Annotated in this window: 35 protein-coding genes (1 of these 35 running past the window's edge); 16 read left to right on the top strand and 19 right to left on the bottom strand. The window is 64.1% G+C overall.

Translation table 11 applies throughout. From position 1 onward, the window contains the following. Nucleotides 1-1,410: 1,410 nt before the first annotated feature. Together FAZ79_RS06610 and FAZ79_RS06615 are read right to left on the bottom strand one after the other, a co-directional pair. The gene (locus tag FAZ79_RS06610) at nt 1,411-1,560 is read right to left on the bottom strand and encodes a hypothetical protein (protein WP_136867195.1); all 150 of its coding nucleotides are present in this window, start codon (nt 1,558-1,560) and stop codon (nt 1,411-1,413) included. Between the two features lie 67 nt (nt 1,561-1,627). Next, entirely contained in the window at nt 1,628-2,515 is an 888-nt protein-coding gene (locus tag FAZ79_RS06615) for a hypothetical protein (RefSeq protein WP_136867196.1), read from the bottom strand. Between the two features lie 376 nt (nt 2,516-2,891). Between FAZ79_RS06615 and FAZ79_RS06620 the strand changes: the two genes are divergently transcribed. The 7 genes from FAZ79_RS06620 to FAZ79_RS06650 all read left to right on the top strand — a co-directional run bounded on the left by FAZ79_RS06620 (nt 2,892) and on the right by FAZ79_RS06650 (nt 11,710). Further along, nucleotides 2,892-3,212, top strand: coding sequence for a hypothetical protein (locus tag FAZ79_RS06620; RefSeq protein WP_136867197.1), 321 nt, complete (start codon nt 2,892-2,894; stop codon nt 3,210-3,212). Between the two features lie 87 nt (nt 3,213-3,299). Next, on the top strand, nt 3,300-4,655 hold the full coding sequence (locus tag FAZ79_RS06625) for a TolC family protein (RefSeq protein WP_136867198.1): 1,356 nt from the start codon (nt 3,300-3,302) through the stop codon (nt 4,653-4,655). Nucleotides 4,656-4,666: 11 nt separating this feature from the next. Continuing rightward, complete coding sequence (locus FAZ79_RS06630; protein ID WP_136867199.1) at nt 4,667-6,028, top strand: efflux RND transporter periplasmic adaptor subunit; 1,362 nt, start codon at nt 4,667-4,669, stop codon at nt 6,026-6,028. 10 nt (nt 6,029-6,038) lie between these two features. Next, on the top strand, nt 6,039-9,146 hold the full coding sequence (locus tag FAZ79_RS06635) for a CusA/CzcA family heavy metal efflux RND transporter (protein ID WP_136867200.1): 3,108 nt from the start codon (nt 6,039-6,041) through the stop codon (nt 9,144-9,146). A gap of 16 nt (nt 9,147-9,162) precedes the next feature. Then, on the top strand, nt 9,163-9,486 hold the full coding sequence (locus FAZ79_RS06640) for a P-II family nitrogen regulator (RefSeq protein WP_169303625.1): 324 nt from the start codon (nt 9,163-9,165) through the stop codon (nt 9,484-9,486). A 182-nt stretch (nt 9,487-9,668) separates the two neighbouring features. Next, nucleotides 9,669-10,565 (top strand): cation transporter, encoded by an 897-nt coding sequence (locus FAZ79_RS06645; protein WP_136867202.1) that lies wholly within the window; start codon nt 9,669-9,671, stop codon nt 10,563-10,565. Nucleotides 10,566-10,795: 230 nt separating this feature from the next. Further along, nucleotides 10,796-11,710 (top strand): cation diffusion facilitator family transporter, encoded by a 915-nt coding sequence (locus tag FAZ79_RS06650; RefSeq protein WP_136867203.1) that lies wholly within the window; start codon nt 10,796-10,798, stop codon nt 11,708-11,710. A 172-nt stretch (nt 11,711-11,882) separates the two neighbouring features. On the opposite strand, the gene FAZ79_RS06655 is transcribed toward FAZ79_RS06650, so the two are convergent. From FAZ79_RS06655 to FAZ79_RS06685, 7 genes are all read right to left on the bottom strand, one after another. Then, nucleotides 11,883-12,845, bottom strand: a complete 963-nt coding sequence (locus FAZ79_RS06655) for an arsenic resistance protein (RefSeq protein ID WP_136867204.1) — start codon at nt 12,843-12,845, stop codon at nt 11,883-11,885. A 483-nt stretch (nt 12,846-13,328) separates the two neighbouring features. Beyond that, nucleotides 13,329-15,815 (bottom strand): TniQ family protein, encoded by a 2,487-nt coding sequence (locus tag FAZ79_RS06660; RefSeq protein WP_136867205.1) that lies wholly within the window; start codon nt 15,813-15,815, stop codon nt 13,329-13,331. Nucleotides 15,816-15,834: 19 nt separating this feature from the next. Further along, nucleotides 15,835-16,851 carry a TniB family NTP-binding protein gene (locus tag FAZ79_RS06665; protein ID WP_211238812.1) on the bottom strand — a complete coding sequence of 339 codons (1,017 nt, stop codon included), beginning with the start codon at nt 16,849-16,851 and terminating at the stop codon, nt 15,835-15,837. Beyond that, nucleotides 16,844-18,913: a Mu transposase C-terminal domain-containing protein gene (locus tag FAZ79_RS06670; RefSeq protein ID WP_136867206.1), complete on the bottom strand. Its 2,070-nt coding sequence runs from the start codon at nt 18,911-18,913 to the stop codon at nt 16,844-16,846. Before FAZ79_RS06670 ends, FAZ79_RS06665 begins: the two co-directional genes overlap by 8 nt. Further along, the gene (locus tag FAZ79_RS06675; RefSeq protein ID WP_204742155.1) at nt 18,910-19,491 is read right to left on the bottom strand and encodes a TnsA endonuclease N-terminal domain-containing protein; all 582 of its coding nucleotides are present in this window, start codon (nt 19,489-19,491) and stop codon (nt 18,910-18,912) included. The genes FAZ79_RS06670 and FAZ79_RS06675 overlap by 4 nt, the downstream gene beginning before the upstream one ends. Before the next feature lie 219 nt (nt 19,492-19,710). Further along, the gene (locus tag FAZ79_RS06680) at nt 19,711-20,895 is read right to left on the bottom strand and encodes a ribonucleotide-diphosphate reductase subunit beta (RefSeq protein WP_136867207.1); all 1,185 of its coding nucleotides are present in this window, start codon (nt 20,893-20,895) and stop codon (nt 19,711-19,713) included. 90 nt (nt 20,896-20,985) lie between these two features. Beyond that, complete coding sequence (locus tag FAZ79_RS06685; protein ID WP_331281108.1) at nt 20,986-23,955, bottom strand: ribonucleoside-diphosphate reductase subunit alpha; 2,970 nt, start codon at nt 23,953-23,955, stop codon at nt 20,986-20,988. A 582-nt stretch (nt 23,956-24,537) separates the two neighbouring features. On the opposite strand from FAZ79_RS06685, the gene FAZ79_RS06690 reads away from it, so the two are divergent. The 3 genes from FAZ79_RS06690 to FAZ79_RS06700 all read left to right on the top strand — a co-directional run bounded on the left by FAZ79_RS06690 (nt 24,538) and on the right by FAZ79_RS06700 (nt 28,220). Beyond that, nucleotides 24,538-25,545 carry an NAD-dependent epimerase gene (locus FAZ79_RS06690; RefSeq protein ID WP_136867209.1) on the top strand — a complete coding sequence of 336 codons (1,008 nt, stop codon included), beginning with the start codon at nt 24,538-24,540 and terminating at the stop codon, nt 25,543-25,545. A 67-nt stretch (nt 25,546-25,612) separates the two neighbouring features. Beyond that, a complete protein-coding gene (locus FAZ79_RS06695; RefSeq protein ID WP_136867210.1) occupies nt 25,613-27,499 on the top strand; it encodes a DUF294 nucleotidyltransferase-like domain-containing protein in 1,887 nt (628 codons plus the stop codon). Between the two features lies 1 nt (nt 27,500). Further along, nucleotides 27,501-28,220 carry a 3'-5' exonuclease gene (locus tag FAZ79_RS06700; RefSeq protein WP_169303627.1) on the top strand — a complete coding sequence of 240 codons (720 nt, stop codon included), beginning with the start codon at nt 27,501-27,503 and terminating at the stop codon, nt 28,218-28,220. 86 nt (nt 28,221-28,306) lie between these two features. On the opposite strand, the gene FAZ79_RS06705 is transcribed toward FAZ79_RS06700, so the two are convergent. From FAZ79_RS06705 to glgB, 9 genes are all read right to left on the bottom strand, one after another. Next, nucleotides 28,307-31,444 carry an efflux RND transporter permease subunit gene (locus tag FAZ79_RS06705; RefSeq protein WP_247709514.1) on the bottom strand — a complete coding sequence of 1,046 codons (3,138 nt, stop codon included), beginning with the start codon at nt 31,442-31,444 and terminating at the stop codon, nt 28,307-28,309. Then, entirely contained in the window at nt 31,441-32,784 is a 1,344-nt protein-coding gene (locus tag FAZ79_RS06710) for a biotin/lipoyl-binding protein (RefSeq protein WP_136867213.1), read from the bottom strand. Before FAZ79_RS06710 ends, FAZ79_RS06705 begins: the two co-directional genes overlap by 4 nt. A 136-nt stretch (nt 32,785-32,920) precedes the next feature. Further along, nucleotides 32,921-34,942: a UvrD-helicase domain-containing protein gene (locus FAZ79_RS06715; protein WP_136867214.1), complete on the bottom strand. Its 2,022-nt coding sequence runs from the start codon at nt 34,940-34,942 to the stop codon at nt 32,921-32,923. Next, nucleotides 34,930-35,838 (bottom strand): DMT family transporter, encoded by a 909-nt coding sequence (locus tag FAZ79_RS06720; protein WP_136867215.1) that lies wholly within the window; start codon nt 35,836-35,838, stop codon nt 34,930-34,932. The genes FAZ79_RS06715 and FAZ79_RS06720 overlap by 13 nt, the downstream gene beginning before the upstream one ends. Nucleotides 35,839-35,889: 51 nt before the next feature. After that, nucleotides 35,890-39,819: a phosphoribosylformylglycinamidine synthase gene (purL, locus tag FAZ79_RS06725; RefSeq protein ID WP_136867216.1), complete on the bottom strand. Its 3,930-nt coding sequence runs from the start codon at nt 39,817-39,819 to the stop codon at nt 35,890-35,892. Between the two features lie 231 nt (nt 39,820-40,050). Further along, nucleotides 40,051-40,446 (bottom strand): PilZ domain-containing protein, encoded by a 396-nt coding sequence (locus FAZ79_RS06730; protein WP_136867217.1) that lies wholly within the window; start codon nt 40,444-40,446, stop codon nt 40,051-40,053. Further along, nucleotides 40,436-42,646, bottom strand: coding sequence for a DUF1631 family protein (locus FAZ79_RS06735; RefSeq protein ID WP_169303628.1), 2,211 nt, complete (start codon nt 42,644-42,646; stop codon nt 40,436-40,438). Before FAZ79_RS06735 ends, FAZ79_RS06730 begins: the two co-directional genes overlap by 11 nt. Next, nucleotides 42,646-44,094 (bottom strand): glycogen synthase GlgA, encoded by a 1,449-nt coding sequence (glgA, locus tag FAZ79_RS06740; protein WP_136867231.1) that lies wholly within the window; start codon nt 44,092-44,094, stop codon nt 42,646-42,648. Before glgA ends, FAZ79_RS06735 begins: the two co-directional genes overlap by 1 nt. Before the next feature lie 179 nt (nt 44,095-44,273). Next, nucleotides 44,274-46,445 (bottom strand): 1,4-alpha-glucan branching protein GlgB, encoded by a 2,172-nt coding sequence (gene glgB / locus FAZ79_RS06745; protein ID WP_136867219.1) that lies wholly within the window; start codon nt 46,443-46,445, stop codon nt 44,274-44,276. Nucleotides 46,446-46,731: 286 nt separating this feature from the next. Between glgB and glgC the strand changes: the two genes are divergently transcribed. From glgC to malQ, 3 genes are all read left to right on the top strand, one after another. Beyond that, nucleotides 46,732-48,000, top strand: coding sequence for a glucose-1-phosphate adenylyltransferase (gene glgC, locus FAZ79_RS06750; RefSeq protein WP_136867232.1), 1,269 nt, complete (start codon nt 46,732-46,734; stop codon nt 47,998-48,000). Between the two features lie 246 nt (nt 48,001-48,246). Further along, nucleotides 48,247-49,965: a glycoside hydrolase family 57 protein gene (locus tag FAZ79_RS06755; protein WP_136867220.1), complete on the top strand. Its 1,719-nt coding sequence runs from the start codon at nt 48,247-48,249 to the stop codon at nt 49,963-49,965. An 11-nt stretch (nt 49,966-49,976) separates the two neighbouring features. After that, nucleotides 49,977-51,425 carry a 4-alpha-glucanotransferase gene (gene malQ / locus FAZ79_RS06760; RefSeq protein ID WP_136867221.1) on the top strand — a complete coding sequence of 483 codons (1,449 nt, stop codon included), beginning with the start codon at nt 49,977-49,979 and terminating at the stop codon, nt 51,423-51,425. Between the two features lie 91 nt (nt 51,426-51,516). Here malQ and ppc read toward each other — a convergent pair whose 3' ends face one another. Continuing rightward, nucleotides 51,517-54,336, bottom strand: coding sequence for a phosphoenolpyruvate carboxylase (gene ppc, locus FAZ79_RS06765; RefSeq protein ID WP_136867222.1), 2,820 nt, complete (start codon nt 54,334-54,336; stop codon nt 51,517-51,519). Nucleotides 54,337-54,906: 570 nt separating this feature from the next. Between ppc and gnd the strand changes: the two genes are divergently transcribed. The 3 genes in view from gnd to pgi are tightly spaced (at most 42 nt apart) and all read left to right on the top strand, a layout consistent with a single transcriptional unit that may run on beyond the window. Next, nucleotides 54,907-55,857, top strand: a complete 951-nt coding sequence (gnd, locus tag FAZ79_RS06770) for a phosphogluconate dehydrogenase (NAD(+)-dependent, decarboxylating) (RefSeq protein ID WP_269321135.1) — start codon at nt 54,907-54,909, stop codon at nt 55,855-55,857. Nucleotides 55,858-55,899: 42 nt separating this feature from the next. Then, nucleotides 55,900-57,417: a glucose-6-phosphate dehydrogenase gene (gene zwf, locus FAZ79_RS06775; protein WP_136867224.1), complete on the top strand. Its 1,518-nt coding sequence runs from the start codon at nt 55,900-55,902 to the stop codon at nt 57,415-57,417. Further along, nucleotides 57,417-57,671, top strand: the beginning of a protein-coding gene (pgi, locus tag FAZ79_RS06780) for a glucose-6-phosphate isomerase (RefSeq protein ID WP_247709515.1). Its footprint extends 1,428 nt past the window's final position; only the first 255 of its 1,683 coding nucleotides appear in the window; it begins with the start codon at nt 57,417-57,419; the stop codon falls past the right edge of the window. The genes zwf and pgi overlap by 1 nt, the downstream gene beginning before the upstream one ends.

The following is a 57,671-nucleotide window of genomic DNA, read 5'->3' on the forward strand; positions in this document are numbered from 1 at the left end:
GACAGGCGCGGATTTCTCCATCGAGGCCCGGAGCACTGACGTGCCCCACGACGAGGCCGAATAGATTGACGCAACCTGATTATCCACCACCCCAACGGGGCTTGCGATCGGGGAGCAGGCCATAGATGTGTCTGGCTCTCCAGTAGCTGAACGAAGCCACGGTGGGCGCTCGCCCCGCAAGCGAAACGCGCCGACGGCATGTGTCTCGGCTGTAGGTCGGGCTTCTGCCCAACGTCGGCCGAATGGCCGACTTGCTGGGACGGGACTACCCGATTGAGGTGTTGGAGTAGCGCGTTTTCTGGTGGAGGTGGAATGGTTTCGGGCGTTTGTTTGGCTTGGTGGGCTTGGCCAAACCACGTTGCCAACGCCCGAGGCACTTTCTATTGCTTGTCCAATAGAAAGTACCCAAAGACAAGGACACCCCGGCGCCTTGGCCCTTCGGGCTTCCCTCGCCGCCGCCGGGTTGCGGACGGGGCGGTTCGACGCGACATCGTGTCGCGCAGAACCTCGGAGCGACGTCCCTGTCGCTCCGACCCTGCAACCCAGCGGCGACGAGGCAAGGCGCAGGGGCCCCGGGGGTGTCAGCCGATGCACGCTTGGTCAGCAACGCCCCTAAATCGAATTAATTCCGGAAAAGATTGTTGATTTCCAGGTGAGCGAGTAGATCTCTGTTGTATGCGTCTTCGTTGTTTTCAAGGTTGGCCAACAGATCAGAGAAGTAGGTCCTCCTTCTGTCAAATCCAAGCGAGTCGAGGACGCCGTAGCATAATTTTCTACCTGTTTTTTTGTGGCCAATCTTATGTAGAAAACACCCGGTCGAGAAACTGTCTTTGTAAAGCATTTCTTGCTCTACATTTTGGCACTCGGATTCAATAATCTGTCTAAGCTTGTCTGTGGTAATGCTTTTCAACTCTTTCTCCTTTCCGTTGAGGTGTGTCGTTAATCACATAGCCATTTGTATGCTTCTGAGTCCCGACTCTTTTTAGCGCTCACTCCTACACCACCAGACCCCCTGTGCGAGCGAGCCCCGCTCGCGAAACGCGTCAACAGCGCGTGTCCAGCAATAAGCCGCACCAAGCGAATTGTTGGTGGCAGTGAGTCATCAGGCTCGGAAGTCCCCTTCGCCTTGCCGAGCGGCCGGGGTGCCGCAGGGTCGGCGCAACAAGGACGTTGCGCCGAGGTTCGCCGCGACACGACGTCGCGTCGAACCGACCCGTCCGCGGCACCCCGGACGTGAGGGAAGCCCGCAGGGCCAAGGCGAGGGGTGCCGTTCTCTTTGGGCACTTTCTCTTGGGCAAGCAAGAGAAAGTGCCTCGCGCGCCTGCCAAGTAGAGGAAAGAGAGGCCGTTGCACTTGAAGGCGTGCGAAACCAAACCTCGCCTGTTACTAAGTCGGCAAGGCTTTTGCGCCTCAGTTTTTACAGCCGTTTTTTTGGCAGGTGATTCGCTCGTGTGAGTTGACCCAGTGCTCTGGGTTCTTTTTTGTATCAAATCCGCATCCCGTCTGGCCGCCTTTGGTTCCTTTGTGAACTTCGCCAGTTGGTGTGTGTTTTACAGCCATGTTCAGTCCTCCTCATGAGGTGGTGGTTGAATCGAACTTATGGTTTTCTTCAATTTGATATGCGCCCTTAAAACAGGGATTGTTGATTTCTAGGGGGAGCATGGATGACTTCATGGACTTTTTCCACTTCGTACCACGTGTGCACAATCTCGCCTTCGTAGCCAATTGCCGTGTCTTGTTTGAGATCGGCTCGTATTGAGTCGCCAGGTTGGAGCGAAACACCCCCTTTCTTCTGGAAGTCAAATAGCCACCGCATGTCAGATATCTTTGCGTCTACTGAGTGTCCGTTGTGCCGGACAGACCACTTGGAATTTCCTAAGTAGTCTGGCTTTTTGATTTTTAGTACGTAAGTTCCTCGTTGGGTAATTATTTTGTCTGTGAGAACGGTTGTTATTATCTCGGTGGAAATAGAGAATCTCTTGTTGAATTGAACTTTTCCGAGCGGGCTCCAATACGCTAGGCTGTCATGCTCTTCGAGCACACTTAGAGCATTTGACATATGGTTTAAATTTTCAAGTAAGCGTTTTCGATTTATCGGGCTGTAAGCGGGTATTTTTTTAACGTTAGATTCTTTGGCTAGGCTCTCTATTTCGTCTTCAAGTGACTTTATTTCATCAATGCTTTCTACAGAGTCTCGTTTGTCACACCAGCGAATTATTGCGTACTTCGATTTTAGAAGGAAGTGGCCTATGAGCTGCCGGATATCAGCGTTGTTGAGTGCTTCGTCAGGAAGGTCAATCAAAACGTCACGAAGCTTGGATCGGATAGATCCACTTTCTATGTCAGTGAGTACTACGGATGGCGTGCATGAACTTGATATTACCGCGCCTAGATCTTCGTCTAGATTGGAAAACATATCGATCATGTTCCCCATTGCGTGGAAGACTCTCGAGGGATCGCCTTCGCCACGCTTGTAATCTAGGTAAAGCTCATACTCCGTTTGGCGGTTCCCCATTACTTCGGAACGTCCTAGTTAATTTTTGTAAATATTTAGGAATAAACAAAAAACCCGCCTTCCGGCGGGTTTGTTTGTGAATTGACACATAAAGTGAAAGCATGGGAGCCGCAAGATCAACGGTTTGTGCTGTTGTGTTGCCTCAGTGACAGTTTTCGGCGGTCGGATAAAGTGAAAAAATGGCATCTGCAGAACCTATAAGATGAAAAAAGTGACTAGCCTGGAGGTAATCATGATCATGATCAAACGCAGAGCAGAAACATTGCCCCCCGTCTTGTGTGATCTACGATCGGCTCGAGTTCATGATTGAAGTTGGATGGCTGAGGCTATTCCTCAGCGGTTGACGTCAACCTTCTAGAACGATTAGTGTTTGGCCGTGCGCGAATTCATCGTCAAATCGCTGGTACTGCTGGTCTTCTCAGCGAACCTCACCTGGGCCGCGGAGCAGGGCGTCGAGGTATTCGGTGCCTGCGCGTCGGTCGATGTGGTCTCCGCGGCCGGCAGCGATGGCGAGAGCGACCAGCATGCTCCCGGTACGACCTCCCACCATTGCTCTCACGCCAGTGTCCACTTCACCGGGCTTCCCGACACGTCGGTGTCGATCCCGCATGGTTCGTCGTCCGCCGCCCCCCTGGCTGAGCTGACGGACTGGCAGTCCCGAGACGTCGAGCCGCGCCTGCGCCCTCCCAGGGTTTGAGCATCTTCTGATCGAAGCACCCCATCGGCCGCCGATCCTGCGGTCGAGTGGGATTTCTGTGTCTTATCTCCCGATCCGAGGTTGCTCATGTCCTCCACGACGATTCCCGTCCGCCGCCGGCGGATGGCTGCCGCGCGTGCCCCGTATGGCACCGCGCTGGCATCGCGGATTTTTTCCACGCCGATCGCCGGCGGTTGCCTGTTGATCGCCAGCGCCCTGATTGCGCCCCCGGCGTTGAGCGAGTCCCCCGATGCCCCGCTGACCCTTCAGGGGGCGGTCGAGGCGGCTCTGTCCAACAATTTTGCCGTGCAGCAGGCCGCCTCGGCGGTCCGCATGCGTGAGGGCGAGGCCGTCCACGCCGGTCGACTCGTCCCATCGAACCCGGTGCTCTCGGCGCGTACCGCCCGTCGGGATGGCCCGGATGGCCAGTCCACCGACTTCGGTATCGCCATCACCCAGTCGCTGTTCACCGCGGGAAAGGGTGAGCTGGCGGAACAGGCCGCCCGCAACCGCCAGGGCGAGGCCGAGCAGCGGCTGGATTACCTGCGAACGACCGTTGCGGCCCAAACGCGATCCGCCTTCCTCCAGGTGTTGAGCGCCCAGGAGCGCCTCGACACCGCACAGCGCCTGATCACGCTCAACCGTGAGGTCCGTGATTTTGCTCAACGGCGCCTGCAGGCCGGCGAGGGGACGCGGCTTGAGGTCAACGCTGCCGCCATCGGTGTGGGCCGAGCCGAAGCCGAACTGGCCAAGGCTCGTCAAAAGTTGAGCGCGGCTCGACTTGCCCTCACCGAGCAATTGGCGCTGGACCCGGCGGCGTCCGTGGAAATCCGTGGCCAGCTTGAACCGGCGCCTCTGGAGATCGACGACACGGACGCCTTGTTGCGCCAGGCGATGCAACGGCGGTCTGACCTCGTAGCGGCAGCCCGCTCGGTTGCCGCGGCTCGCGACGAGCTGCGCCTGTCGAAACGCCAGTTGATGCCGAACCTGACCGTTGGCGCCTTCTACGACAAGGAGGAGTCCAACGATGTCGCCGGCGTTTCCCTCTCCGCTCCAATCCCAGTGTTCCACCAGTTCGAGGGCGAGCAGCGCTCGGCTCAGGCGCGCCTCGACCGGGCGCAGATCGAAGAGGATGCCCTGCGCCAGCAGGTCCGCCGCGAGGTGCTCATGGCGGTGGCCGATTACCGCTCGGCCCGCGAGCGGGTGGACGTGTTCGGCAGCCAGATGCTCGCGAACGCGGAAGAGAACCTCGCGTTGACCCGTCGCGCGGTCAAGGCCGGTCAACTGGGTGCGCCGGCCATTACCACCGCGCAGAACAACCTGATGGAAGTGCGCGGCCAGTATCTCGCCGCGCTCGATGACTTGATCGCGGCCGGCGCCGCACTGGAACGCAGCACCGGCGGACTGCTCCGCCTCGCGCCGACTTCCTCCACCGAATCCTGAGAGACCACGTCATGAACCGAACAAATCACACCTACCGTCGCCTGTCCTATTCGATTGCCCTCGCGCTGATGGTCGGCCTCGCCGGTCCCGCGGCAGCCGAGACCGGCGGGAAGCATGCCGACCACGAGGAGCCCAAGGCCGGTCACGAAGAGAAGGAGGCCGGCCATGAAGACCATCAGGGCCATGAAGAGGAGGAGGCCGGCCACGAGGACCATGAGGGCCATGAAGAGGAGGAGACTGGCCACGAAGACCATGAGGGCCAAGGCAAAAAAGACAGTCATCAAGGCCACGAAGAGGCGGGTGCCGATGCCGTCCATCTCACCGACGAGCAACTCGACCCGCTGACGATCCGCACCGCACCTGCCGAACCGGGCAGTGCCGAGTCGCTGCTTAGCCTGCCGGCGACCGTGTCATTCAACGCCGACCGGGTCGCGATGATCGGTCCCCGGGTGCGAGCCAAGCTGGTTCGGATGAACAAGGGGTTGGGCGATCCGGTCAGCGCCGGCGAGGTGATTGCCGAGATGGACAGTGTCGCCCTCGGGCAAGCCAAGGCGGCCTATCTCAAGGCCCGGGCGCGCTTCGAGACCGCGCGGTCGAACTACGAGCGGCAGAAGGGGCTCAACGCCCAGCAGATCGCGAGTGACGCGACACTGGTCGAGGCGCGTGGGCGCTATCGCGAAGCCCGGGCCGACCGGGACGCCGCGGTCGAGACGCTGCGTCTCTACGGCCTGTCGCGCGAGGCGATCGAGGCAATCGATGCCAACAGCGAACAGCCGCTGTCCCGCTATTCGTTGACCAGCCCGATCGACGGCGTGCTCCAGCGTCGCGCGGTCAGCCCCGGGCAGACGGTTGGTCCCGAAAGCACCCCGATTCATGTGGTCGATACCGAAACCGTCTGGCTCGAGATGGATGCCTTCGAGAAGCAGATCGCGGACCTCGCCGTTGGTCAGACCGTACGACTTAGCCTTCCGGCGCTCCCGGAGCAAGGGTTCCAGGGTCGAGTCGATTGGATCTCCCGCGAACTGGCTGCCGATTCCCGCACGTTGACGGTCCGTGCGGTGATCGACAACCCGGATGATCTTCTCCGGGCAGGCATGTTCGGCACCGCGACGGTCCAGACCGACGGCCACCCGGGTGCCCTCCTGGTCCCCGTTGGTGCGGTACAGCGGTTCGAGGACAAGCCGCACGTCTTTGTTTCGGGCGACGAGCCGGGGGCGTTCCGCGCCAAGCCGGTGACCGTCGGGCATGAATCGAACGGCATGATCGAGGTGCGCTCCGGTATCGAGGCGGGACAGCCGGTGGTGGTCGAAGGCGCGTTCGACCTGATGTCCATTCTCACAGCCGGTGGCCGCAGCGCTGCCCACAGCCACTAAGGGAGGCGGCATGATCAATCGACTGATTTCAATGGCGCTCGCCAACCGGCTGCTGACACTGGTGCTGGTGCTCGCTCTGGCAGCCGGTGGCGTTTATTCCGTCCTGAAGGTGCCGATCGATTCCTTCCCGGATGTCACGCCCTCGATGGTGCAGATCTATACCAGCAGCCCCGGCCTGTCGCCGGTGGACGTGGAAACTCAGGTCAGCTACCCGATCGAGATCTCGATGTACGGGCTGCCCGGACTGGATCGGGTGCAGAGCACGTCGATCTTCGGGCTGTCCCGGGTGAGCGTGTACTTCGAGGACGGTACCGACATCTACTTCGCCCGCCGCCTGGTGATGGAACGTCTCGCGGCCGCTCGCGAAGAGATTCCCGACGGGCTGGGCGATCCGCAGCTCGGTCCTATCACGTCGGGGCTTGGCCAGGTTTTCCTGTACGAAATCCGCAACAAGGAGGGGGCTGACCATTCCTTGATGGAGCGGCGGACCGCGCAGGACTGGATCGCCAAGCCGATGTTGCGCACGGTGCCCGGCGTGACCGGCGTGCTGTCGATCGGTGGGCAGCAGAAGCAGTACCAGGTGCGGCTGGACCAGAATGCGATGGTCGCGCGCGACATCACCGTTGCGGACGTCCGTAGCGCCATTGTGGCCAACAACCGCAACGTCGGCGCGTCGTTCATCAATCGCGGCGGCGAGGAGTACGTGGTCCGCGGTTACGGTTGGATCGATCCGGGCAAGCAGGGCCTGCAGGACATCCGCCGGATCCAGGTCAAGCGTGGCGCCAACGGTGAGCCGGTCTACCTCGATGACATCGCCGAGGTCGGATATGGTCCATCGATTCGCCGCGGCACGCTGGTGGCCAACGGCGAAGAGAGCGTCGGCGGGTATGTGCTCAAGCTGATCGGCAGCAACACCCAGGAGGTGCTCGCGGCGATCGAGGAACGGGTCAAGTCCATCCAGACCGCCTTGCCCGACGGCATGACCCTGGAACCCTTTTATTCACAGGGACAACTGATCGAAAAGGCCGTCGGGACGGTGGAGAAGGCACTGCTCGAGGGCATGGTTCTCGTGTTGGTGCTGTTGTACTTCTTCCTCGGCAACTTGCGTTCGACGCTCATCGTGATCGCGACCCTGCCGCTGGCCGTGCTGGTTGCCTTCATCGCCATGAAGGTGACCGGCATGTCGGCCAACCTGATGAGTCTGGGTGGCCTTGCCATCGGCATCGGCATGATGGTCGACGGCGCCGTGGTGATGATGGAGAACATCTTTCGCCACATGGAGGAGAGGCGCGAAGAGCGCGTGCCACTGACGAGGCTGGTCGGCGAGGCCGCCCGCGAGGTGGCCCGCCCGATCGTGTTCGCCATCAGCATCATCATCATCGTCTTCCTGCCGCTGTTCACGTTGCAGGGGGTCGAGGGCAAAATGTTCGCGCCAATGGCCTACACGATCTCGTTTGCCCTGGTCGGCGCGCTGGTCATGGCGCTGACCCTGGTGCCCGTGCTTTCCACACTGGTGTTCTCGAGTGACTCGGCACCCGCCGAGCCGCGGCTGGTCCGTTGGCTGCGGGCCGGGTACGTGCCGCTGCTCAAGCGTGCCATTGGGAAACCCAAGATCGTCTTCCTGATCGCGGTGGCCCTGTTCGGTTCGAGCCTGGCGCTGTTTCCGAAACTCGGCACGGAGTTCTCGCCGACGCTGCGTGAAGGCACGCTCATGGTCCGCTCGACCCTGCCGCCGGGGGCGAATCTCCCGACGTCGATCGATTACGCCGAGCGGATCGGAAAGGTGTTTTCCGAGTTCCCGGAGGTGACCGGCAGTTACGCCCGCGTCGGGCGAGCCGAGGTCGGCGGGGACCCTGAGCCGGTCAACGTGGTGGCCACGATCATCAACCTCAAGCCACTGGATGAATGGAGCGCCGGGCGTGACTACGAGGGGCTGCAGGCCGCCATGTCAGAGCGGGTCGACGAGGTGTTGCCGGGCCTGGCGAACAACTTCTCGCAGCCCTTGCAGTTGCGTACCGACGAGCTGCTGTCCGGCGTGTTGGCCGAAGTCGTGATCAGCCTGTACGGCGAGGATCTCGACCAGCTCGCCCGTTACGGCAAGGAGATCGAGGCGATCGCCAAGAATGTCGACGGGGCGGTTGACGTCCGCATGCAGCAGCAGGGCGGCAAGCCGCAGGTCGTGGTCCGGCCGGACCGTGAGCAACTGGCCCGCTACGGCATCCCGCTGGACACCGTGCTGAAGACGCTGGAAACCGGCGTGGGCGGTGCCACCGCCGGGCAGGTGTTCGAAGGCGTCCGCCGTTTCGACATCTTCATGCGCTTGAAGGAGCAGAGTCGTGACCAGGTGGATCAAATTGCCAATATGCAGTTGCGCACCGACGACGGCGCGCTGATCCCGCTCTCGCGGGTGGCGGACGTTGAAACCATTGTCGGGCCAAAGAAAGTGTCACGCTCGAATGCCAGTCGTCGCGTCTACGTGCAGCTCAACGTGCGCGGCCGTGATATGGGCGGCGTGGTTCAGGACATCCAGCAGCGCGTCGCCAACGAGGTGGACCTGCCGGCCGGCTATTACGTCGAGTACGGCGGTCAGTTCGAGAACCAGCGGCGGGCGATGGCCACGCTTTACGTGGTGGTGCCGATTACTCTGGCACTGATCTTCCTGATGCTGTTCTCGGCGTTCGGTAGCTTGCGTTACGCCACGTTGATCTTCCTCAACGTGCCGTTTGCCGTTACCGGCGGGATATTCGCCCTGTGGCTATCCGGGTTGTACCTGTCGGTGCCCGGCGCCGTGGGCTTTATCGCCGTGTTTGGCGTGGCCGTGCTCAACGGCGTCGTGATGGTGTCCTACATCAACCAGCTTCGCGACCGGGGGATGGAGGTCGCCGACGCGGTGCGGACCGGCGCCGAACACAGGCTGCGTCCGGTCCTGATGACCGCCTCGGTGGCCATTCTGGGTCTGATTCCATTGCTTCTGGCTGACGGGATCGGCTCGAACGTCCAGCGTCCGCTGGCCGCAGTAGTGATTGGCGGCCTGGTGACCTCGACACTGTTGACGTTGCTTGTCCTGCCAAGCGTATATCGCTGGTTCGCCGTGCCGCGGCGTGATGTCGACGTCTAACCATAGGAGACCGACCATGAAGGAAATCAAGGCCTATATTCGCCAATCCATGACCGATGCGGTCGTGGATGCCTTGGAGGCCATGCCGGGGATTCCCGGCGTGGCCGTCACGCCCACCTACGGATTTGGCCACGTCGTCGATGATGGTCAGCCGGCACGCGTGGAGATGACAAGACTGGAGATCGAGGTGCCCGACGCGATCGCGGACTCGGTGGTGGATTGCGTGTGCGAACACGCCCGCACCGGGGCGGGGCACGTCGGTGATGGCCGGATTTACGTCACCGAGCTCGCGCGCACCGTTCGCATCGCGGACGGCGCCGAAGGAGAGGCGGCGTTCTAAGGGATAGATTCCCAGACGTGGTAACTGGTTACTGATCTCTCGTTCGCGGGGGGCGAGCCGGCATGACAGCGGATTACCGGCCGCCCATCAGTCGGCTGGGTGTAATCAGTGAACAACCTGATGGCTTTACACATCTAGGGGCCCTGAAAGGTGGGCCATCGTCCTTACGTGGGGTACTTTGAATGAACAAATCTTGTGACAGCGCTTGTGGCAGCGATGCAGAGGTTTCGGAGGATACGAGTGCGCAGGCCGCCTCCAAAGCTTCAGGGGCGTGGATCAGCAGGTATGACGTGCCGAAGATGGATTGTCCATCAGAAGAGCGAATGATTCGCTTGGCCTTGAGCGGTTTTAACGAGATTCGAACATTGTCGTTCGATTTGTCGAACCGCCGGTTGGAGGTCGTTCACGATGGCGAGCCTGCCCCGATCACGTCAAAGCTGGTGACCCTGGGGCTGGGCGCTTCGCTTCAAGGTACCACTGTTGCCGACACAGCGACAATCAAGGCCGTGGAGTCCTCTGCGCCGTCTGCAACACAAGAATCCGGCACTTTGCGTTGGTTGCTCGGGATCAACGCGGTTTTGTTCGTGGTGGAGCTGACAGCCGGCCTGATCGCTCAGTCCACTGGCCTGATTGGCGAATCACTCGACAATTTTGCTGATGCGGCGGTCTATGGGCTTGCTCTTTATGCGGTTGGACATAGCGTAAAAATGCAGGTGCGTGCCGCCCACCTCGCCGGCATCTTGCAATTTATTCTGGCTATTGGCGTACTCGCGGAGGTGTTTAGGCGCTTTGTGTTCGGCAGTGAACCTGAATCACTGGTGATGATGGTTATTGCGTTCGTCGCATTGATTGCCAACACAACGGCTCTGTTACTGATATCGAAACACCGAAATGGCGGGGCTCATATGAAGGCGAGCTGGATATTTTCGGCGAATGACGTAGTGATCAACGTGGGCGTCATTACCGCCGGAGCCCTGGTCGCTTGGACTGGGTCGAATTATCCGGACCTGATTATCGGCACCATTGCGGGGATAGTCGTGCTTAACGGTGCAAGACGTATTCTGGCGCTCAAGGCTTGACTACGGTGCTTTGCATCTATTGCGTTTGGCGGGGACTTTCTCGTTCCTCAACCTCTCCACGTTCAACGAGTCTTCAATGCCCTCCAGCCATTGGGGTGCGATTCAAAGATGGCGGCCTCCACAATGGCGGCGAGGTGAGTGCAAGGGGGCGCATGCGCCGACAGACCGGGTTTTCTGATTCAACGGGGTCAATAGTGTTGGGTCATTAGATGACAACAAAAGGAGGACACATGGGACATCAACACGATCATCCCCACCTTGACCCGAGTTCCGGCGATCGTCGAGTGAGCATCGCCATCTGGGCCAACGGCATACTCACCGTTGCCCAGATCGTCGGGGGCATTCTCGCGGGAAGTCTCGCGCTGATCGCGGATGCGCTGCACAATTTCTCCGACATGGCAGCCCTCGTAATCGCGTTTGCTGCCCGCAAGATCGCGAGGCGCCCGCCAGACTCCAAGATGACGTTTGGCTACGCCCGAATCGAGATCGTCGCCGCCCTGATCAACTACACCACCCTGATTCTGGTTGGCGCCTATCTGATTTACGAAGGCACGATGCGTCTGATCGATCCGCCCGAGATTCAGGGCTGGATCGTCGTGATCATCGGCATGGTCGCTCTTCTCGTCGATACGCTGACGGCCTTGCTCACTTGGTCGATGCAGAAAAATAGCGTCAATATCCGCGCGCTATTCCTGCACAACCTGTCCGATGCTCTTGCGTCCGTTGCCGTGATCGTGGGTGGGGCACTGATCCTGCTGTACGACATGCGCTGGGTGGACCCCGCGATCACGATCGGTATCGCGCTCTATATCCTTTATCTCGCCTTTAGCGAGATCGGGGGACCGATCCGGACGCTGATGCTGGGTTCGCCGCCCAATATCGACGGCCAGTCAGTGATTGAAACCCTGCGTGGCGTCGACGGTGTCCATGATGTTCACCACGTTCACTTGTGGCAGATGCAGGAAAACGCCGCCGCGCTCGACTGCCATGTGGTTGTCAAGGAAGCCGATTGGTCGCGACTCGAGGCAATCAAGGCGGACATCAAGGATCGGTTGAAGACTCGCTTCGACATCGGCCATTCCAGCCTGGAATTCGAGCACATCGATCACGCCCACCAGGGTGCCAACCTTTATGGGCATGAGTGACCGGCCCATGAGCGCTCGAGTCGCCGGAATCGTCCCGGGGGCTCATCCATTCCGGGGGCGGATGGGCCCGGGGTAATGCGCTGTCGTTACCCCGAATTCCGCAGGAAATCGTGTTCGAAACGGTCGACCGGGCGGCCGGGCAAGGTTCGGTGGTGAGCCGTCTTGGTTTCTATTAATCGGTTGCGTCGGGGATCAGGCGGTTGGGAATCCAGTGCAGGTAGGCGGCCATGCCGAACAGCTCGATAAGCGACTGGAAAACGATCACCACGATCGCTGCTTGCCAGGCCTCGGGCAAGGCCAGGGCGATCGGCAGCATGACGAACGAGTTTCGTGTGCCGAAGCTGAAGGCCAACGTCCGGGTGGGCCGGTCGCGAAGACCGAAGAGCCGGCCGATCCACTTGCCCAGAAAGGCGGCAGCGACAAGGTAGGCGACGAAAATCAGGGCCACCTGGATCAGTACCCCGGTGAGATCCGACACCGTCGCGACCTGTGAGGCGGAAATCACGAAGACAACCAGTGCCAGCAGCGGCACGGGTAATAGGCCCAGCCCATCGACCAACGTCTTGGCCCTCGGCCGACGCTCGGCCAATCGCTCGGTGATCCAGGCGAGGACCAGGGGGGCGAGGATCAACCCGGCGAACGCGGTCAGCAGATGGGTGCTGAGTGCCGCCTCGACCAGGTCGCTGCCGAGAAACAGCCACAGGTAGATCGGAAGCGCCAGCAACTGCATCAGCAGCAAGACCGGCGTGGAGGCGATCGCCCGGGCGGTGTCACCCCGACCGAGGTGGGTGAAGCTGATGAACCAGTCGGTGCATGGAACGAGGAGTACCAGCATCACGCCGAGCTGGACGGCCGGCGACAGCGGCAAGGTAGACACCAATCCGCCGACCAGCAACGGGATTACCACGAAATTGCCGACCAGCAGGGCTCCCAGAAAGCGCAAGTCGGCCAGCCCCTGACCGACGTGAACCAGAGGCACTTGCGTGAACGTGGCATACAAGAGGGCGCCGAGTAGCGGCCAGAGCAGCGGGTCGAGCCGGGCGGCGGTCTCGGGTTGGCCAAGGCCCAGCCCCAGGCCCGCCGAGATGGCGATGAGGTAGACCCATACCTGGTGGCGTTCCATCCAGTCGCGCATTGCAATCGATCGTCCAAATAGCGGCATGATATCCCTGTGAAAGACATCGAGGCCGGTGTTTTCGTATCGGGCGCCGGTTACCCGTCGTTCGGGTGGTGTCGGCCACGGCAAACCGTAATATCCTCCGGGCATGAGTGATGCCGATCTTCCCCTGGTGATTGCCGGCCCAATGCTGCGCCGGTTTGGCCGGCGACAGTTGATCCTGACACTGGTGATCTCCGTCCTTGCAAACTTCCGGGGATGCGGTGTTCTGTCCAGAGCGATGCTCCTGGCTGATTGTCCCAGTAGTTCGGCTGATGCTTCCTGCGAGTGCCAGTCTGTTGGTACGGTCGCTCGTGCGGAGGTATTGGTAATGCCTACCTGTCGACTCATTCAGACAGGCGTGGGCGGCCTGTTTTGCACTGACAGGTTGAGTGAGTATGGCAAGTTTGGGAGTTGGCGTCTGGATCCTTAATTCCACAGATTTTGGAAATAACGAGTAGCCTAGTCATTTTGTGGAAGGATCGCCTGAACTCCAATCTCGTGGTCGAACATGTAATTGCTGAATTCATCCACCCCCGGGCCGGAAATTGGGGAAAGCTTGCCAAGACGTATGGCGTTGCCGATATCTTGCCGCGTCTTCCCAGTCAGGTTTGCTAATTCCTGTGTGCTGACTGCAAAACCCCGTAACGCTTTGATGCGTTCCAGATCTCCTCGCTTGGCATAGCGACCACCGAGACCATCGTCAACAAGTACAAGGCGTTTGGGCTTGAGCCAGTCGATTTCAAGGCGACGCTTGGCAATCCCTAGCCACTTCGTCACATGCTCTAGTCCGACGAGTTCTTTGTTATCCTGGTACGCTTCTAGATAGGCTGTTACTGTTTCTCGAGAGAAGAAACGCTTATTGCCGAGCGCGCCGCCATGCTCCAACGGTTTTAGGAATCCGCCCTTCACAAGGCGGGCGACTTTCTGGACGCTTATATTGCCCAACAACTTAGCCACATCTTCGGAATCCATATAACGGGTCTCTGCTTCAGCACGAAGACTTCGCTCACCTTTTTTTGGCCGGCCTGCGCGAGTTCTATATATCGTATTGCGCTTGATTTCGGACATGTCTAGTTGGTCAATCTGGCGCCGGGGGAATACATAGATTAGGCCACTGTCTATTCCAGGGCCAGATACTGGCGTCGCACCCGCATTCATGAGGCGTTCAGCTAAGTTTGTGACATTAAAGCCATGTTTTGTGGCAATCTCCCGGGCCAAAACATACTGCTTTCGGAAGTGAATTAATTCCAATTTTGTGATGTAGCGCTGGGGGGTTCGATGATTGATCTTACGCCTCTGGAATTGGATCAATCCGTTCGCCATGAGTTGGTAAACAGCACTCTTGTAGAGGTTGAGTTTTCTGGTTAAGTCACCCACCGTGAGCAAATTATCCCGATCAGGATCATTTATCCCGATAAAACGTAGTAGGGAGGCCTTGTCGAGATATATCCCTAAGAGACCTAGCTCCTTGTCGAATCCGACAACATTTATAATTCCGTCTAATGTTGCTTGAATTATTTGTGAAAATTTCTTGGTGGACGAGTTCTTGTGCGTTTTAAGGTACTCAGAAACTGTTACACTGCCTCGACGATCCTCGTTGCTTAATAGGACGTTTCGTTCGTCAATCTTGGCCAACATCTGGTTGAGGGTCATAGCATCGATTAGAATGTCTCGGTAGCCGTCGATCTGAGGTCCGCGAAAAGCTTTGATGACTTCGGCACTAAGCAGGAGTTTGGCATTATGAGGCGAAATGCCAAGGATGTGCGCGGCTTCCTTTAGGGTAACGAGTTGATCTAAAGTGTTCTTTAAATCTATGACGTCTTTGAAAAAGTAACAACCATCCTCTTGGGGGTCTGGCAAATGGTGCTTAGCAAGTGATGCAAAACTCGGAGCTGTTACATCGAGTAGCCCGATTGTTGATTTCGACCCTATCAGACCGAGAGTTTCAGGTTTTCTAGGTGGGTCGAGGGGGGAGATTGCTCGGGCCTCATCCGAGGCAATAAAATCGTGGAACTTGTCCATTATTGTGTTATAGACCGCCGGTTGCTCATCTTTATAGGGGAAGCGGTCTAGGGTCATGCTCACACGGTGCATGAGTGCAGAAGTGCTAAAAAAAGGGAATTTGGCGCGCTCAACTTTAATGACGTCTCTCAAGAATATTTCGAAGCTTAGAGGCCATTGAGAGAAGGGCGCGAAGGCTGTAGCCACATCGTTACGGCGCTCCTCGACCGGACAGTCCCTAATGCCAAGCGTGGCGCCTGACCAAGGCCGTTTCTTGGTGAGCATGTAACCTATATGGAGTAGCGCTCCAAGTGAGGCCATGTCTTTGACAAGGGGGTGATCAGTTATCGTCCCCGTTTCAATGCACTCGGCCACCATGCGCGATACGAGGAGCTTCTCCTCATCTGCACTGACGGGCTTGACAGCCGTGAGATCCGCGTCGCACCGGCACTTGGACACACTTGGTCTCGCCCAGTTGATATACTCTCCGCATGCCGTGCATAAACTGGTCAGCTCAATCCCATGCGCGTGACAGGCGGTATAGGGTGCGAGGTCCCATAGTTGCCGGTGATATTCACTCTCTGTAAGGCACTTAACGCAAACAGCGGGTTTTCGGAATGAGAGCAGGTTGCTTGGGACCTGGGCTAGGCCGACTCTCAGCCGAAGTTCGGAGTCTGTTGAAACTGGTTGATAGCTCAGCCCCTCAAGGCTTTCACTCGTCTTGTCGACGATCGCGGCCAAGGGTTTGAGGTTAGCCTGGCCTTTGGCGATGGGTGGGATGCGTGAAAGCCAGCTATTGCTATTAGCCAAACCGGTCAGCCCAAGGATCACACTGGGCGAGTCATACGCATTGGCTTCAGTTAGGCGTACTAGGTAACCCGGCAGACTTTCGTCCGACATCGGGGCTGGTCGGATTAGCAGTTTTCGTCTGGCCGTCTGCGTCATTGTGTATACCCCATGGCAATCAACTGCGATTTAGCACCTCGGAGGCAGTCAGTTTTTTCTGTTTGGGGCGAATCCTGTTGCTGGTACCAAGCGGATTTTCGAACTCTTTCTGTACCATCGGCCACGTTTTGATGGCTTCCAGATCCACTTGAAACGGGTTCTGAGGGAACTCGTCGCCTTGGATGCTTCTCCGCTCGTACGCCCGGGCAAAATGACCAGCATCCAATTTGTGATCACCATCCTGAATGGCGAATCGGGCCGCCTGCTTGATCAAGGTCATGACATTGGCCGCTGTGCCATGACTGGCGATGTAGAGAGGAAACGCGAGATCTATTTCAGCCAAGCGAGATGCAGCTTGCAAAGGAAGCTTCTTTTCGACCTCGGCTAGGAATTTTCGGAATTCAACCTGTCCCTGATCTGCTTTCCATGAAAACGGGGCGAGGCGTCTTCGCACCATGAAACGGCGTTTAAGTTGAGGACTCGTTTCAAGGATAGCCTCTGACTCTGGCATCCCGATCAATATCATCGGCACCTTCGTGCTATTGATCAATGACTTAATCCAGTCAGAAACGTCCTGAACAACACGTTGGGTCTTGTTGTCGATCAAGTGCTGGAACTCGTCCAGCAGAATGAGTTCAACGCCGCAATGTTCGATCAGATGGGCTAGGCGCTGACCTTGGGTGACAGTGGTTCCGCGATCAGGAGCTGGGTCACCAAGAGAGTCCAGTAGGGCCGTGGCGACACCCTTGATAGTTGCTTTGGCAGGGATCTCTGCGTGAAATACAGGTACATGGGTTCGATCCGTCTCATCGATGGGCGGGTACTGTTCCAGGTATTGCTGTATCAAACTGGTCTTTCCGACACCAGAACTACCGGTTAGGAACATACATTGGGGTTCTGCCGTGATTTTCGAGGCCTCGTGGCACTCCCCAATGAGTTCTACCAGTTCCCTGATGCGCGGGTACATGACATAAATCTGTTCGATCCAGCGAATGCGATCGAGCTCATCGTTCGCAAGCTCTCCAAATTTACTCACCCCTCTCCTCCTCTCCTTTGCGTTTCAGCGTATATCCTGCCTCCCAGCCATCGGTGTCTTCGTACAACGACGCAAGGAGTTCATCCTCGCTGGGCTTGGCGCTTTGTGGTGTCGCATCAGCAACAGTTTCTTCCTGATTGGTTTCATTCTCTTGAATGAGGTCATCTCTTGAGATGGTTTCCTCTGAAATGGGTCCCGTGCGCGAATCTTTGGTCTTCTGGGAAACATTGTTGAATCGTGCCAGCTTCTGGGTTCCCTTGCGTTTTTTAATTAGGCCGCGGTCGTTTTCGATGACCTTCTGGATTCGCTCTTGGGCTTCGAATAAGGCCGCCATATTGACGGTGGACTGGGCGTGCTCGCGTGCGTTGTTTTTAATGACTTGGTGTTGGAACAGCGTCTTGCCTGCGGTGTACTCCTGATTCACGGCCGGAATCCGGATGTATTCCTGTTTGATCGGGTCCAGAACATAGATATGCGAGATATCCGAGGGATCGATTTTGATGTCGACCACAGGTTTGTCCACCAAGCGGCGACGTAGGTGAGCGAGGCTGGGTGAGTTATAGCGCAGTCCTTCGAACTGGACGCCGGTGGGTTGAATCTTTCGCGTCTCTTGCAAGCCGAGCACTACTTCAAGTTCGCTCTTGCTTCTGGGGAGGATCGGGGGGAATTTTTCAACCGCCTTGCGCCATTTGGCAGACGGGGTGTCTTCGATGCGTTCATTGAACGTCTGCTGATAAATATCGACAACCCACATATGCATGATCTCCACCAAAGATGAGAACATGATGACCGCGTCCTTGGCTGGATTGTACTCAGCCAACTGAACCAGCTCCTTCATGCTTTTGCCGGGATTGCTGTCGATCAACTTCCTGTTTACGGTACCGAAGTAGCGTTCGATCGATGATTTGTACCAAGGTTGCCGGGGCGGTGAATATTGGATGTTTATACCTAGTTGAAGGCAAGCCTCCTCAAATGCTGTGCTGTAAAATTCCTTGCCATTGTCGACTACAAGTGTCTCGAATACGCCGTAAACATCCCAAGTATTCCTTATCTTGGGGTAACTCGCGTGTAGCGCCACCTTCGGCAAAATGGCATGTTTCAAGCATTCCATGACGCTAATCGCACTGGGCGGCGTGAAGCTGATGTAAAAGCCTACGACCGATCGCGTGAAGTGATCCAAGGCAACGGTCAGATAAGGCCGCCCTAGGGGCAGGTGGCTCTCATCATCAATTACGAACATGTCTAGTTGGGTGTGGTCTATCTCCACACGCTCCAAGGGGCGCGTTGTGACCACGCCTTGGCCATAGGCACGAAACTCGCGTTCGGCCGCACGCTTGCCCCTACGCTTTTCCGTGATCAGCATAGGGTCAAGCTTGCGCACCTGTCTGAGCACTGTTCGATAGGAAGGAGCTACCAAGGCATCATCTGGGTTGCGCATCCGATTCTCTTTGTGAATACGCAACAGAATGTCCTCGTAGACCGACGCAACACTCGGAGCGCTCAGACGGAAGAAAACCGAGTCAATCGACTGCTTAATGATTGACGTCACTCCTTGACTAAGACGGTTGCGACGATTGCCTTTGCTCGCATTGTCGTCCAAGAGGGCTCGGATATCTGATCCAGCCTGCTTGTGGGCACGGATCCATCGATACAATGAAATCCAAGAGGGCGGTTTGGGATCGCCAATCTCTTTAGCCACATTGGCAATGACGGGCGTCAAGGTTTTTTCCGTGAAGGATTCCAAATTAAGTTCATTGACCGCTTGAACGTATTTAAGGCGTCGCAGTCCTTTTTTCTTTTGCTCTGCAGGTTTGGAGGCAAAGTCTGCCAAGACCCAATGGCTCACATTCGGAGTGGTTGTCGTTGCCTCTTCGTAGCTGACAAATTCGATTGCCTCTCGAACCAACAGTTCAACAGCTTCCTTCATGGGCATAGAGATGACTTGGCCATCACTTAGCCTGCGAAGCCTCAATACTTGAGTATTAGGGTCTGAGCTGTCGATGTGCCAGATGCCGCCGCGGTAGGCGATGTGGTGGCCAGGAGTAAACTGGTAACGGCTCATGATGATTCCTCCTGAGCAGACCAGGCCGCTTTGACCGACATGTCAGGCCGAATCGGCTTGTCCAGGTCAAACACTATTTGACCTTGGTACATCAGGGCGTAGCAGACCGACCGGTCGGCACCATAGTCGGCACACTGGGCAATCAACTCTTCCATGGAAAGCTCGGAATGTGTGGGCACGTTGTGGTGCAGTCCAGCCACCACCAAAGGGTCGAGTGGTGTTTGTGCATAACGGTAGAGCAGCTTGATGTTGTTGAGTCGGTGTCCTTCCCGAATCTGGCTACCGGTGCGGAGGAGGTATTCGCACCCCCGCGCGTGGAAGAAGGCGCTGCGAGCCTGATGCAGGCGAATGAACTCGTCCTTCATAGCCTTCTCGTCCGGCTTGATCTCGACGTACTGCGGAAGGTCCAATCCTCGGCGTATGATCTCGAAGTCCGGGGTATGTTTGAGGATCTTGTCCTCGAAGCTGTATGAAATCGTGATTGGCTGGGATCGGTAGGCGATGACATCCTGGTCATGCTCCAAAATGTAACAGTAGTCCCTTTCCAGTTGGGATTCCCACCAGACTGCTTTCTTCATCTTTACGCTCATGAACTGGCCAATGACGCGATCGCGTCGGCCTCGGTTCGTGATCTTGCGTGCTCCATGCTTTGCCACTGAAAACCTCATAAAAAAAGGGCGCCCTACGGACACCCCTTTAGGTCAAGCTCTTTCCGTTTTCAAGTTATTCGTCACTTTATTTCACTTTATGTGTCTCAGTTTTCACCTTATTCGTCACTTCACATTGTTTGTTCTGGCTTACCAGGTGAGGGCGCCCCCAGTCTGATAGTCGGTAACCCGAGTCTCGAAGAAGTTCTTCTCCTTCTTCAGATCCACCACCTCGCTCATCCACGGGAACGGGTTGGTCGCCCCCGGATAGAGCTCGGCCAGGCCGATCTGGCTGCAGCGGCGGTTGGTGATGAAGTGCATGTACTCCTCGCACATCTCCGCGTTCAGGCCGAGCAGGCCGTTGGGGATGGTGTCGCGGGCGTAGTCGATTTCGAGTTCGCAGGCCTCGCGCAACATTTCGTGCACTTCGTGCTGGAAGGCCTCGCCCCACAGTTCCGGGTTCTCGATCTTGATCTGGTTGATCAGGTCGATGCCGAAGTTCAGGTGGATCGACTCGTCGCGCATGATGTACTGGTACTGCTCGGCGATGCCGGTCATCTTGTTGCGACGGCCCAGTGACAGGATCTGCGCGAAGCCGGTGTAGAACCACATGCCTTCGAACACCACGTAGAAGGCGACCAGGTCACGCAGGAAGTTCTGGGCGCCGTCCTGCGTGGAGGTGTTGAAGGTGCCGTCGGAGAGGTTCTGGGTGTACTTCAGGGCCCAGGAGTCCTTGGCGGTGATCGACGGCACTTCGCGGTACATGTTGAACAGCTCGCCCTCGGCCAGGCCCAGGCTGTCGACGATGTACTGGAAGGTGTGGGTGTGGACCGCTTCCTCGAAGGCCTGGCGCAGCAGGTACTGGCGGCACTCGGGGTTGGTGACCTGCTCGTAGACGGCCAGCACGATGTTGTTGGCGACCAGGCTCTCGGCGGTGGCGAAGAAGCCGAGGTTGCGCATGACCATGTTGCGCTCGTCCTGGGTCAGGCCGTCCTTGGACTTCCACAGGGCCAGATCCGCCTGCATGGAGACCTCGGTGGGCATCCAGTGGTTGTTGCAGCCGGCGAGGTACTTTTCCCAGGCCCACTGGTACTTGAGCGGCAGCAGCTGGTTGACGTCGGCCTTGGCGTTGATGATGCGCTTTTCCGAGACGTCGACGCGCCCGGCGTTGGCCTCGATACCACCCAGGCCGGTCTGGTCGGCGCCTTCGGCGGCGGTCGGGTCGAAGTGATGCTCTTGGCCATCATCGTAGGAGGCCGGCATCACGCTGGCCGCGTTCGGGGCGTGGGCGGGTTCGTCGTTGCCTTTCTTCAGCGGGTCATTCCAATCGAGCATGGTTCTCTCCTTTTTCTTCCGGTTCTCACCGGGCCGGGCAGGCGGCTGCCCGGCGGTATTCACGTCAATTCGGTAGTGCCTTCGCGGGCCTTACTGGCAGGCCTCGCACTCGGGATCGTCGATGGAGCAGGCCTTCGGGCCGGCGGCGGCCGCCGGATCGGCGGAGACGCCGCGCAGCTTGCCGTCGAGCTTGTTCATCGTGGTCTTCTCGATCCGCGTCTTGGAGGCGGCGCGCAGGTAGTAGGTGGTCTTGAGACCACGCACCCACGCGAGCTTGTACATGTTGTCGATCTTCGGACCCGACGGCTCGGCCATGTAGAGGTTCAGCGACTGGGCCTGGTCGATCCACTTCTGGCGGCGCGAACCGGCCTCGATCAGCCAGCGCGGGTCGATCTCGAAGGCGGTGGCGTACAGCGCCTTGAGCTCGTCCGGCACGCGGTCGATCGCCTGCACGGAACCGTCGAAGTACTTGAGATCGTTGACCATGACCTCGTCCCACAGGCCGCGGTCCTTGAGATCGCGGACCAGGTACGGGTTGACCACGGTGAACTCGCCCGAGAGGTTGGACTTCACGAACAGGTTCTCGAAGGTCGGCTCGATCGACTGCGAGACGCCGCAGATGTTCGAGATGGTCGCCGTCGGCGCGATCGCCATGGTGTTGGAGTTGCGCATGCCCTGTTTCTTGATCTTCTTGCGCAGGGCGTTCCAGTCCAGGGTCTGGTCGCGGTTCATGTCGAGGTACTCGCCACGCGACTCGGCCAACAGCTCGATCGAGTCGATCGGCAGGATGCCGCGGCTCCACAGCGAGCCCTCGTAGCTCGCGTAGCGACCGCGCTCGGCGGCCAGATCACTGGAGGCGGAGATGGCGTGGTAGCTGACCGTCTCCATGGAGCGGTCGGCGAACTCGACCGCCGCATCCGAGCCGTACGGGATCTTCTGCTTGTAGAGCGCATCCTGGAAACCCATGATCCCCAGGCCCACCGGGCGGTGGCGCAGGTTGGAATTGCGCGCCTGCGGCACCGAGTAGTAGTTGTACTCGATCACGTTGTCGAGCATGCGCATCGCGGTCCTGATGGTGCGCTCGACCTTCTCCTCGTCGATGCCGTTCTCGGTGGTGTGCTGCGCGAGGTTGACCGAGCCGAGGTTGCACACGGCGATCTCGGAGTCGTTGGTGTGCAGGGTGATCTCGGTGCAGAGGTTCGAGCTGTGGACCACGCCGGCGTGCTGGTTGGTGTAGCGCAGGTTGCAGGGGTCCTTGAAGGTCACCCACGGGTGGCCGGTCTCGAACAGCATCGAGAGCATGCGGCGCCACAGGTTGACCGCCGGAATCTTGCGGAAGTTCTTGATCTCGCCGCGCTCGGCCTTGGCCTCGTACTCGACGTAGGCCTTCTCGAAGGCCGTGCCGGAGAGGTCGTGCAGGTCCGGGCACTCGGCCGGCGAGAACAGCGTCCACTCGGCTTCCTCGGCGACGCGCTTCATGAAGAGATCCGGCACCCAGTTGGCGGTGTTCATGTCGTGGGTGCGGCGGCGGTCGTCACCGGTGTTCTTGCGCAGGTCCAGGAATTCCTCGATGTCCAGGTGCCAGGTCTCGAGGTACGCACAGACCGCGCCCTTGCGCTTGCCGCCCTGGTTGACCGCCACGGCGGTGTCGTTGGCCACCTTGAGGAACGGCACGACGCCCTGGCTCTTGCCGTTGGTGCCCTTGATGTGGCTGCCCAGCGCCCGGACGCGGGTCCAGTCGTTGCCCAGGCCCCCGGCGAACTTGGACAGCAGCGCGTTGTCGCGGATCGAGCCGTAGATGCCGTCGAGGTGGTCCGGCACGGTGGTGAGATAGCAGCTCGACAGCTGCGGGCGCAGGGTGCCGGAGTTGAACAGCGTCGGGGTCGAGGACATGAAGTCGAACGACGACAGCAGGCGGTAGAACTCGATCGCACGCTCCTCGCGGTCGATCTCGTTGATCGCCAGACCCATCGCCACGCGCATGAAGAACGCCTGCGGCAGCTCGAAGCGCACGTCGTCCTGGTGCAGGAAGTAGCGGTCGTAGAGGGTCTGCAGACCGAGGTAGGTGAACTGCAGGTCACGCTCGTGATCCAGTGCCTGGCCCAGTCGCTCGAGGTCGTACTGCTGCAGGGTCGGGTCGAGCAGCTCGTGCTCGACGCCCACCTTGATGTATTCCTTGAAGTAGTCCGGGTAGATGGTCGCCATCTCCGCCTGGGTGCAGGCGGTCACCGGGTTGTGCACGAAGCGCAGCGCCTCGGTGCGCATGGAGTCGAGCAGCAGGCGGGCGGCGACCTGGGAGTAGGCCGGGTCGATCTCGATCAGGGTGCGCGCGCTCATCACCAACGCGGTGCTGACCTCGTGCTCGGCGACGCCGTCGTAGAGGTTGCGGATGGTCTCGTCGACGATGCGCTGGTTGTCGACGCTTTCGAGATCGGCACAAGCCTCGTCGACCAGGCGCGACAGACGCACGGTGTCCAGCGGCTCGGTGGTGCCGTCGTAGCGGGTGACGCGGATCGCCGGCTTCTCGCTGGTGGTCTCGCTCTCTTCCTCCATCTCCGCGGCGCGCTTCTGGGCCTGCTGCTCGCGGTAGAGGACGTAGGCGCGGGCGACCTTGTGGTGGCCCTCGCGCATCAGGGCCAGCTCGACCTGGTCCTGGATGTCCTCGATGTGGACGGTGCCGCCGCCGGGCAGGCGACGCTTCAAGGCCTGGTCGATCAGCGAGACCAGGGCCTCGACCGACTCGTGGACGCGGGCGGAGGCCGCCGCGCCACCGCCCTCGACGGCCAGGAAGGCCTTGGTCATGGCGACCTTGATCTTGGACGGATCGTAGGCGGTCAGCTTGCCGTTACGGCGGATGACGCGTACCTGGCCCGGGGTGGCCGCGGCGTTCTCGATGCCGCTGGCCGCGTTGCCGGTCTGCTCGTGGTACGCCTGGGTCGGGGTTTCTACTGTCTGACTGGTGCTCATGCCGCTGATCCGTCCTCTGTGGTCTGGTTCGAAGGCCCGCTCGCGCGGGACGCCGATTCCCTGTTCGTGAATTGTCCTTGCCACGCCCCGCATGCCGGGGCGTGGATGGGCCGCGTCTGGCGTCGCCAGCGCGACGGCCCGAGTCTGGTCGCACGGCCGGTCCCGGTGTCGCCGCCTGGGGGATCACCGGGCGACTCGCCGTGCGATGTCGGGGCTGACGATCGAGTCGATCGCGGCCCCCTCGAGAGCCTTGATTGTGGTCGCTGGCCAAGCAAAGTCAACTGGGGAAATCGCAAATACTGTGCTCTGATGGAGTCAATACCACTATATGCTGTGTATTAATCGGTGCGGGACTTGTTGGAAGCATCTGGGCAAGCCGTGCACAGCCTGTGGATAAACGCGGTGGAAAAACCGCTAACCCCGCGTCCTGACACGGCTGTCCGTCGACCGGCCGTTGCCGCCATCAATAAAACCCGCGGGCAGGAAAAAAATTTTTGTCTTCCAGCCTTGGGGGTGGGGTCGGACGCGGGGTGGGAACCGGGTGGTCCGCCCGGGATGGCTGGCCCATCCCGACCCGCGTCGTGGGCCCGGTTGGAGGGGGGTGTCGCGGCAGGCATAATCAAGGCCACACGGCCCCGCCACCTGGGGCGCACCACCATTGTCACGGGAGCAGGCATGCGGATTCTGGTCACCGGCGCCGCCGGTTTCATTGGCTCGACGTTATCGGCGCGGTTGCTCGACCGCGGCGACACGGTCATCGGGCTGGACAACCTCAACGACTACTACGACGTGAGCCTCAAGGAGGCCCGCCTGGCCCGGCTGACCGACCGCGAGGGCTTTTCCTTCGAGAAACTCGACGTCGCCGATCGCGCCGGCATGGCCGGCCTGTTCGAGCGCGTCAAACCCGAGCGCGTGGTGCATCTGGCCGCCCAGGCGGGGGTGCGCTATTCGCTGGAGAATCCGCACGCCTACATCGACGCCAACCTGGTGGGCTTTACCAATATCCTCGAGGGCTGCCGCCACAACGACGTGGGTCACCTGGTCTACGCCTCGTCGAGCTCGGTCTACGGCGCGAACACCGAGATGCCGTTCTCGGTGCACCACAACGTCGACCATCCGCTGTCGCTGTACGCCGCGACCAAGAAGGCCAACGAGCTGATGGCGCATACCTACGCCTCGCTCTACGACCTGCCCACCACCGGCCTGCGGTTCTTCACTGTCTACGGCCCTTGGGGGCGCCCGGACATGGCGCTGTTCAAGTTCACCAAGAACATCCTCGCGGGCAAGCCGATCGACGTGTTCAACCACGGCCATCACCGCCGCGACTTCACCTACATCGACGACATCGTCGAAGGGGTGATCCGCACGCTCGACCGCGTCGCCACCGCGAATCCCGACTGGAGCGCGGCGACCCCCGACTCCGGCACCTCGTTCGCCCCCTGGCGCGTCTACAACATCGGCAGCCACCGACCGGTGGAACTGCTGCGCTACATCGAGCTGATCGAGGAGGCCACCGGCAAGAAGGCCGAGCTGAATCTCCTGCCGATGCAGCCGGGCGACGTGCCGGACACCTACGCTGACGTCGAGGACCTCAAGAACGACGTCGGCTACGCGCCCAGCACGCCGGTCGAGGAGGGCGTGGCCCGCTTCGTCGAGTGGTATCGCGGCTACTATGGGGTCTGAGGGCCGATCCGCTGATTGAATCGCCACGCCGGGCCCGTCGGCCTGGCCCGACCGGCAAGGAGCCAAGATGGCCGCGGAACTCTGGGAAATACGCGATTTCATCGCCGAGGTGCCGGCCTTCGCCGAGCTGCCGGGCAAGGTGCTGGACGCCCTGCCACGGCGGTTGACGGTGCGCTACCTGCGCCGCGGTCGCCCGTTCCCGCCACCCGATGCCGAGCCCGGCCTGTGGATCGTGCGCAGCGGCGCGCTGGCCGTGCGCGAGCCCGACGGGCGCCTGCGCGAGAAACTCGGCGAGACCGATCTCTACCTCGACGCCCCCCAGCCGACCGAGCCGGAGGCCCGGGGGGAGGACACTGCCGAGACGCCCGCCGTGGCGGTGGTCGAGGACAGCCTGCTCTACCAGTTGCCGCTGCCGGCGTTCGAGGATCTGCTCGAGGCGCATCCGGTGTTTGCCTGGCGCTTCGAGCGCAGCCGTCGCGAGCGGCTCGAGCGCGCCCTGAGCGAGCTGGGCCAGGGCGGTCGCCCGGAGGCACTGATGGCGGCAACGGTCGAGGCGTTGCGGCGACGCGAGCCGATCACCGCCTCGCCGGACATCCCCATCCGCCAGGGCGCCGAGATCATGACCGAGGCACAGGTCTCGGCGCTGTTGCTGGTCGAGGACGAACGATTAGTGGGACTGGTCACCGATCGAGACCTGCGCCGGCGCTGCCTGGCCGCGGGCGTGTCGGTCGATTCGCCGTTGCGCGAGATCATGACCGAGTCCTTGATCACGGTCGCCCCGACGAGTTCGGCATTCGAGGCCTCGCTTCTGTTCTCGCGGCACAATATCCACCACCTGCCGGTGGTCGCCGAGGACGGCGCGCTGGTGGGTATCCTGTCGACCTCCGACCTGTTGCGCCACCAGGGCACCCATTCGATTCACCTGGTCCGCGATGCGATGGCCGCCCCGGACCTCGAGGCGATCGCCCGGGTCGGGTCGCGCCTGCCGGATCTCGAGGCGCAACTGGTCGCGATCGGCGCGGAGGCCGAGCCGCTGGGTGAGGCGATGGTTACGGTCACCGACGCCATGACCCGCCGGCTGACCGAACTGGCCGAGCAGGCGCTTGGCCCGGCGCCGGTCGACTGGGCCTGGGCGGCGCTGGGTAGCCAGGGTCGACGCGAGCAGACCGCGTTCACCGACCAGGACAACGCCCTGATCCTCGATGAGGCCTTCGACCCGGCGCAGCACGGCGAGTGGTTCGAGCGCTTCGCCCAGTTTGTCACCGAGGGCCTCGCCGCGGCGGGCTTGGAGCCGTGCCCGGGCGAGACCATGGCGACTACCCCGGACTGGCGCCAGTCGGTGGCCGGCTGGGCCCGCATCTTCCGCGACTGGATCGAGCAGCCCGAGCCGCACTCGATCATGCTGGCGACCAACTTCTTCGACATGCGCGTGGTCGCCGGAAACGACTCGCTGCTCGATGCCCTCTGGGACACGGTGCGCCCGCTGGCGGTATCGAACACCATCTTCCAGCGCCGCCTGGCCAACAACGCGCTGGCCATCCGCATGCCGCTGGGCTTTTTCCGCCGGCTGGTGGTGGTCGACGACGAGCAACACGACGATCGGCTCGATCTCAAGCGCTACGGCTTGATGCCGATTGCCGACCTTGCTCGCCTGCACGCGGTCAGCCTGGGGCTGCCGGAGCTGCACACCGTGCGTCGCCTGCAGGCCGCGTCGGCGGCCGGTGGCCTCTCGGCCTCGGCCGCGGCCGGGCTGGTCGATGCCTGGCGCCTGTTCTACGTGCTGCGCGCCCGCCACCAGGCCGCCCAGGCCCGGCGGGGCGAACCGCTGGATAACCGGCTCGACCCGGACCGGCTCTCGGGCCTGGAGCGTGATCACCTGCGCGATGCCTTCCGGGTGGTCGATGACCACCAGCGCTGGGTGCGTGCCCACTTCGACGTCAGCGGCACCCGCTGAGATGGCCCGCCTGCGCCTGTCCTGGTTTCCGCATGCCAGCTGGCTCGCGTTGCGCCGGCGCTATCACCGCCGCCGGGCCAAGCCCGACTCGGCATTGGTCCACTTTCTCGATACGCCCGTGGCCGACATCGATGCCGACTGGCGCCAGGGCGAGTACCTGGTGCTCGATTTCGAGACCACCGGGCTCGACCCGCGCCAGGATCGCCTGCTGAGCGTGGGCTGGGTGGTGATGCGCGGCCCGACCATCGATCTGGGTACCGCGCACCACGAGGTGATCAACCCGCGGATCGGCATCCCCGAGCAGAGCGCGGTGATCCACTGCATCACCGACGATGCCGCCGCCGAGGGCCTGCCCGAGCGCGTCGCCCTGGAGCAGGTGCTCGAGGCGCTGACCGGCCGCGTGCTGGTCGCGCACAACGCGCGCTTCGAGATCGCCTTTCTCAATGCCGCCTGCCGGCGGCACTTCGGCGCGGGGCTAGCCATTCCGGTGATCGACACCCTGCTACTGGCTCGACAGGGCTTCGAGCGCCGCCACCTGCACCACGGCCCGGGCGAGCTGCGCCTGGATGCCCTGCGCGGGCGCTACCACCTGCCGCGCTACCACGCCCACCACGCCCTGATCGACGCCCTGGCCACCGCCGAGCTGCACTCGGCCCTGTGCCAGGATCGCGTCTCGCCCACCGGGCGCTTGGCGGTGCGGAACCTGTTGTCGGTGTTGTGAAGCGTGGGTCGGGGCATCGCGGCTAAAGCCGCCCCTACGCTCGAATCGATCTCGTAGGAGCGCCTTCAGGCGCGATGCCCGATCGCCTACGCCGCCTCGGCATTTGCCGGCATCACCCGCTGGCTGATGCTCTCGCGCAGGGAGAGCAGGGCGGGGATGACGAACAGCACCAGCAGGGTGGAGTAGCCCAGGCCGAAGGCGATCGAGGTGGCCATCGGGATCAGGAACTGCGCCTGCAGCGAGGTCTCGAACAGCAGCGGGGTAAGACCGCCGATGGTGGTCAGCGAGGTCAGCATCACCGCGCGCAGGCGCTGGACGGCGGCCTGCTCGAGCGCCTCGTCGACCGACAGCCCGGCGGCGAGCTGGTCGCGGTAGAAGGCGACCAGGATGATGGCGTTGTTGACCACGATACCGGACAGCCCGAACAGGCCGAACAGCGACAGGATGGTCAGCTCGATACCCATCGCCCAGTGGCCGAAGATGGCACCGACCAGCCCCAGCGGGATGACCGTGAGCACGATCAGGGGCAGGGTCCAGGCGGAGAACACCCAGACCAGCACGATGTACATCAGCGCCAGCCCCAGGTAGAGGCCGAACTTCATGTCGGCCATGGTCTCGCGCTGATCGGCCTGTCGACCCTCGAAGCTGTAGCCGATGCCGTGGCGGCTGGCCAGTTCCGGCAGGGTGTCGCGCTCGAGGGCGGCACGCAGGTTCTCGGCGTTGGCCAGCTCGCGGTTGATCTCCGCGGATACCTCGACGGCGCGCACGCCCTCGGCGTGGCGGATGGCCTCGAAACCGCGCTGCGAGCCGAGGTCCACCACCTGGCGTACCGGCACGAAGCTGCCGTCGTCGGTGCGGATGCTGATGTCGTCGAGCGAGGCGATCTGCCGGCGTTCGGCGCGCGGCAACAGCACCCGGACCTCGACCTCGTCGGGACCGGACTGGTAGATCTGGCTCAACGCGCCGTCGTAGGCCGCGCGCAGCTGGTTGCCCACGTCGATGGTGGTCAGCCCGAGTGCCCGGCCCTGGGCATTGACCGAGAACGTGATCTGCTGGCGCCCGTAGGGTAGGTCGTCGCTGACGTCGACCACGCCCGGCACGCCCTTGAGGGTCTCGGCGAGCGAGACGGCCGCGTTTTTCAGATCGTCGGTGGTGCCGCCCTTGAGGCGCACGGTCAGGTCGGCGCCCGGCGGTCCGCCCTGGCGCGAGCTGATCGAGAAGTTTTCCATGCCCGGCGGCACGCGGGTGTTCTCCCGCCAGGTACGGATGAACTCGGCGTTGCGGGTGCTGCGGGCGTCCGGTTCGACCAGCTCGATCAGCATCGACCCGAGTTGGTCGCCCTGGGTGCCGCTTTCCGCCCCGATGGTCCCGCCCAACCGGACGATGGCGGTCTGCACCAGTGGCTCGCCCAGCTCGTCCTCGGTCTGCTCGAGGCTGCGCTCGAGCTCGTCCATGAACGCGCTCATGCGCTCGCGGTCGGTGCCGGCAACGAAGGTGGCGTTGGCGTAGACGATCTGCGACTCGGGGGTGGGGAAGAAGGTAAAGCCCAAACGCCCGCCCGCGAGCAGGCCGACGGCGAGGATGACCGTGGCGACCGCCGTGGCCAGCGTCACGCCGCGATGGCCGATGGCGAACCGCACCGCCGGCCGGAAATGCTGCTGACGAAAGTGATCGAAGCGGCGATCGAAACCCGCCCGGAGGCGCGCCAGTCGGCCGGGTTGGCGTTGGCCGAGCCGGTCATCGCGATGTCGGCCACTGAAGGCCCCGCGCAGGTGGCCGGGCAGCACCAGGAAGGCCTCCACCAGCGAGGCGGCGATCACGCAGATCATCACCACCGGGATGTCGCGCAGGATCTGGCCGATGGTGCCGCCGACCACCAGCAGCGGCATGAAGGCGGCGATGGTGGTCAGCGACGAGGCCATCACCGGCCAGAACATCCGCCGCGCCGCCCCCTGCGAGGCGAGCAGGGGCGCCTCGCCGTGACGGAAGTGGGCATCGGCGTCCTCGCCGACCACGATGGCGTCGTCGACGATCACCCCGAGCGCCATGATCAGGGCGAACAGCGAGATCATGTTGATCGACCCCCCGATCAGCCAGAGGATCGCCAGCGCGGCGAGGAAGGCGGCCGGGATACCGGCGGCGACCCAGAAGGCCACCCGACCGGGCAGGAACAGGTAGAGCAGCACCAGGACCAGGATCAGGCCGCCGGCGCCGTTGGTGACTAGCAGGTTGATGCGGTCGCGGATCAGCTGCCAGGACTGGTCGTAGGCCTTGACGTGCATGCCGGGCGGCAGGGTCGGGGCCGTCTCGTCGACCCATCGCTGCAGCGCCCGCGCCGACTCCAGGCTGTCGCCGTGCTCGGCGCGTTGGAGCACCAGTTCGGCCGCCGGCATGCCCTCATGGCGCAGCAGCAGCGAATCGCGCCGCGGCTCCTGGATGATGCGTGCGATCTGGTCGAGGTCGAGGCGCGCCTGCGGGCTGCTGATGACCGAAAGGTTGGCGAATTCCAGGGGGCGGCGGCGCTGTTCGACCGCGCGCAGCTCCCGGCCGCCGTCGGCGCTGCCGAACTCGCCGGCCGGCACGTCGCGCGAGAGGGCATCGACCGTCTCCGACAGTTGCGGCAACGACTGGCCGAGTGCGGCCAACGAGGCGGAAGGCACCTCGATCGCGATCTGCTGTTCGGGCACCCCGTTGACGGTGACCCGGTCGATGCCCCGGTCGATCAGCTCGCGCTCGAAGCGATCGACCCACTGGCGCAGCGCGCCGCGCTCGACGTCGCCGTAGACCAGCAGGCGGGCGACCGGGTCGAACTTGGGCGCCCGGCTGATTTGCGGGTTTTCGGCATCGGCGGGGAAGTTGCGGAAGGTGTCGACCTGCTCGCGCACGTCGTTGAGCGCGAGCACCGGATCGGTGCCCTGCAGGAACTCCAGCGTGATGGTGGAGATGCCCTGGGCCGAGGTGGAGGTCATGGTGTCCACGTCGGGCACGGCCCGCAGGCGTTCCTCGAGCGGGTTGGTGATGCCGCGTTCGACGTCCTCGGCCGAGGCGCCGGTCCAGACCACCGAGACCGTGACGATGTCCACGGCGAAATTGGGGAAGAACTGGATGTTCATCCGCGAGAGGGCGAACAGCCCGCCGAGGACCATCAGCAGCATCACCAGGTGCGGGGCGACCCGGTGACGGGCAAAACGCTCCAGCACGCCGCGCGGCTGCCCGTCGGTCATTCGTCGGCCCCGGCCGTGGAGGGACTGCCTGGGCTGGCCGCCTTGTCCTCCCAGCGCACCTTCAGGCCGTCGACGGCGTTGGGCAGCTGGGTGGTCGCCAGGCGATCGCCGGCCGCGAGGGTCGGCGCGCGCACCAGGAGGGCGCCTTGCTCGCCGGTCGCGTCATCGCCGCGGTATTCGCCCAGCCGCTCGACCCGGGCGCGTTCCAGTCGTCCGTCGCGGATACGGTAGACGTGATCGTTGCCGTACAGCGCGCTGTGCGGGATGGCGACGGCATTATCGACCGCCGGCATCTTAAGCTCGATCGTCACGACCTGGCCGGCGCGCAGCGACGGGTCGGGCTCGACATAACGGAACCGTCCGGTTGCGCCCTGACCGCTGGCCTCGGCGGCGATGCGTTCGAGTTCGAGTGCTGCGCCGGACTCCCGCGTGCGGGCCCGGGGCGGATCGCCGGCCCGTAACGCCTCGAGCATCGAGGCAACCCGTTTCGAGGGAATCAGGGCCCGTGCCTCGAAGCCGTCCCAGGGGTAGAAGGTCAGCAGGGTGGCATTGGCGGCGACCTGGTCGCCCGCCGTGACCTCGACGTTGCCGACCAGGCCGTCGGCCGGGGCTTCGGCGCGGGCACGCTCGAGATCGCGTTCGGCGGCCAGCACGTCGGCCTTGGCGGCCTCGCGGCGGGCCTCGAGCCCGGCGAGCCGGGCATCGAACGTGGCCAGGCGTTCGCGGCGGGTATTGAGGGCCAGTCGCGCCTGACTCAGGGCATCCCGGGCGTTGTCGACGTCGGCCTGCGAGGCGAGGTTGCGACCCCGCAGGTCACGACTGCGCGACAGGGCCGTCTCGGCGTTCTGCACGATTTCCTGTTCCAGGGCCAGTGCCTGGCGATCGGATTCGTGCTGCGCCCGCGCCTCGCGGATCTGTGCCTCGAGATCGGCAAGGTTGGCCCTGGCGCGCGTCAGGGCGGGCTGGAAGTCGCGGGAATCGAGTTCGATCAGGCGCTCCCCTCGGGTCACGGACTGGCCATCCTCGACCGGGACGGCGGCGACCCGCGCGGACAGCGGGGCGTTGATCGAGAGTCGGTCGGGGTTGGCGACTTCGCCGTAGAGCGTCAGTACCGGGTGGCGCGTGGCCGGTTCGACGATCATGGTCTCGACCAGCCAGGCACGCTCCTCGGGCTGAGCCTGGGGAGCGTCGGGCTTACTTGCCTTCAGAGCGAGGAAGGCGACGATCGCCACGCCGAGGATCAGCAGGGGAAGCAGGAACCGAAACAGCCAGCGTCGCGGTCGGGACGGGGGTGCCGAGTCATCGGACCGGGTATCGGACGGGGTATCGGATGGCTGCATGGTGTTCCGCGGGTCCTTCGTGCAGGCAACTGGACGGGCGATCACGGGATCGGGCGTGGAGCATAGCAAATCGGCACGGGCATTGCGCCGACAAACTAATGCATCATTAGTACAAATGATTACCAGTGAGTTCGAGTCACGATTTCCCCAGCATGGCACGGATTGCGCTCATTGCCTCGGCGGCGGTCGCGCGGTTCTCCTCTTCGCTCTTCTGCACACCGATGCCCTCCCAGCGCAGCAGGTCGGCCTCGACCTCCTCGAGGAAACGGCTGGGCCGGACGTCTCGCCACTGGCCGTAGCGCCGGCGCCGGCGGGTCAGGGTGAACGTCAGGCTGCGCTGGGCACGGGTGATGCCGACGAAGCACAGGCGTCGCTCCTCGGCCAGCCGATCGTCTTCCTGGCAGTCCTGGTGGGGCAGGAGATCCTCTTCCATGCCCGAGAGGTAGACGTGCGGGAATTCCAGGCCCTTGGCGGCGTGCAGGGTCAACAGGCGCACGGCGTTGTCGTCCTGGTCGCGGGTCTTCTGCTCGAGGATGCCGAGCAGGCTCATCTTCTGCACCAGTTCGGTCAGCGAGAGCGACTCGCCGGAGTCGTTGTCCACCGCGATCCGCTCGGTCCATTCCAGCCAGTCCTGCAGGTTGGTCCAGCGCCGCTCGGCGGCCTTGGCGCTGTTCTCCTGCTCGCGCAGGTAGCCGAAATAGTCGACTTCCTCGAGCAGGCCGCGCATCGCCTCGGCGGCGGGTTGTTCGTCCATGCGCGACCGGGTGGCATCCAGCCAGTCGAGGAACTGGGTCAACTGGTGATGCACGCGACTGTCGAGTCGTTGCGCGGCGGTCACCGACCGGGCGGCGGCCGCCAGGTGGACGTGACGCTCGCGGGCGATCTGGCCCAGTCGTTCGAGCGTGGTCGGCCCGATGCCGCGCCGCGGGGTATTGATGATGCGCAGCAGCGCGGCGTCGTCGGACGGGTTGGCCATCAGGCGCAGGTAGGCCATGGCGTCCTTGACCTCGGCCCGCTCGAAGAACGACTGGCCGCCGGTGAGGATGTAGGGGATCGAGAGCTTGCGCAGCTGCTGCTCGATCAGGCGCGCCTGGTGGTTGCCGCGGAACAGGATCGCGAAGTTGCGATAGGGCGAGTCGTCCTTGAAGTGCCGGTGCAGGATGTCGGTGGCGATGCGCTCGGCCTCGTCCTCGGCGGTGTCGCAGACCAGCACGCGGTGCGCCTCGCCCGGACCGACCGCGCTCCAGAGGGTCTTGGGCTGGGTGGTCGGGTCGTTGGCGATCAACTGGTTGGCCGCGGTGAGCACGGTATTCACCGAGCGGTAGTTCTGTTCGAGCTTGACGGTGGTGAGGTTGGGAAAGTCCCGCGCCAGGTGCGAGAGGTTTTCCGGACGTGCCCCGCGCCAGGCGTAGATCGACTGGTGGTCGTCACCCACGGCGGTGAGCCGGCCGAGCTTGCCGACCAGCAGGCGCACCAGTTCGTACTGGCTGGCGTTGGTGTCCTGGTATTCGTCGACCAGCAGGTAGCGCACGCGGTTCTGCCAGCGCTCGCGTGCCTCGGCATCGTCGCGCAGCAGCTCGACCGGGCGCTTGATCAGGTCGTCGAAGTCCAGCGCGTTGCAGGCGGTCAGTTGCCGGGCGTAGTCGTCGTAGAGCGAGGCGCAGGCGGCCTCGACCTCGTCGGCACTGGTTTGCATGGCCTGGCTCGGGGTGAGCAGGTCGTTCTTCCACTGCGAGATCTGCCACTGGGCCTCCTTGGGCTCGATCATCCCCGCCGCCGACTCGTTCTGCTGCAGCAGCGACTTGATCAGGTTGAGGCTGTCCTCGGCGTCGAGCACGGTGAAGCCCGGGCGCAGGCCGAGGGTGCGGATCTCGCGGCGGATGAGGTTGAGCCCGAGGGTGTGGAAGGTCGAGATATTGAGCCCGCGCCGGCGCTCGGCGGGCAGGCGCTGGCCGATGCGCTCGGCCATCTCGCGCGCGGCCTTGTTGGTGAAGGTCACCGCCCAGATGCCGCGCGCGGGCGTGCCCTTGGACTCGATCAGGTGGACGATCTTCTCGACGATCACGCGCGTCTTGCCCGATCCCGCGCCAGCGAGCACCAGCAGCGGGGTGTCGATGTGCCGCACGGCGGCCTGCTGTTGCGGGTTCAGCCCTTGCATGGCGCAACCGGGGGGCGGTGGTGACGGGCGGTGGCCGCCTCGAGCAGGGCGGCGGCGAGGATCAGCGCGCCGCCGGTCCAGATGTGCGCGCCGTGGATGCGATCGCCCAGCCAGGTCGCCGAGGCCACGGCCACCAGCAACTCGAGGGTCATCAGGATCGCGGTGCGCGAGGCGGGCAGGCGCTCGACGGCGTATTGGGTGGCCAGCACGGCGGCCAGCAGCATGGTCGCCCCGTAGAGCGCGCTGCTGCCGACCGCCGAGAGCGTCGGGGTCACACCGAACTCGCTGGACAGGGCCCAGGCGATCAGGCCGAGCGCCACGGTCGAGCCCTGCATCAGGCTGAGCTTGATCGGGATAGGCTGCTCGTGGAGAAACCGGAACAGGGTGTTGGCCGCGGCGAGGCTAAAGCCGGCGATCAGCGCAAACAGATCGGCGGCACGCAGGCCGTCACCAAAGTCCGGGCCGAGGATCAAGAACGCCCCGGCCAACGCGCTGACCACTGCCATCACGCGCGCGGGTGTTAGCGGCTCCTTGAGAAACAGGCGGCCGAACAACACGCCCCAGGCGGGGATCAGGAAGAACAGCATCATCGAGCGGACGACGTCGCCGTAGACCATCGCCATGGTGAAGCCCACGCCCGAGACGCCGGCGGCGAAGGCCAGCAGGGCGAGCCATTCCCAGTTCAGGCGGGTGATCGCCGGGCGTGCCGGGTCCTGCCAGGCACGCCAGGCAAACGGCAGGATGATCAGCCATTGCGCCGCGTAGGCGATCACGGTGAGCAGGATCGGGCCGATGCCGAGCCCGTGGGCGTATTTCAGCCAGATCCAGGTCAGGCCCCACAGGGTGGAGCCCGACATCAGGATCAGCGTGGGCGGGATGCGCCCGCCCGCTGTCATCGCGGGCGACACGTCAGGCGCGCGGCAGGCGGTAGCGAGGCGTTCCGGGCATCACGCGCCGTCGACCCAGGCTCGGGCGTTCTCGAACAGGCGCAGCCACGGGCCGCGATCGGTGGCCGGGTCCTGCTGATCCGTCGACCAGCGCGCCGGCTTCCAGGAGAACTGGCTTGCCCGCCAGACCCGCTCGGGGTGCGGCATCATGATGGTGAACCGCCCGTCCTCGGTGGTAAAGCCGGTCTCGCCGGCGGCCGAGCCGTTGGGGTTGGCCGGATACTGTTCGGTGGCGATGCCGTGGCCATTGACGTAGCGCAGGGCGGTGAAGGCCTGTTCGGCATCTTCCGGCCGGCGGTAGGCCACCCGACCCTCGCCGTGGGCGACCGTGATCGGCAGGCGACTGCCGGCCATGCCGGACAGCAGGATCGACGGCGACTGCGGCACCTCAACCAGCGAGAGTCGTGCCTCGAACTGCTCTGAGCGATTGCGCAGGAATCGCGGCCAGTGGCCGGCGCCCGGGATCAGGTCGGCCAGCTGCGAGAACATCTGGCAGCCGTTGCACACGCCCAGACCGAAGGTGTCGTCACGTTCGAAGAACGCCTGCATGGCATCGCTGGCCCGAGCGTTGTAGCGGATCGCGTGTGCCCAGCCCGAACCGGCGCCGAGCACGTCACCGAAGGAAAAGCCACCGCAGGCGACCAGCCCCTTCATGTCGGTGAGGTCGTGGTGGCCGGCGATCAGGTCGGCCATGTGCACGTCGACGGCCTCGAAACCGGCGGCGGTGAAGGCGGCGGCCATCTCCACCTCGCCGTTCACACCCTGTTCACGCAGGATCGCGATCCGCGGGCGCGTGCCCGTGGCAATCATCGGCGCGGCGACGGACTGGCTCACATCGAAGCTCGCCTCGGCGCCGGCCAGTTGCGGGTCCTCCAGGTCGGTTGCCGCGGCATAGGCCTGCTCGGCGGTTGCCGGGTTGTCGCGCAGGGCGCTGATGTGGAACGAGGTCGCCGACCAGATGGCCTTGAGGTCGGTCAGCGAGCGGTCGATCACGGTCTTGCCGCGCCAGTCGACATGGACCTGCGGCTTGGCGACCGCGCGGCCCAGCTCGATCAGGGCTTCACCCAGCCCGGCGACCTCGAACTGCTCGCGAATGAAGTCGGCATCGCCGGCCTTGACCTGGAAGGCCGCGCCAACTTCCTCGGCGAACAGCCCGGCCATGGGGTCGCCACCCAGGTCGTCAATCGACAGATCCAGCCCGCAGCGCCCGGCGAAGGCCATTTCGAGCAAGGTGGTGATCGCCCCGCCGTCACTACGGTCGTGGTAGGCGGTCAGATAGCCCAGGCGGTTTAGCTCCTGGACCAGGTCGAAGAAGGCCTTGAGGGGGGCGGCGGCGATGTCCGGCGTGGTCGAGCCGGTGGCGTTGTAGACCTGGGCCAGTGCCGAGCCGCCCAGGCGGTTCTGACCGAGGCCCAGGTCGACCAGGAACAGGCGGTTGTCGACGTCCGAGACCAGCTCCGGGGTCAGGGTGCGGCGCACGTCGCTGACCGGGGCGAAGCCCGTGACTACCAGCGAGACCGGCGAGGTGACGGTCTTTTCGGACGTGCCGTCCTGCCAGCGGGTCTTCATCGACAGCGAGTCCTTGCCCACCGGGATGCTGATCCCCAGCGCCGGGCAGAATTCCATGCCGACGGTGCGCACGGTGTCGAACAGGCGGGCGTCCTCGCCCTCGTGGCCGCAGGCGGCCATCCAGTTCGCCGAGAGCTTGATGCGGTCGGTGCCCTCGATGGCGGTGCCGGCGAGATTGGTGACCACCTCGGCCACCGCCAGGCGTGCGGAGGCCGGCGCGTCGAGCAGCGCGACCGGGGCCCGTTCGCCCATGGCCATCGCCTCGCCGTGATGGTGATAGAAATCGGTGGCGGTCACCGCGCTGTCGGCCACCGGCACCTGGGCCGGACCGACCATCTGGTCGCGGGCCACCAGGCCACCGACCGAGCGATCGCCGATGGTGATCAAAAAGCTCTTGTCACCGACACCGGGCAGGGCGAGCACACGATCGAGTGCGGCGTTGACCTCGATGCCGTCGAGATCGAGATCGATGCTGTTGTGCGGCTGGTGCTTGACGTCGCGATGCATCTTGGGCGGGTGGCCGAACAGGGTCTGCATCGGCAGATCGACGGGGTTGTCGCCGAAGTGCGGGTCGGCGACACGCAGATGCTGTTCGGCGGTGGCCGTGCCCACCACGGCGAATGGGGCGCGCTCGCGGTCGCACAGGGCGGCGAAACGCTCGAGGTCGCCCGGCTGGATCGCGAGCACGTAGCGTTCCTGCGACTCGTTGCACCAGATCGCCAGCGGCGTCATGCCCGGTTCGTCGTTGGGGATCTGGCGCAGGTCGAAGTCGCCGCCCATGCCCGCATCGTTAATCAGCTCGGGCAGGGCGTTGGACAGCCCACCGGCGCCGACGTCGTGGATCGAGACGATCGGGTTGGTGTCACCGAGCGAGATGCAGCGGTCGATGACTTCCTGGACGCGGCGTTCCATTTCCGGGTTGGCGCGCTGTACCGAGGCGAAATCCAGCTCGGCGTGGCCGGCGCCGGAATCCTGCGAGGAGGCGGCGCCGCCACCCAGCCCGATCTGCATGGCCGGGCCGCCCAGGACGATCAGCAGATGCCCCGGCGCGATGGGCTCCTTCTCGATCAGGTTGGGGCGAATCACGCCGACGCCGCCGGCGATCATGATCGGCTTGTGATACCCCCAGGCGTGGCGTTGGTGCGCACCTTCGTCGTCGCCGGTGTTCATCTCCAGCGTGCGGAAATAGCCACCCAGGGCCGGGCGACCGAACTCGTTGTTGAACGCCGCCGCGCCGATCGGGCCGTCGAGCATGATCTCCAGCGGGCTGACGATACGGTCCGGGCGACCGATGTCCGCGGTGGCCGCCTCCCAGGGCTGGGGCAGCTCGGGGATGCGCAGGTTGGAGACCGAAAAGCCCGTCAGGCCGGCCTTGGGCTTGCCGCCACGGCCGGTGGCCCCCTCGTCGCGGATCTCGCCGCCGGCGCCGGTGGCCGCCCCCGGGTCGGGCGAGATCGCGGTGGGGTGGTTATGGGTCTCGACCTTGGCGAGGAAGTCGATGCGTTCGTCGACCATCTCGTAGGTGCCGGTGACGGGATTGACGGCAAAGCGGGTGCCGTCCTGGCCCTGGAGGACCGCGGCGTTGTCCTTGTAGGCCGACAGCGTGCCCTCGGGATGGCGCTGGTGGGTGTTGCGGATCATCGCGAACAGCGACAGGTCGCGCTCCTCGCCGTCGATGGTCCAGTCGGCGTTGAAGATCTTGTGACGGCAGTGCTCGGAGTTCGCCTGGGCGAACATCATCAGCTCGACGTCGGTCGGGTCGCGGCCCAGGTCCTGGTAGGCGCCGGCGAGGTACTCGACCTCGTCGGTGCTCAGTGCCAGGCCCATGCGCTGGTTCGCCGCGGCGATTGCACCAACGGCATCGTCGCCCAGCGTGACGCGGGAGAGCGGCGTGGGCTGGGCGTGGGTAAACAAGGCCTCGAGCGCGGCGGGGTCCTCATAGACCGCCTCGGTCATGCGGTCGTGCAGCGCCTCGAGCAGGGCCGGTCGCCAGTCGAAATCATCGGCGTTGATCGTGCGCCCGGCGACCGCGAACTCGATGCCCCGCTCGATACGCTCCACCCCGGCAAGGCCGCAGATGCGGGCGATGTCCGTGGCCTTCGAGGACCAGGGCGAGATGGTCCCGGCACGCGGGGCCACCACGACCCGGGGCCAGACCGGCGACCAGTCTTCGGTGCGCTCGCCGTAATCGAGCAATTCGTTCAGGCGGGCGTCGTCGACCTCGCCACCGTCGCCGATATCGACCAGGTGAACGAACCGGGCATGCACGGCCTCGATCCCGGGATGGATGGCGGCCAGCCGCTTTTGCAGCTTGGCGAGTCGAAACGGGGATCGGGCGGCGTTACCGGTGATGATGCGCATAGGTCGGTCGGGCGTTTCGGTGTGTGTCGGGTGGCGAGCACGGGCCGGCTGTCACCGCCGTTGGCGGGGGCGCGTCGTGGCTCGGATCGAGGGCGGGAATTGTACAACAGGCAGGCCGGAACCTTGGCAGGTCTGCGGGCGGGTCAGTCAAATGCCACCCGCAACGACGCGCTCGGCCTCGGGTCGCCCATCCCGATTCGAATGGCACGGACGACCCGGACGACCCGGGGATCAGGCGAGGAACAGCGCGCGCCAGTCGCGATTGTCGTTGTGCGGCAGCTCGGGCGTCGCGCCGGGCAGCGGCAGCTCGATACCGATCTGGCACTCGCCGCTGTCGAGGCGACGGAACCAGATCACCTCGCCGAGCAGGTAGAACGGCTCGGCACTCTCCTCGAGGCGGGCGACCACCTCGACGCCGCTACCCGGGCGCACGCGCTCGGCCCAGTCGGCGGCACAGCAGAGATTGAGCCCGTTGGCGCTGATGTCGACGATTCGTCCGCTGCCCACCGGGTGGGATTCATCCCGCAGGCGCAGCAGGCCGGTGCCGGTCTTGTCGAGTCGCATGAAGTCGCGACGGTCGCGATATTGCTCCTCACCGTTGGCGCGGGTCGCGTGTTCAGTGTTCATCGCGAGGCTCCTCCAGTTGGGCGCGCAGCGTGGCGAGCGAGCGGGCGAACCGGGGATTGCCGAAGACCAGCCGGGTGCGCTCGGCGAACAGATCGTCGAGCACCTGGGCGACCGGCAGGCTGAGCTTGGCCTGACCGGTGCGGTTGGCAAAGTTGACCACGCCGTTGTCGGGATCGAGGTCACGGATCTTCAGGCGGCGCAGCGCCCGCCCGGGACCGGTATACACCTCGAACCATTCCTCGCTGCGGCTCTGCTGGTCGAAGAAATCCTTCACGGTCGGCAGCGAGGCGAGCAGCAGGCCATCGGTGGGAATGGCGGGTTCGGACGGGGGCTGATCGGCCTCGGGCTCGTCGATGGCCGACTCGGTTTCGTCGGACGCGCCGCGACTCGACGGGGTCTTCTGGGCAGGCGAGTCGCTGTGGTTCGGGGCGAGTTCGACCGGTGAGGGAATGGTCAGCGAGTCGGAGGCGACGGTCTCGGTTTCGGTCGGCGCGGTCTCGCCGGCAACGTCGGCGGCCGGTGCCTTCTCCTCGGCCGCTGACGGCGTGGCCACCCGCGGGGCGTCGCTCGCCGAATCGGGGCGTGAGGTCGCCGTCGATTCGGCGAATTGGAGGCCCTCTCGGCTCTGCGAGTCGAGATAGGCGAGGAAGGCGTCGAGCGCCTGCTGCTCGTCGGCGAGCAGGCCGTCGCTGGTCTTGTCGTTGAAGACCTGGGAGGCGTTCCGACCGAAGGCCTTGACGTCATCGGGGCCCAGCGTGGGGTCGATCTGCAAGGTCAGGGCATCCTGCAGCAGGCCGATGATGCCGGCCCAGGGAGCGCTTTGACGGCCCTGGTTGATCATGGTGCGGACCATGAAGGGTTGGAAGACGTCGTCGAGCAGGGCGCGCGTCGGCTCGCGCAACGGCATGTCGTTGACGTGCCCGGCGAGGATCTTGCCCACGCGGATGCGACAGCGCTCCTCGATCTGGGCGAGGCGTTCGTGGGCCGGGGTGACCGCCGGTTCCGGGGCCTCGACCGGCTTGCCGCGCGAGATGTCACGCAACCGCTCGGAAAGGGGATCGAGTTCGGCCGGGTTTTCCAGCACGGCTTGCTGGATCGGGACCAGCATCGCGGCGGTCGATTCGATATCGGGCTTCAGGTCGGGGTCGGAGCCGATCAGGGCGAGCAGGTTGAGGATGCGACGCATCGGGTGGTCGGCATCCGAGAGGAAATGCCGGTCACGGGCGGCGAGCAGCAGCACGGCCAGTTGCAGGGTGGCAATCTGACGGCGATGGCGCGGATCGATCAGCCCGTCGTTGAGCACGTCGCTCAGGGTCATGCCCACCAGGCGGATGATTTCCCGGCTGCGGGTCGGCCAGTTGGCGATCGGCAGCGTCGGCTCGAGCCGGTCCATGATGAAGCCGGCGAAATCTTCGGTGCGCCAATCGTGGTCACGCTCGAAACGGAACAGGTACTGGTCGTCGCCGCCGATCGTCGCGCGCACCAGGGGCACCAGGCGCTCGGCGAGCCCGTCGGGGGACGGACCGGCGTGCTGCGGCACGTCCGGAATGGCCGGCTGGGCGGTGGCCGGCGTGACGGCGGGCGCGGCGTCGGCCAGCGGGTCGCGCAGACGCTTGATGCCGGGCAGGACGCCCACCTGGATCAGGTAATCGTTGAGCACCGAGTAGATCGGGGTAAGCCGGAACAGCACCTGCTCGCCCCAGTGAGCGATCAGGCGGCGGCGTACGGTCTCCGGCAGGTCGCGGGTCTGGGCGAGGAAGGCCCGACTGATCGATTCCAGGGTGAACAGCCCGGCGGGGACATGGTCCGGATCGTCCTCGTGCAGTTGGCCGACACGGGCCTCGAACTGGGTGTGCTCGATGCCGCAGCGCTGGCCGGCCTCGGCGAGCTCGTCCTCGAACCGCAGGGCACGGGTACGGTCACCGATCAGCTCATGCCACTCGGCCGTCTGCCATGGCGCGGTGGGCCTCTGCAGTTCGCCGGCGAAGGCGCGGAAGAAGCCGTCCTGTTCGCTGCGACACAGGGCAATCGCCTCGAAGGCCTCGGCGCGTCGATCGCTGTCGGTCTCCGACGAGGCCAGGTCGAACAGTTGCCGCTCGGCCTGGGCGAACAACCGCTTCATGCCTTCGTGCAACGCCGCGCCCATCAGGCGGGCCAGTTCGTCGCGGACCTGGGCGGGGCTGGTCTGGAATCGATTCATCATTGCGGTTCAGCGTTCGATATCGCGTGATAGAGCTCCAGGTAGGAGCGCGCACTGGCCCCCCAGTCGTACTGCTGGGCCATCGCCTGCCGGCGCACCTGTGACAGATCGTCGGGACGATTGAACAGGGCGGTGAACTCGTCGATCGACCAGAGGATCGAGTTGACGTCGACGTGGTTCATGACGATGCCCGTCGCGCTGCCGTCACGCAGGGTGGCCGGCGTGACCGGCGTGACGGTGTCGGCCAGGCCGCCGACGCTGTGCACGATCGGTACGGTGCCGTAGCGCAGGCTGTAGAGCTGGTTGAGCCCGCAGGGCTCGAAACGACTCGGCATGATGAACGCATCGCCCCCTCCCTCAAGACGGTGGGCCAGCCCCTCGTCGTAGCCGATGCGCACCGCGATGCGCTCGGGGTCGGCCTCGGCGCGTGCCCGCAGGGCCTGCTCGAAGCGGCGTTCGCCGCTGCCCAGGCAGGCGAACTGCACGTCGCGCTGGCCCAGCATCGACAGGGCCTGGATGACCAGGTCGATGCCCTTCTGCTCGACCAGTCGGCCGACGTGCACGATCAGGGGCACGTCGTCTCGTATCGGCAGGCCGAGCTCTTTCTGAAGGGCTGCCTTGTTGGCGGCCTTGCCGTCGAGCGTCTCGCGTGAATAGGGCGCGACCAGGGCCGGGTCGGTTTCCGGGTTCCAGTCCGAGCCGATGCCGTTGAGGATGCCGACCAGCGAGTCGCGCCGGTGGCGCAGCAACCCGTCGAGCCCGTAGCCGAATTCGGGTGTCTGGATCTCGCGTGCGTAGTTGGGACTGACCGTGGTGATGCGATCGGCGAACACGATGCCGCCCTTGATGAACGACATGTTGCCCCAGAACTCGAGTCCGTCCGGACGCCACAGGCTCCACGGCAGTCCGAGGCGTTCGAAGGTGGAGCGGTCGAACACGCCCTGGTAGGCGAGGTTGTGCAGGGTGAAGACCGTCTGCGGCTTTTCCGCCTCGTGGAGCAGGGCCGGGATCAGGCCGGTCTGCCAGTCGTTGGCGTGCACGACGTCCGGACGCCAATCGGGATCGACCTCGCCGGTGGCGACCGCGACGGCCGCGCGCGCGAACAGGGCGAAGCGGTCGGGGTTGTCGTGCCAGGAATTGCCGTCCGGACCCATGTACGGGTTGCCCTGGCGTGCCGAGAAGGTGGGGTGGTCCACCAGATAGACGCGCACGCCGCTGTCGGGCATGACGGTATGCAGGATGTCGACCGGCTGGCCCAGCACGTCGAGACGCGCGAGGTGTTCGGTGGTCTGGTCCTCGCGCAGGGCGAGATCGCCGTAGCGCGGCAGGACCAGGCGCACGTCGACTCCCAGTTCGGTGAGCGCGGCGGGGAGCGCGCCGGAGACGTCGGCGAGCCCCCCGGTCTTGATCAGGGGATAGGCTTCACTCGTCGCAAACAGCACAGACAGCGACACGTCGGTATCTCCTTGATAACGGTTGGGGCGGCCGGATCAGGCGGCGCCGAAAGGGCGTCACGCCCCTGGGGTGATGCCTTGGGTCACGCCTTGGGGACACGTTGAACGCGTTCCCCAAACCGCCAAGTATCGCATGTTATCCGACCGTGGTGGGTTCGGCACAGCGGGAGTCGTCAGTCGCCGCCGTGCTTTAGCACCACCGCCGACAGGCCGGGCAGATCAAGCGTCAGGCTTGCTGGCTGGTCGTGCCAGGGCGTGGCCTCGGCCGCGCCGGGGGACGGGTTTTGGCCCGATCCGCCGAACCCCTCGCTGTCGGTGTTCAGCAGCACCTGGTAGCGCCCGGGCTCGGGCACGCCGATACGGTAGCCGGGTCGCTCGACCGGGGTGAAGTTGATGACCACCACCACCGTCTCGAAGTGGCCGTCGCGTCGGAAGCTGATCACCGACTGATTGCGGTCGTTGCAGTCGATCCAGGTAAAGCCGCCGGGCTCGAAATCGCGCTCGTGCAGTGCCGGCTCGTGCCGGTAGCGGAAGTTGAGCTGGTCGACCAGGGCCTGGATGCCCTGATGCGGCGGGTACTCGAGCATCCACCAGTCCAGTTCGTGCGCGTGCGACCATTCGTTGCCCTGGCCGAACTCGTCGCCCATGAACAGGAGCTTCTTCCCCGGGAAGGTGTACTGCCAGGCGAGCAGCAGGCGCAGGTTCGCGAATCGCTGCCACTCGTCGCCGGGCATCTTGGCGGGCAGGGCGCGCTTGCCGTGGACCACCTCGTCGTGTGACAGCGGCAACACGAAGTTCTCGGAAAACGCGTACAGCAGGCCGAAGGTCAGGCGGTTGTGGTGATGCGGCCGGTGAAGCGGGTCTTCGGCGAGGTAGGCGAGCGAGTCGTTCATCCAGCCCATGTTCCACTTCATGGAAAACCCGAGACCGCCGTGTTCGGGCGGCCGGGAGACCATCGGCCAGGCGGTGGATTCCTCGGCGATCATCAGCGTGCCGGGGTTGCGCGACAGGATGGTGTGGTTGAGTCGCTGCAGGAACTCGATCGCCTCGAGGTTTTCCCGACCCCCGTGGCGGTTGGGCAGCCAGTCGTCGCCCTGGCGGGAGTAGTCGAGGTAGAGCATCGAGGCGACCGCATCGACGCGCAGGCCGTCGAGGTGGAGTTGCTCGATCCAGTACTGCGCCGAGGCGATCAGGAAGTTCTGCACCTCGCGGCGGCCGTAGTTGAAGATCAGGGTGCCCCAGTCGCGGTGCTCGCCACGACGGGGATCCTCGTGCTCGTAGAGCGCGCTGCCGTCGAAGCGCGCCAGGGCGAACTCGTCACGCGGGAAATGCGCGGGCACCCAGTCGAGGATGACACCGATGCCCGCGGCATGGGCCCGGTCGACGAAGCGGCAGAAGGCGGTCGGGCTGCCGAAGCGGCTGGTCGGGGCGAAATAGCCGGTGGTCTGGTAACCCCACGAGGCATCGAAGGGATGCTCGGTGACCGGCAGCAGCTCGATGTGGGTAAAGCCACGCTCCTGGACGTAGGGGATCAGTTGGTCGGCGAGTTCGTCGTAGGTCGGAAAGCGACCGTCGGGTTGGCGCCAGGAGCCCAGGTGGACCTCGTAGGTCGCCATCGGCGCCTGGTCCCATTGCCAGTGCTCCCGGCGGGCGATCCAGTCATCGTCCTGCCATTCGTAGGGCTGAAAATCGGGGACGATCGCGGCGGTGTCGGGGCGCAGCTCGAAGGCCCGGCCGAGAGGATCGGTGCGCAGCCGCGTCTCGCCGGTGAGCCGGCTGGTGATCTCGAACTTGTACAGGTCGCCGACCGTAATGCCCGGGACGAACAGCTCCCAGACGCCACTGTCGCCCAACACGCGCATGGGGTGGCGGCGGCCGTCCCAGTCGTTGAACGTGCCGACCAGGCTGACGCGTTCGGCGTTGGGGGCCCAGACCGAAAACCGGGTGCCGACCACCTCGTCGACCGAGAGCACCTGGGCGCCCAGCATCTGCCAGAGCTGCAGGTGGCGCCCCTCGGCAAACAGGTGCAGGTCGAGTTCGCCGACCGTGGGCAAAAAGCTGTAGGGATCGACGATGTCGTAGCGGTGCCCGTCGGGCAGGGTGACCGTGTAACTCGGGTGCTTGGGCACCCAGGAGCGGGGCAGGGTCACCTCGAACAGGCCCGGGCAATCCGGGTGCGGGTTCAAGGCCATGGGCTCGCCGTCGCGGTCGACGGTCTCGACTGCCTCGGCGTGCGGCTGATAGGTGCGCAGCTGGAGGTTCTCGTCGTCGACGGCGTGCACGCCCAGGACCCGGTGCGGGTCGTGGTGGCGCGAATCGACGAGGGCTTGAAGGTCGTTTTCCATGCGAAATTGATCCCGGTTGTTTGGCGCGCGGGTGGGGATTCCCTGACGGAGCCCGAGGTTACCTGGCGGCGATCAGACAGCGCCGGACTCGACCGTGCCGAACCATGGTCCCACGATGGCCCGACTATGGCATAGCGGCCGGTCGGCGGCGAGCCAGGGTGAGTCGGTCGGTTTGGCGCAAAATTGTTATACCCGGGAAACGGGGATGCGCTAGGCTCATGGCTGGCAGGCATCAGGCAACGAGGGCCTGCCTCGAATCAAGGAGCGCGAGAGGAATTTCGGGATGATTGTCGACAGCCCCAAGCGACTGGTCAGTCGAATCACCAGGGACACGTTGGCGTTGGTGCTGGCGGGTGGACGCGGCTCGCGACTGCGCCAGTTGACCGACTGGCGGGCCAAACCGGCCGTGCCGTTCGGCGGCAAGTTCCGCATCATCGACTTCCCGCTCTCCAATTGCGTCAACTCCGGCATTCGCCGCATGGGCGTGCTCACGCAGTACAAGGCCCATTCGTTGATCAAGCACGTGCAGCTCGGCTGGGGCGGCAACCACGTCGCCCGCGGCGAGTTCGTCGAACTGCTGCCCGCCCAGCAGCGCATGAACGACCAGTCCTGGTACAGCGGCACGGCGGATGCGGTCTACCAGAACATCGACATCCTGCGCGCGCACGAGTCGGAATACACCCTGATCCTCGCCGGCGACCACGTCTACAAGATGGACTACGGCCCGATGATTGCCTACCACGTGGAAAAGGGCGCGGACCTGACCATCGGCTGCATCGAGGTGCCGGTCGACCAGGCCCGCGCCTTCGGCGTGATGGGCATCGACCGGGAAGGGCGCATCGAGAGCTTCGTGGAAAAGCCCGACGACCCGCCGCGCATGCCGAGCTCGCCCGACTCGTCGCTCGCCTCGATGGGCATCTACGTCTTCCGCACGGAATTCCTGTTCGAGCAGCTGATCCTCGACGCCGACGATCCCGATTCCGAGCACGATTTCGGCAAGAACGTCATCCCGCGCCTGATCGAGGAGCACCAGGTCTACGCCTACCCGTTCCGCGAACCGGGCCTGACCGACCAGCCGTACTGGCGCGACGTGGGCACCATCGATGCGTACTGGTCGGCCAACCTCGAGCTAATCGGGGTGCAGCCGGACCTCAATCTCTACGACACCGACTGGCCCATCTGGACCTACCAGGAGCAGTTGCCGCCGGCGAAGTTCGTCTTCGACGAGGATGGGCGGCGCGGCATGGCGATCGACTCGATGGTGAGCGGTGGCTGCATCATCTCGGGGGCCGTGGTGCGCCATTCCCTGTTGTTCTCCAACGTGATGGTGCGCGAACAGGCCTACGTCGAGGACGCGGTCATCCTGCCCAACGTCCAGGTGGGCGAGGGGGCCGAGGTGCGCCGGGCGGTGATCGACAAGGGCTGCCTGATCCCGCCCGGCATGAAGATCGGGGTGGACCCGGAATCGGACAAGGAACGGTTCGAGGTCAGCCCGACGGGCGTGGTGCTGGTAACCCCGCAAATGCTGGGTCAAAAGCTCCACATGGTGCGCTGAACCCGGTTCGGGGCAGCGACCTTCAGGGAGGTCTGCACGAATGCCAACCGCTCTGCGTGCCTTGAGCGGGGCAGACGCAAGGCGCTCGTCCGCCGCGGCAGGGTGATCCCCTTTCCAAGGACGACAACGCCGCCGTTGCCCGGCTCAAGGCGCACCCTGCGGGGGCTGCCAGAGTGACATGGCATTTGTGCCGATCTTCCTTCACGACCAACCGGGCGCCGGTGGCGCCCATCGGGTGATTTCGTCATGGCTACCCATCGCCCCGCGAGGACCGTGTCGGTGGTCTTTCTCTGGCACATGCACCAGCCGGAATATCGCGACCCGCGCGACGGCGTGTACCAGCAGCCCTGGACCTACCTGCACGCGATCAAGGACTACGCCGACATGGCCGCCCATCTCGAACGCTGGCCCGAGGCGCGCGTGGTGGTCAATTTCGTGCCGATCCTCCTCGAGCAGCTGGCCGATTACGCCAGCCAGATCGAGCGTTACCGCCAGACCGGCGATATCACGCAATTGCGCGACCCGATGCTCGTCGCGCTGGTCGAGCCCGCCGCGGTGACCGGCGAGCGGCGCCTGGCGGTGCTGCACGGCCTGTTGCGAGCCCATCGGGAACGCATGATCGAACGGTTTGAGCCGTTCTCGCGACTGGTCGCCGCCGTCGAAGGGTTGCTGGATACCGCCGACCCGGCGGGCTATGCCAGCGATGCCCTCATCGGTGACCTCTCGGCGTGGTATCACCTGGCCTGGGCGGGCGAGACCTTGCGCCAGGGCGATTCCCGCCTTCGCGAGTTGCTGGCGAACGATGGCGGGTTCAGTGCGACGGCGCGACAATCCCTGCTCCACGTGATCGGCGAGACGATCGGTGACCTGTTCGATCGCTATGGTCGGCTGGCCGACCGTGGCCAGATCGAGCTGTCCATGACGCCCTACGCCCATCCGATCCTGCCCCTGCTCCAGGACCTGCGTGCCGGGCACGAAGCCGAGCCGGATGCGCCGTCACCCCGGGCCGAGGTGTACCCCGACGGCGAGGAGCGCGCCCGCTGGCATATCGATCATGGCCGCGAGGTGTTTCGCCGCCTGTTGGGCCGCGACCCCACCGGTTGTTGGCCCTCGGAGGGCGCGATCTCCGAGCCGACCGTGCGGCTGCTCGACGAGGCCGGTTTTGCCTGGGCGGCGAGCGGCCAGCAGGTGCTGCGCAACAGCCTGAACCACGCCCACCAGGCGCTGCACTGCGAGCACCGCGTGTTCGCGCGGCCCGGCCAATCGCTGCGCCTGTTCTTCCGCGACGACGGCCTGTCGGACCGAATCGGGTTCGACTATCAGAACTGGCATGCCGACGACGCGGTCGAGGATCTCACCCATCACCTGGTCTCGATCGCCGACACCTGTGACCACCTGGGGGTCGAGGCACCCGTGGTGCCGATCATCCTGGATGGCGAGAATGCCTGGGAGCACTACCCCGACAACGGTTTCTGGCTGCTCGACGGGCTGTACAAGCGCCTGTCCGCCCATCCGCGTATCGAGATGACGACGTTCTCCGCCGTGCTTGACCGCGCGCCCGAGCACGTGGAATTGAAGGCACTGGTCGCGGGCAGCTGGGTGTACGGCAACCTCGCCACCTGGATCGGCGAGCCGGCCAAGAACCGCGCCTGGGACCGTCTGGTCGAGGCGCGACGCGCCTACATCGAGGCCGAGGCGCGAGGTCGCTGGAACCAGGAAACCCGTGCGCGCAACGCCCAGCAGCTGGCCGTCTGCGAGGGATCGGACTGGTTCTGGTGGTTCGGTGACGACAACCCGGCCGAGGCCACACGCGATTTCGACCGGTTGTTCCGGCTGCAGCTGGCCCGTCTCTACGAACTGCTCGAGCGCCCCGTCCCGGCCAACCTGGACGAGCCGATCAGCGTGCCGACCAGCAAGCCGGGACAGGTGACCGGTGGCGGCACGATGCGTCGGGGCCAGGCGTGAGCGGAGCCCCGATGACCGCCACGCCGTTTGAGCCGCCGGCCACGCGCCGACGCGCGGGGCTGCTCCTGCCGATCGGCAGCCTGGCGACTCCCGGATTCGGGGACGATGCCCGCGAGGTACTCCGGTTTCTCGCCGAGTCCGGCCTGTCGGTATGGCAGGTGCTGCCCCTGGGGCCCACCCATCCCGACAACAGTCCCTACCAGTGCCTTTCCTCGTTCGCCCTGGAACCGGCCTATCTGGACGAAGCCGATCTCGCCACGGATCCCGGTTTCGCTCCCGGGGTATCGGTGGAGGCACGACGGCGGGGTGAGGGCGCCGGCGAGGCCCTGCGCTCGGGATTCGAACGGTTTCGTGAACGCGAATCGCATTGGCTCGAGGATTACGCGCATTTCATGGTGATCCGCGGCGAGCAGGACGGTCGTTGCTGGCTGGAGTGGCCGGACGGACTCAGGGACCGCGAACCCGAGGCCATGCGGGTCATCGAGCAGGCCCATGGCGATCGCATCGAGGCGGTCGCCTTCGAGCAGTTCCTGCTCGAACGGCAATGGCAGGCGTTGCGCAAGCAAGCCCGAGAGCGTGCGCTGTGTCTGTTCGGCGATCTGCCGATCTTCGTGGCCGGCGACTCGGCCGATGTCTGGGCCAATCGGTCGTTGTTCCAGCTCGATGCCAGTGGCCGGCCCAGCGTGGTGGCCGGGGTGCCGCCCGACTACTTTTCCGCCACCGGGCAGCGCTGGGGCAACCCGTTGTTCGACTACTCGCGCATGGCGGCGGACGGGTTCTCGTGGTGGAAGCAACGGCTCGCCCGACACCTGGCCTTGTATGACTGGGTACGGATCGATCACTTTAGGGGGATTGCCGGTTACTGGGCGATCCCCGTCGAGGCCCCGGATGCCACGCAGGGGCGATGGGTAACCGGTCCGGGGGCGTCGCTGCTCGAAGCGCTCGAATCGGTGGCAGGCGACCGCTTGCCCCTGGTGGCCGAGGACCTGGGCGTGATCACCGACGAGGTGATCGAGTTGCGCGATCGCTTCGGGCTGCCGGGCATGGTGGTCCTGCAATTCGCCTTCGACGGCAACGAGGGAAACCCCCATCTGCCGGTGCATCATCGGGAGCGGAGTGTCGTCTACACCGGGACGCACGACAACGACACCTCGCTCGGCTGGTGGTTGTCGCTCGACGAGGCGAGCCGTGCCCGTGTGCGTCGCTGGCTCGAGTCGATGCAGGGGATCGACCCGGGACTGCCGATGCCCGAGGCCTTGATCGAGTCCGCACTCGGATCGCCGGCGAACCTCGCGATGCTGCCGGTCGGTGACGTGCTGGGGCTCGGCTCCGAGGCGCGCATCAACGTCCCGGGAACCCGCGAGGGCAACTGGTGCTGGCGGGTGCCGACCGGAGCGCTGGATGATCGCCTCGCCCAGCGGCTTCGCGAACGGCTGGCCCGCCACGACCGACTTCCCTGAGCCCGCGCCGGTTGTCCGGTGTGTCATGAAAAAGGCCGCCGCTCGACGGATCGAGCGACGGCCTTTGCGTTTGATCGGCTCGGGCTGGTGGTCAGCCGGTGTTGCGCATCCCGGCGGCGATCGCGTTGATGCTACGCAGCAGCGGCGGCAACCACTTTTCCCGTTCGGCCTCCGGCACGCTTTCGTCGCGATGACGTGAGAGCAGGGTGATCTGGATGTGGTTGAGCACGTCCAGGTACGGGTTGCGACGCATCATCGAGGTGCCGATGTACTCGTCGATCTCCACCAGCGAGTCGGCGTGCGCGACTTTCAGCAGTTGCTCGACGGCGCACTCGTATTCCGTGCGGATCTTCTCGTAGACCGCCTGGGCCTGCTCCTGGTCGGAGACCAGACCGGCGTACTCCCGCGCGATGGTCATCTCGCCCTTGGTCAGGGAGAGCTGGGTGTTGCGCAGCATGCTGTGGAAGAACGGCCACTGCTCGAACAGGTCGTGCAGCAGTTCCTCGCGTCCCGGGTTTTCCTCGCGCCAACGCTTGAGCGCCGAGCCCATGCCGTACCACGCCGGCAGGGTGTGGCGCGATTGCGACCAGCCGAACACCCACGGGATCGCGCGCACCGAGGCCTTGGAGAGATCGCCCTTCTTGCGCGAGGTCGGGCGGGAGCCGATGTTCAACAGGCCGAGCTCACGGACCGGGGTGGCCTCGTGGAAGTAGCGGAAGAAGAATGGCGTGTGGTCGGTCAGGTCGCGGTAGGCCTCCTCGCCGTAGCGGGCCAGATCGCCCACCACGTGCTCGAACTCCTCCGGCACCGGGTTCTCGTCGACCACCTGGTGCTGCGAGGCCTTCATCAGGCCGGTCGCCCCCATGGTGAGCTCGTAGATGGCCGTCTCGTTGTTGCTGTACTTCGAGGACAGCACCTCGCCCTGTTCGGTGAACTTGATCTGCCCCTCGACGGTGCCCTGCGGCAGCGAGAGGATCGACTCGTGGGTCGGGCCGCCGCCGCGCGCGACCGTGCCGCCACGCCCGTGGAACAGACGGCACTGGATGCCGTGGCTGCGGGTCAGACGGATGACGCGTTTCTGCGCGTTGTACAGGCTCCAGACCGAGGCGAGCGAGCCGCCGTCCTTGCAGGAGTCGGAGTAACCCAGCATCACTTCCTGCAGCTCGCCGGAGGCGCGTACCAGGCCACGGTAGGTGGGGTTGTCGAACAGCGTGCCGAGCACGTGCTCGATGTGCTTGAGGTCCTCGATGGTCTCGAACAGCGGCGAGACCTGGATGTCGGAGAACCAGTCGCCGGATTCGGTCTTGCCCACCAGGCCGGTCAGCGAGGCGAGATACATCACCTCCATCACGTGGCTGGCCGAGTGGGTCATCGAGATCACGTAGGTGCCGAAGCACTCGCGGCTGATGTGATCGATCAGCTGGCGCTTGACCTCGAGGACCTTGATCACCTCGCGGGACTTCTCGCTCAAGTCCGTGCCCAGGGCATCGACCCGGTGCGAGCCGGCCTCGATCAGCTCGCCCAGCACGCGGGTGCGGTCGTCCTCGGCCAGGTTGGCGTAGTCGATTTCGGGGGCGAGCTGCTTTAAGACCTCGGTGACGGTTTCGGTGTGCTCGGTGGATTCCTGGCGAATGTCCAGGCGCACCAGGTGCCAGCCGAAGGTCTCGGCCAGGCGGATCAGGTCCTTGAGGTCGCCTTCGGCCAGCAGCCGGTCGCCGATGCCGATCAGGGAATCGCGCAGGCGGTACAGGTCGTCGAGGAAGGCGTCCTTGCTCTGGTAGGCGCGCGGGTCGAGCGCGGTCGGCTTGCCGTCAAGCTCGCTGTGGATGTAGGCGAGGTTGTAGCGCAGGCGCTGGCGGATGGCGCGCAGCTTCAGGCGGTAGGGCTCCTCGGGGAAGAACTCGCCGTCCTGCTGGTTGGCCTCCAGCATGCCCAGCGCCTCGGCATCGGTCTTGAGCTGCAGCTGCTGGCAGTCGATCTCCGGCACCAGCTGCAGGGAATGGGTCAGGATGCGCTTGAGCGTCTCGAGCCGGTCGAGGTATTCCTTGAGGATGGTCTCGGAGGCGAGGCAGACGGCCTTGATGGTCACGTCGTGAGTGACGTAGGGGTTGCCGTCGCGGTCGCCGCCGATCCACGAGCCGAACTTGAACAGGCTCGGCACGGTGACCGGCTTGTCGGGGTGGGCGTCGTTGTAGTTCAGGTTCACCGCGCGCTCGAGGTAGCGGTAGGCCTTGGGCACCGCCGCGAAGATCGAGGTGCGGAAGTAGTACATGCCCAGGCGGATCTCGTCGGACACCTCGGGGCGCGTCGTGCGCACCTCGTTGGTGCGCAGCAGCGCCAGGATGATCGATTTGACTTCATCGAGCAGACGTTCGCGCTCGACCCCGGTGGACTCCGGACGGTCGAGTTCGCCACACAACAGGAAGATGCGGCGCTGCAGGTCCATGACCGTGCGGCGCTTGGCCTCGGTCGGGTGGGCGGTGAATACCGGCATGTACACCAACTGGTCGAGCAGGCCCTGGAGCTGTTCCGGGGTCATGCCCTCGCGGGCAAAGCCGCGGATGGTGTCGTAGAACGAGCCGCGCCACAGGCGCAGGCCGCGCCGGATCTGGCGGCGACGATGCTGGTGGGAGTAGTCTTCCTCGGCGATGTTGACGAGGTTGAAGTACAGGCCGTAGGCACGCACGACCAGGTTGAGGCTGTCGGCATCCAGCGCCTCGATCTCGTCCATCAGCTCGCGGTAGAGCGCCGGATCGTAGCTCTTGCGCAGGCGGATGAAGCCGCGGCGCAGGCTCTCGACGGTGTCGAAGACCGCCTCGCCGGCCTGTTCGCGGAGCACCTCGCCGAGCAGGTTGCCGAATAGGCGCACTCGGGCGCGCAGGGCCTTGTCCTTGTCTTTGCTTGTCGTCATCGCGTATGAGTTCTCGCGGATTGATGGTTGCGGCTCCGGGCCGCTGGTTATCTCGGCCGGAGTGGCCCGTCCGACCGCGGGGACCCTGGGGTTGGCCCGTGGGAAGGGGGTCGGGATCGTCGGGCAAAATCGCGGGCATTATAGCGATTTCTGGCCTCTCTTGCCGGTTTGCGGCCCCAGGCCGGTGCCGGGTTTCGCTCGAGCCCCCGCCACGGCGGGATCCCTGTCGTGTCGTTTCTCGCCGCTGGGCCTCCGGTTTTTGCGAGGCCGTCATGGAAAACCAACAGGCGTTGGCTAGGCTTGAAACAGGCTGTCTCGAGATGACGCACGCCGACATGGCGCAAAGCTTGCTCACTGTTCTAGACGCGTGTTCCTGCTCGATCCCCCTCGGTGATGACGGGGCGAGCGGGCACGGCGTTGATCGGTCGTTGACCGTTGCCCGATCCGGGCGCATGGTCGGGGAGCCAGACGATTCCCGGGCTGGCAAGACCCGGCAGGCGCGGTATCGGCCGGTCCGGACCTTGCGTTGTTTTGCCGTTCGCCGTTTTTCAACCGTTGGACGGTTACCCGTTGCACGATTATCAGGAGTGTAAGCCGATGAAACTCGCCATTTTCGGTCTGGGGCGCATGGGCGCCAATATGGCGCGGCGCCTGTCGCGCGGTGGCATCACGGTGGTGGCGCACAATCGCAGCCGGGCGCCCATCGACGAGTTGCTGCACGAGGAAGACCACATCGTGCCCGCCTACGAGGAGGCCGACGTCTTCCGCGAACTCGACGGCCCACGCGTGATCTGGTTGATGCTGCCGGCGGGCGCGATCACCAGTCAGGCGATCGAGCGATTGTTGCCGCAGATGAGCCCGGGTGACGTGCTGGTCGACGGGGGCAACTCGCGGTACAGCGAGACCATGGCGCACGCCGAACGGGTCGAGGCGGCCGGGGTGCATTTCCTGGATTGCGGCACCTCCGGCGGTGTCTGGGGCCTGAAGAACGGCTACAGCCTGATGGTGGGCGGCACAAAGGCCGGGTTTGCCCACATCGAGCCCGCGATCCGCGTGCTCGCCCCCAGCCCTGACTCGGGCTGGGGGCATGTCGGGCCGGCCGGCGCCGGGCACTTCACCAAGATGATCCACAACGGCATCGAATACGGGATGATGCAGGCGATGGCCGAGGGGCTGGCCGTGCTGCGCAAGAAATCCGAGTTCGACCTGGACCTCGCGCAGGTAACCGAGTTGTGGCGCGAGGGGTCGGTGGTACAGAGCTGGCTGCTGGATCTCACCGCCGAGGCACTCAAGCAGGAAGGGCAGGGTCTCGAGGCGATCCGCCCGCACGTGGCCGACTCCGGCGAGGGCCGTTGGACGGCCATCGAGGCGATCGATCTGGGCGTGGCCGCGCCGGTCATGACGCTGGCCCTGCAGATGCGTTTTGCCAGCCAAGACGACGAGGGCTACGGCAACCGGGTGCTCGCGATGATGCGCAACGCCTTTGGTGGTCACGTGGTGCAACGCCGGGACGAGTCATGAGCTCGCGGCCGGTGAGTGTGCGAGAACGCGGGAGTGCGGCCCATGCGTAAGGCGATCCGTCGTGAACCGCCGCGTCCGGTCACCATCGTCATCTTCGGTGCGACCGGCAGCCTGTCGCGCAAGAAGCTGTTGCCGGCCTTGTACCAGCTTGAACGGGCCGACCGGCTGGCCGAGGGCAGCCGCATCATCGGCTTCGGTCGGCGTGACTGGGACGATGCCACCTGGCGTGAGGAGGTACGGCGCCTGTGCCTGGCAGGCGAACCGGGCGAGGACGACTGCCCCTCGGACGATTCCATCGAGCGACTGCTCAGCAAGCTGCATTTTCACAACGGCGACTTAAACGACACCGGTTGCTTCGAGGATCTCGCGGACCGGCTGACCCATGCCGAATTTCCCGATTGCGTGGTCTTCTACTTCGCCGTGTCGCCGTCGGCCTTTGGCGCGATCTGCCGCAACCTCGGCGCCTGCGGGCTCACCGACGAGACCCTGGGTTGTCGGCGGGTGGTGATCGAAAAGCCGTTCGGCCACGACATCGACAGCGCCCATGCCCTCGACGGCCTGCTCCATCAGTACTTCGACGAGCACCAGATCTTCCGCATCGACCACTACCTCGGCAAAGGCACGGTACAGAACATCATGGTGATGCGGTTCGCCAACCTGCTGCTCGAGCCGCTGTGGAATCGCAACTACATCGATCACGTCCAGATCTCGCACGCTGAGCAACAGGGTATCGAGGGCCGCGGGGCGTACTACGATTCGGCCGGGGCCCTGCGCGACATGGTCCAGAGCCACCTGATGCAGATGCTGGCGCTGACGGCGATGGAGCCGCCGGCCTCGATGGATGCCGAGGCGGTGCGCGACGAGAAGGTCAAGGTGCTGCGCTGCATCCGCCCGATCTCTCACCGCGGCGTGCATGCGCAGGCCTTCCGGGCGCAGTACTCGCGCGGGATGGTCGACGGGGTCAACGAGCCGGGTTACCTCGACGAACCCGGTGTGGCGGACGATTCGGTAACCGAGACATTCGCCGCGCTCAAGCTCTACATCGACAACTGGCGCTGGCGCGACGTGCCGTTCTACCTGCGCACCGGCAAGCGCATGGCCAAGAGCCATTCCCAGATCTCGATTCGCTTCCGGGAGCCGCCACAGCAGTTGTTCCGCGAAACGCAGGTGGCGAACACCGCGCCCAACTGGCTGTTGATCGGCATCCAGCCCGAGGAGAACTTCCGCTTCGAGATGCAGATCAAGACCGAGGGGCTGGAAATGCGCACCCGCACGGTCCAGATGGACGCCACCTACACCGGGGAGGAACCGGCGAACCTGGACGCCTACGCGACCCTGTTACTCGACGTGATCAACGGCGATCAGACGCTCTTCCTTCGGTATGATGAGGTCTCCTGGGCCTGGCGGGTGGTCGATCCGATCCTGCGCAACTGGGCGGTCGAGCGTGACTACATCCCGACGTACCCCGCGGGCAGCTGGGGGCCGCCGGAGGCCGATCGCCTGTTCGATGCCGACTCGCACCGCTGGCGAAACAACCTCAAGATCCCTGGAGAGGATTGATGCGAAAGGAACGGTATGTCGGCCGGATGAGCCCCATCTGGCAGTTGCTCGAGGTCAAGGCGACCGAACACATGCGCCGCCACCCGAACGACTGGTTCCAGACGGATGGCAACCGGGCGAACCGGCTGTCGGGGCACGCGGCGGGGCTGTCGATCGACTACTCCAAGCAGCGCGTCACCGACGACGTGATCGACGGGCTGCTCGCGCTGGCCGAGGAGCGCGGTGTGCTTGAGCTGCGCGACGACATGTTCAAC

This window comes from Guyparkeria sp. SB14A, from assembly GCF_005096345.1.
In the GTDB taxonomy this organism is placed as follows: domain Bacteria; phylum Pseudomonadota; class Gammaproteobacteria; order Halothiobacillales; family Halothiobacillaceae; genus Guyparkeria; species Guyparkeria hydrothermalis.

What these genes read in the sequence shown, in the direction of transcription:
- glgB (WP_136867219.1), bottom strand. Translation starts at nt 46,445, where the DNA reads ATGGAAAACGACCTTCAAGCCCTCGTCGATTCGCGCCACCACGACCCG.
- FAZ79_RS06755 (WP_136867220.1), top strand. Translation starts at nt 48,247, where the DNA reads ATGGCTACCCATCGCCCCGCGAGGACCGTGTCGGTGGTCTTTCTCTGG.
- FAZ79_RS06660 (WP_136867205.1), bottom strand. Translation starts at nt 15,815, where the DNA reads ATGACGCAGACGGCCAGACGAAAACTGCTAATCCGACCAGCCCCGATG.
- FAZ79_RS06700 (WP_169303627.1), top strand. Translation starts at nt 27,501, where the DNA reads ATGGCCCGCCTGCGCCTGTCCTGGTTTCCGCATGCCAGCTGGCTCGCG.
- FAZ79_RS06690 (WP_136867209.1), top strand. Translation starts at nt 24,538, where the DNA reads ATGCGGATTCTGGTCACCGGCGCCGCCGGTTTCATTGGCTCGACGTTA.
- FAZ79_RS06675 (WP_204742155.1), bottom strand. Translation starts at nt 19,491, where the DNA reads ATGAAGAAAGCAGTCTGGTGGGAATCCCAACTGGAAAGGGACTACTGT.
- FAZ79_RS06630 (WP_136867199.1), top strand. Translation starts at nt 4,667, where the DNA reads ATGAACCGAACAAATCACACCTACCGTCGCCTGTCCTATTCGATTGCC.
- FAZ79_RS06720 (WP_136867215.1), bottom strand. Translation starts at nt 35,838, where the DNA reads ATGACAGCGGGCGGGCGCATCCCGCCCACGCTGATCCTGATGTCGGGC.
- purL (WP_136867216.1), bottom strand. Translation starts at nt 39,819, where the DNA reads ATGCGCATCATCACCGGTAACGCCGCCCGATCCCCGTTTCGACTCGCC.
- FAZ79_RS06645 (WP_136867202.1), top strand. Translation starts at nt 9,669, where the DNA reads ATGAACAAATCTTGTGACAGCGCTTGTGGCAGCGATGCAGAGGTTTCG.
- FAZ79_RS06625 (WP_136867198.1), top strand. Translation starts at nt 3,300, where the DNA reads ATGTCCTCCACGACGATTCCCGTCCGCCGCCGGCGGATGGCTGCCGCG.
- FAZ79_RS06670 (WP_136867206.1), bottom strand. Translation starts at nt 18,913, where the DNA reads ATGAGCCGTTACCAGTTTACTCCTGGCCACCACATCGCCTACCGCGGC.
- FAZ79_RS06735 (WP_169303628.1), bottom strand. Translation starts at nt 42,646, where the DNA reads ATGAATCGATTCCAGACCAGCCCCGCCCAGGTCCGCGACGAACTGGCC.
- FAZ79_RS06640 (WP_169303625.1), top strand. Translation starts at nt 9,163, where the DNA reads ATGAAGGAAATCAAGGCCTATATTCGCCAATCCATGACCGATGCGGTC.
- FAZ79_RS06710 (WP_136867213.1), bottom strand. Translation starts at nt 32,784, where the DNA reads ATGCAGCCATCCGATACCCCGTCCGATACCCGGTCCGATGACTCGGCA.
- FAZ79_RS06680 (WP_136867207.1), bottom strand. Translation starts at nt 20,895, where the DNA reads ATGCTCGATTGGAATGACCCGCTGAAGAAAGGCAACGACGAACCCGCC.
- FAZ79_RS06610 (WP_136867195.1), bottom strand. Translation starts at nt 1,560, where the DNA reads ATGGCTGTAAAACACACACCAACTGGCGAAGTTCACAAAGGAACCAAA.
- ppc (WP_136867222.1), bottom strand. Translation starts at nt 54,336, where the DNA reads ATGACGACAAGCAAAGACAAGGACAAGGCCCTGCGCGCCCGAGTGCGC.
- FAZ79_RS06695 (WP_136867210.1), top strand. Translation starts at nt 25,613, where the DNA reads ATGGCCGCGGAACTCTGGGAAATACGCGATTTCATCGCCGAGGTGCCG.
- FAZ79_RS06650 (WP_136867203.1), top strand. Translation starts at nt 10,796, where the DNA reads ATGGGACATCAACACGATCATCCCCACCTTGACCCGAGTTCCGGCGAT.
- FAZ79_RS06730 (WP_136867217.1), bottom strand. Translation starts at nt 40,446, where the DNA reads ATGAACACTGAACACGCGACCCGCGCCAACGGTGAGGAGCAATATCGC.
- FAZ79_RS06685 (WP_331281108.1), bottom strand. Translation starts at nt 23,955, where the DNA reads ATGCGGGGCGTGGCAAGGACAATTCACGAACAGGGAATCGGCGTCCCG.
- FAZ79_RS06705 (WP_247709514.1), bottom strand. Translation starts at nt 31,444, where the DNA reads ATGACCGACGGGCAGCCGCGCGGCGTGCTGGAGCGTTTTGCCCGTCAC.
- FAZ79_RS06615 (WP_136867196.1), bottom strand. Translation starts at nt 2,515, where the DNA reads ATGGGGAACCGCCAAACGGAGTATGAGCTTTACCTAGATTACAAGCGT.
- FAZ79_RS06635 (WP_136867200.1), top strand. Translation starts at nt 6,039, where the DNA reads ATGATCAATCGACTGATTTCAATGGCGCTCGCCAACCGGCTGCTGACA.
- malQ (WP_136867221.1), top strand. Translation starts at nt 49,977, where the DNA reads ATGACCGCCACGCCGTTTGAGCCGCCGGCCACGCGCCGACGCGCGGGG.
- FAZ79_RS06715 (WP_136867214.1), bottom strand. Translation starts at nt 34,942, where the DNA reads ATGCAAGGGCTGAACCCGCAACAGCAGGCCGCCGTGCGGCACATCGAC.
- FAZ79_RS06655 (WP_136867204.1), bottom strand. Translation starts at nt 12,845, where the DNA reads ATGCGCGACTGGATGGAACGCCACCAGGTATGGGTCTACCTCATCGCC.
- zwf (WP_136867224.1), top strand. Translation starts at nt 55,900, where the DNA reads ATGCGTAAGGCGATCCGTCGTGAACCGCCGCGTCCGGTCACCATCGTC.